The sequence below is a fragment of the Novosphingobium mangrovi genome, assembly GCF_022818885.1.
Classification (GTDB): domain Bacteria; phylum Pseudomonadota; class Alphaproteobacteria; order Sphingomonadales; family Sphingomonadaceae; genus Novosphingobium; species Novosphingobium mangrovi.
This window is the reverse complement of sequence record NZ_JALHAT010000004.1, coordinates 1-57671: the sequence shown is the minus strand read 5'-3', so window position 1 is coordinate 57671 and position 57671 is coordinate 1. Positions and strand designations below refer to the sequence as shown.

The following is a 57671-nucleotide window of genomic DNA, read 5'->3' as shown; positions in this document are numbered from 1 at the left end:
AAGATCCCGCGCACTTTCGCCCAATCGCCTTGAGCCCCGGCCAGCCGAGCGCGCAGGTAGACAAGCTCCGGGCTCGCGCCGGTACCTTCCGGCACCGCGTCCAGCACGGCTTGCATATCCTCGGTTCGGCCAAGATCGCCCAGGATCGCGGCCTTGCCGGTCAACGCGGCCAGGTTCCCGGGATAGGCTTCGAGCGCAGCGGAATAGGCCTCGAGCGCGCGCAGCAGATCCCCCTGAGCCGTGGCCACCTGGCCATCGGCGAGCAATGCCTCGCGCGAGGCAGGATCGACCTTGAGCGCCCGGTCGACGAGGCCACGCGCTTCGGGAACGTGCCCCTCTTTCAATTCCAGCCGCGCAAAATCGGCAAGCAGGCGCGCATCCTCAGGCCCCTCCTCCAACCCCCGCGCGAAAGCACTGCGCGCCTTTGCGGGATCGCCCTCGAGCAGATGGGCCATGCCCCGCACCCACTGCGCCCCACTGCCGCGGGCCCCGTCCACCAGGCCCAGTGCCTCATCGGGCCGTTCGCGCAGGAGAGCCGCCTCGCCAAGCAGCACGGCGTGATCGGCGCTGCGCTGACCGGGCGCGATCCGTTCGAGCGCCTGACGCGCGCCCTCCCCATCTCCCATGGCCAGAAGCGTGCGGACAAGAAGCTTGCGGGCCGCTTCGTTCTGCGGCTCCTCCTGAAGCAGACTGACCAGATCGAGCCGGGCGCGGGTAAAGTCGTGCGCGGCATAGGAGGCACGCGCGCGCTCCATCTGCTCGGCAGGATCGAGACCGCACCCTGCCAGACTCAGGGCCAGAGCCAAGGCAAGAGCCGGTACCAGCGCCGATGGCAATACGCGTTTCATTGAGCCCCTCCACAGGCGCGGACTCGCCCGACGGCACTCCGCTTTCACGGCCAGTTCTTCCGGATTTTTACGGAATTGAGCAAGCAAAACGGGCCCTATGTCCCACCCTGACACTCGGCGCCGCTCCGCAGCCTTTGCAAAAACAACTTTCCTACACCCACACGCACGATGTAATCCTGCGTGACGGTGACCCTGCCAAGGCAGTCCGCGCCATCTCCCCAAAGCGATAATTCCGAACACGCGTTGGCCTCCAGCGCTTCTCGCGCCGCCGCGCCCTGCCGGAGCTGTTCGCCCGCCTTCCCATCCCGCACGCGCCCACCGGGCGCATAGGAGGCTCATGCCATTCTCGATCCGCAAGGGCGTGCTCCACACCCAGGACGCCGCCGTCACGCAGCTACCCAGCCCCAACCATTCGGGTGCCTTCCGCCGTCCCCCGCGTTTCATCGTGATGCACTACACAGCTGGTGGCAGTGCGGCTTCCTCGGCCAGCTGGCTCGCCAACCCTGCGGCGGGCGCCTCGGCGCACCTCGTGATCGGGCGGGACGGCGCGGTGATCCAGTGCGTGAACCTCGAAAGGCGCGCCTGGCACGCCGGACGCTCGGCCTGGCAGGGTCTATCCGGACTCAACAGCCACGCCATCGGCATCGAGCTTGCCAACCGCGGTCCCCTCACCTGGTCGCCTCAGGGATGGTGCGATGCCAGCGGCACGACCATTCCCGCCATCGAGGCCGCCCACCGTCATGGCGGGCCGGTCCGCGGCTGGGAAGTCTATCCCGAAGCCCAGATCAAGGCCGCCATCGCGGTTGCCCGGGCCCTCGCCGAAACCTACCCGATCCACGAAATCGTCGGACATGATGACATCGCGCCCGGCCGCAAGCTCGACCCCGGCCCCGCCTTCGACATGCCTGCGTTCCGTAAGCAGGTGCTGGGGGCCTCCCTGCGCGCACGGGTCACGGCCTCCTCGCTCAGGGTGCGCAGTGGCCCCGGCCTTGACCACCCGGTCCTGCGCGCTCTGCCCCGGGGCACGCCCGTCGAGGTCACCGAGCGCCACCGCGACTGGATCGCCATTGCGCCCGGCCAATGGGTCTTTGCGGAGCACGTGGCATGAGGGGCCTCTCGGCAATCCTGCGCGCAGCCAGCGGCGAGTTCGAGACGACCCGCGTGCTCGGCACCTTCGGCGTGCTCCTCTATGCTCTGGGGGCCCACGGCCTTCTTCTGTTCGAGACGATCGGACGCGGCCGCCCCTTTGATCTCGCCGCCTACTGCACGGCCTTTCCCGGAGGCCTTGTCCTTCTGATTGGCACCGCAGGCGGCGTCGCAGCCCTGAAAGACCGCCAGGTCGCCCGCTCGCGCGCCATCGAGAAGGAGACCCCACGATGATCCCGCCCCCCCTCGGCCTGCTGCGCGTCCTGGCCTGGCCTTGGCGCCTGCTTCGCACCTACCCGTGGCCAATGCTGGCGCTCGCCCTTGCCGCCTTCGCCTGGCTGCAACACGGCCGCGCGCGTGACTGGCGCGAACGCGCCCGCAGCGAAGCCGCCAACCACGCCGCGACCAAGGCGAACTACCAGACCGCGCAGGAAGAGGCCGCGCAGCGCGCGCAGGAGCAACGCCTCGCCACCGAACAAACTCACGCCCGTCTTGCAAAGGAAGCCGATGATGCCCTTCACGAAGCCGATCTGTGGCGCGCTCGCGCTCGCCGTTTTGCCGATGACGGCGGCATGCGCATCGCGTGTCCAGGCACCGCTGGACGTCCGGCCAGCGACACCGCTGCCCCCGGCCCGGATCATCCTGCCGCGCGCGGTGACGGATCCGGTCGCCCTGCCATCACTCTCTCCCGCGCGGACTTCGACACCCTGAGCGCGAACACCGAGCGGCTTCTGCGCGTCCACGCCTGGGGCCAGCGGCTTGTCGAGGAAGGGCTCGCTTTCCCGCCCGAAACACCCTGAGCCCAGGGCGCTCAGCCCCCACGCAGGAGTTGCACCCCGTAGTCGCGCTCGAAGAGATAAAGGAGAATACGCGCCGCCTCACCCCGCGCGCCTTCAAGGCCGCCGTCCCGCTCCATCAACAGACGTGCATCGTCGTGGGCAAGCGGAAGCAGCTTGGTGATCTGTTCAAGACTGGCGATGCGAAACGGCGTGTCGCCCGACTGGCGCGTGCCAAGGAGTTCGCCGCCCCCGCGCAGTTGCAGGTCCTCTTCGGCAAGGCGAAAGCCATCCTGCGTCTCGCGCATCAGCGCGAGGCGCTGGCGGCCGGTCTGGCTGAGCGCCTTTCCGCGCAGCAGCAGACAGGTCGATTTCTCCGAACCGCGCCCGACGCGCCCGCGCAGCTGGTGCAGCTGGGCCAGGCCGAAACGCTCGGCCTGTTCGATCACCATGAGCGTCGCGTTGGGCACGTCGACGCCGACCTCGATCACGGTCGTTGCAACCAGAAGGCTCGCCTCGCCCGAGGCGAAGCGCTCCATACCGGCGTCCTTTTCCTCGCCCTTGAGCTGGCCGTGGACCATGACGACGCGGTTGCCGAAGCGCTCCTTGAGCGCTTCGTAGCGCGCTTCGGCCGCGGCAATATCGTCGGTCTCGCTCTCGGTCACCATCGGGCAGACCCAGTAGGCCTGCTGGCCGGACTGGATGTGGCGCGAGAGCGCGCCGACCACGTCGTCCATCCGGTCGGTCGAGACGACGCGGGTGTCGATGGCCTGGCGCCCGGGCGGCAGTTCATCGAGGCGCGAAACTTCCATCTCGCCGTATTGCGCCAGTGTCAGCGTGCGCGGGATGGGGGTCGCCGTCATCGCCAGCGTGTGCGGCGTGCGCCGACCTTTGCGCGCCAGCATCAGGCGCTGTCCGACCCCGAAGCGGTGCTGTTCGTCGATCACCACGAGGGCCAGGTTATGGTAGGCGACCGCATCCTGGAAGATCGCGTGGGTGCCCACCACGATCTGGATCGATCCGTCAAGCAGCCCCATCAGGATCGCCTCGCGCGCCTTACCCTTGTCGCGCCCGGTCAGGAGCGCGATCTCGACGCCTGTACCTTCCAGCATCTTGCGCAGCGTGGTGTAGTGCTGGCGCGCGAGGATCTCGGTCGGGGCGAGCATCGCGCCTTGCGCGCCCGCCTCCACCGCGATCAGCAGTGCGGAGAGCGCCACCACCGTCTTGCCCGCACCGACATCGCCCTGCAGCAGACGCAGCATCGGCGCGGTCTGGGCCAGGTCCCCCTCGATCTCGCGGATCGAACGGGCCTGCGCGCCCGTCAGCGCGAATGGCAGGCTGAGCTTGGCCCGCAGATGCCCGTCGCCCTGCAGCGGCGTGCCGCGCTGCGAACGGTTGCTTGCGCGCACCAGCATGAGCGCGAGCGCATTGGCAAAGAGCTCATCGTAGGCGAGGCGATCGCGCGCAGGCTCGTTGGGGCCACGATGCGCCTCACGCAAAGCCTCGTGCCAGGCGGGCCAGTCGCTCTTGGCCATCTGGCTGGGCTCGATCCATTCGGGCAACTCGGGCAGGTGCTCCAGCGCCTGTTTCACAAGCGAGCCCATGCGCCCCTGCGTCATCCCTTCGGAGAGACCATAGACGGCTTCGCGCTGCTGGCCGATGGGCGCGGTGTCACTTTCCGAGACATGTTCGGGGTGCACCATCTGGCGCGTCTGCCCGTACTCGTCGATGCGTCCCGCCACCCAGCGCGTCTCGCCCACGGGAAGCTGCTTCTTGCCAGTGTAGGACGCACGCCCGAAGTAGGCGATCGTGCAGATATCACCCGCATCGTCCTCGGTGATGATGCGGTAGGGGCCTCGGCCCGAGGACGCGCGGTGTTCGCGCACGGTCAGGCGCACGATCACGTTCTCGCCAATCCCCGCCTCATCAAGGCGGGTCACCATGCGCCGCTCCACGAAACGGTCGGGCAGATGGTAGGCGAGATCCTTGATCCGCGTCAGGCCCAGCTTTTCCAGCGGGCGACGGATTCGGGGGCCGACCCCGTCGAGGGACTCGGAATCGACAAACAGGGAGTTGAGCGCTTCGGGCCGCATGGCCGCCTCTTAGCGCGCCTCTCGGGCATTTCACCAGAGCCCGTGGAACATACCGACAACTTTCCCCGTTGATGGGAGCAAACGGCAACAAAAAAGGAGAGAGAGCATGCTCTTGCCCCATGGAACGATGTTTGCGCTGGTCGACGGGGAGAACTTCGAGCTCTACCGCAACGCTGGCAAGGAAGCGTCGCCCGAGCTGACCGCAGTCGACGTGCCCGACCTCGCGCCCACCAACTACAGCGCCGGGATCAAGGATCATGACGCGGGCTCGCGCTATCCTGCCAACCCCCAGGATCGGACCTCGCGCCTCGACGAGGCCGCCCATGTTGCGGCCGTGACGGACTGGCTCAACAAGCAGGCCATGGAAAACCACATGGACAAGCTGGTGGTCATTGCGGACCCGAAATCGCTGGGTGAGATGCGCCGCCACTACCACAAGACGCTGGAAGCAACGATCTTGGAGGAGGTGCCCAAGACCCTCACCGGCCGTTCGGGCCCCGAGATCGTCGCGGCTCTGCGCGCCTGAGCCCACCGACCTCCCCGGTGCACCTTTCGCACCACTGAAAACCTTGCCCCGGCCCGCGCCGCATTGTAACGGCGCGGGTCATGACTGATACCTCGTCCCGTCTCGCCCGACTTCGCTTTCGTGCCTGGCACCGTGGCACGCGCGAGGCCGACTACATGATCGGCTGTTTCTTTGACCGTTTTCATGAAAGCTGGTCCGAAGCTGACATGGACTGGTTCGAGACGCTGATCGAGGAAGAGGACGTCGAGATCATGGCCTGGGCGCTCAAGACCGAGCCGGTCCCCGAGAAGTTCCAGGGTCCGCTGATGGACCGCATGATGAAGCTCGACTACGTCGAAATTCCGTACTGAGTTTTCCCGCTCCCACCCGTATTCCTGGCCTGAGCGTGGCGACGGCCGATCGCCACACGCAGAAGCCATGACCGACTTTTCCCGCATTCTTTCCGCCACTTCGCCTCTCACGCTGGCCTCCGTTACGCGCGGCAGCCAGCCGCTGGTGATGGCCGACCTCGCGCGCGCCGCCAAGGGCCGCGCGGTCTTCGTCGCCGACAACGAGGCAAGCATGAGCGCGCTTGCCGAGGCCGCGCGCTTCTTTGCGCCCGAGTTGCAGGTGATCGAGTTTCCCTCCTGGGACTGCCTGCCCTACGACCGTGCCAGCCCTGCGCTCTCGGTCAGCGCGCGGCGTCTGGCCGCGCTGCACCAGCTTCAGGCCAAGCGCACCGGGCCGCAGCTTCTCGTCACCACGACCAACGCGCTGACCCAGCGCGTGCTTACCCCGTTCCGCATCCGCGAATCGGTAAAGCTTCTGAAGCCCGGCCTCGAGATCGGCCACGAGAGCCTGATCGCGCTCCTGCGCCGGCAAGGTTACCAGCGCACCGACACCGCCATCGACGCGGGCGAGTTTGCGGTGCGCGGCTCGATCTTCGACATCGTCCCCTCGGGCCTCGATGCAGGGCTTCGTCTCGACTTCTTCGGGGACGAGCTGGAGACGCTGCGCCTTTTCGACACCAATACCCAGCGCTCGACCGGTACGGTCAAGGAACACCTCCTCGTGCCCGCGAGCGAGGCGCTGATCGACGAGGCCAGTGTCAAGCGCTTCCGCACCCGCTACCGCGAGCTGTTCGGCGCGAACGCCACCGCCGATCCGCTCTACCAGGCGGTCAGCGACGGACGCCGCCTGGCGGGTATGGAGCACTGGCTCCCGCTTTTCGAGGATCGCCTCGTCACCCTCTTCGACCACCTCGCGCCCGAGGACGTGATGGTCCTCGACAGCACGGTCGCAGGGGCCGCCGAAGAGCGCTTTGGCGACATCGCGGACTACTTCAGGAACCGCAAGGAAACCTCTGGACAGAAAGCGGGATCCTACCGCCCGCTGGCCACGGATGCGCTCTATCTGGCGCCGGAGGAACTGGCCGGACTGACAGAGGCCCAGCCCGCGCACAAGGCCGATCCCTTCGCCCAGCCCGAGAGCGCCAGGGTCATCGACTTCGGCTTCTCCAACGCCCGCGATTTCGCGCCCGAACGCGCGCGCGGCGACAACGCTTACGAGGCCGCGGCAAAGCACTTTGCCGCGCTGGGCAAGCAGGGCCGCAAACCCATCCTCGCCGCCTACTCGACGGGCAGCCGCGCGCGCCTCGTCTCGATCCTGGGTGAGGCTTCGGGCACCGAGCCGCGCTTGGCCGAGACCTGGCAGGAGGCGCTGGGACTGGCCGTGCAGGGCCGCGCCGCCGCGCTGGTTCTCCCGCTCGAAACCGGCTTTGCCAACGAAGCGATCGAGGTCGTCACCGAGCAGGACATTCTGGGTGACCGCCTGGTCCGGCGCAAGAAGCGCAAGAAGGACGCCGACGCCTTCATGGCCGAGCTCGCCGCGCTGACGCCCGGCGACCTCATCGTCCACATGGACCACGGCATCGGCCGCTACGAGGGCCTGCAGTCGATCCCGGTCGGCCAGTCCCCGCACGACTGCGTGATGCTGACCTACCATGGCGGCGACAAGCTCTACATCCCCGTCGAGAACCTCGACGTCCTCTCGCGCTACGGCAGCGAGTCCGAGGGCGTGCAGCTCGACAAGCTGGGCGGCGAGGCCTGGCAGAAGCGCCGCGCCCGCCTCAAGGAGCGCATCCGCGAGATCGCGGGCGAGCTGATGAAGACCGCCGCCGAGCGCGCGCTGCGCAAGGCGCCCGCGCTGCTCCCCGACGAATCGAGCTTCAACCAGTTCGTCGACCGCTTCCCCTGGCAGGAAACCGACGACCAGGAGCACGCCATCGCCGACGTCCTCGATGACCTGGGCAGCGGCAAGCCGATGGACCGCCTCGTCTGCGGCGACGTCGGCTTCGGCAAGACCGAGGTCGCTCTTCGCGCTGCCTTCGTTGCGGCCATGGCGGGCCAGCAGGTCGCGGTGGTCGCCCCCACGACCCTGCTTGCACGTCAGCACTATTCCGGCTTTGCCGAGCGCTTCAACGGCTTCCCCCTCAACGTCGGGCGCCTCTCACGCCTCGTCCCCGAGAAGGAAGCACGCACCACCCGCGAGGGACTGGCCAGCGGCACCGTCGATGTCGTGTGCGGCACCCACGCGATCCTCTCCAAGAACATCGAGTTCAAGAACCTGGGCCTTGTCATTGTCGATGAGGAACAGCGCTTTGGCGTCACCCACAAGGAGAAGCTCAAGCAGCTGCGCGCCGACGTCCACGTCCTGACGCTCACGGCGACACCGATCCCGCGCACACTGCAGATGGCGATGTCGGGCCTGCGCGAGCTCTCCACCATCCAGACCCCGCCGGTCGACCGCCTTGCAGTGCGCACCTACGTGATGGAATGGGACGACATGGTGATGCGCGAGGCATTGCTTCGCGAACACCACCGCGGCGGCCAGAGCTTCATCGTGGTCCCGCGCATCTCGGACATGCCCGAGGTCGAGCAGTGGCTGGCCAAATATGTGCCCGAGGTGAAGGTCATCGCCGCGCACGGGCAGATGTCGGCCAGCGAAGTGGAAGAGCGCATGAGCGCCTTCTACGACGGCAAGTACGAGGTCCTGCTTTCGACCACCATCGTCGAGAGCGGCATCGACATTCCGCGTGCCAACACCATCATCATCCACCGCGCCGACCGCTTCGGCCTGGCCCAGCTTTATCAGCTGCGCGGGCGCGTGGGCCGCTCAAAGCTGCGCGCCTATGCGTACCTGACGACGCCTGCCAACCAGGCGCTTACCGAGGTTTCGGAAAAGCGCCTCAAGGTGCTGGGCGATCTCGACAGCCTGGGCGCGGGCTTCCAGCTTGCCAGCCACGACCTCGACATTCGCGGCGCGGGCAACCTCCTGGGCGATGAGCAGTCCGGGCACATCCGCGAGGTCGGCTTCGAGCTTTACCAGTCGATGCTGGAAGATGCGATCATGGCCGCCCGCGCAGGCGGCGTGGGGCTGGAGAAGGACACCACGGGCCTCTCGCCCCAGATCACCGTCGATGCGCCGATCATGATCCCGGACGACTACGTCCCCGATCTGGCCGTGCGAATGGCGCTCTATCGCCGCCTCAACGATGCGGAGAACCAGGACGAAGTGGAATCGCTCTCGGCCGAGATGATCGACCGCTTCGGGCCGCTGCCCGATCCGACCGCCAACCTCATCCAGCTCATCCAGATCAAGCGCCAGGCGATTGCTGCCCACATCGCCAAGATCGACGTCGGCCCGCGCGGCACGCTGGTCAGCTTCCACAACGACAGCTTCCCCAACCCCACCGGCCTCATCGCCTATGCCGAGCGGCTCAAGGGCGCGATCAAGCTGCGCCCGGACCACAAGCTGGTGCTCCAGCGCGCCTGGGGCGATCCCAAGTCGCGCCTCAACGGCCTGTTCCAGCTGACCAAGGGCCTTGCCGGGGTGGCGCGCAAGGCCAAGTGAGGCTGCGACAGAAAGTTACAGAAACGATATACAATATATCCTTGCCTTGAAACCGGCGGGCGACCAGTCTGGGCCGCGAGGTCACACTCGAAAGACAGACAGGGACACCCATGAAACGAATTACGTCGCTCGCCGCCGCCTCCCTCCTCGTGCTCGCGCATCCCGCGCTCGCGCAGAAGGGCGAAGGGCCGGATGCCGCGCGCGAACACGACAAGGCCGTGGCCGAGGAAGTGGCGGCTGGCTGGGCCAGCGCTCCGGTGGAAGAAATCGCCAAGACCGCCAAGGGCTCGGTCAACGTCGATGGCCGCTCCATCGCCTACACCGCGACGGCGGGCACGCTCACCATCCGCGATGCCAAGGGCAAGCCGACCCAGAGCATCTTCTACACCGCCTACACCGCGCCCGGGAAGAACCGCCCGGTCACCTTCTTCTACAATGGCGGCCCTGGTTCGGCGAGCCTGTGGCTGCGCATGGGCAGCTTCGCGCCGACCCACGTGCGCACGAACGATCCCATCGCGGTGGCCCCGGCTCCCTATGATGTCGGCCCCAACCCCGACAGCCTGATCGGCTCGACCGACATGGTCTTCCTCGACGCGCCAGGCTCGGGCTACTCGCGCGCGCTGGGCGATACCGACCCAGCCGCGTTCTACGGCGTCGACCAGGACGTGGGCGCCTTTGCCGACGCGATCCAGCGCTACATCTCCAAGAACGGGCGCTGGGGCGATCCCAAGTACATCTTCGGCGAAAGCTACGGCACGACCCGTTCGGGCGCGCTGGCCGAGGAGATGGAAGGGCGCGGCATGGCGCTCAACGGCGTGGTCCTGCTCTCCTCGATCCTGAACTACGGCGTGCGCCAGTCGGGCTTCGACAACATTCACATCGGCTATCTGCCCAGCTACGCCGCGACTGCCTGGTACCACAACCGCGTCGCCAACCGCCCCGCCTCGCTCGCCCAGTTCGTCGAGGAAGCGCGCCAGTTCGCCAACGGCCCCTACGCGACCGCGCTGGGCAAGGGTTCGGACATCACGCCCGAAGAGGAAGACGCGATCGCGCGCCAGATGAGCCGCTACACCGGCCTCTCGGTCGACTTCCTGAAGGACGCGAACCTGCGCGTCGATCTCAGCCGTTTCCGCAAGGAACTGCTGCGGACCGAGCGCGAGACGCTGGGCCGCTTCGATTCGCGCTATACCGGCACCGACGCCGATGCCGCCGGCGAAGGGCCCGAGTACGATCCCTCCAGCACGGGGATCACCGGGCTCTACATCTCGAGCTTCATGGACCAGCTGCACACGACTTTCGGGTATGACACCGATCTCACCTACCGGCGCAGCGCGCGCGAAGCGGGCAACTTCGAGTGGGACTGGTCGCACAAGGCCCCTGGCTACGGCTACTCGAGCTTCCAGAACCAGGTCGACGTGACGCAGGACCTCAGCCGCGCCATGCGCACCAACCCGTACATGCGCGTGCTGTCGCTGAACGGCTACTACGACATGGCAACCCCGTTCCACTCGACCGAGCGGGACCTCAAGCACATGATGCTGGAACCCAAGCTGCGCGGGAACCTCCAGTTCAGGTACTATGAGGCCGGGCACATGATCTATCTGAACCCCGAAGCGCTGCACCAGATGCGCCTCGACCTCGAAGCCTTCTACGCGCAGGGCAAGTAAGCGCAGGCCACAGGCGCGCGCGGACCGGGATCAGGCCCTCAGGCTCTCTCCATCTCGGTCCGCGCCAGCTTCTCGAACAGGGCAACGCTCATCGGCTGGGCGCGCAGGAAACCCTGATAGTACCCGCAATGCTCGCGCGCGACGGCGTCACGCTGGTCGGCGCGCTCGATCCCCTCGGCAATCACCTCCAGGTCGAGCGCCGTGGCCATCGCCACGATTGCGCGCAGGATCGCGACATCGCGCGGGTCGGTGGTGATACCCTCGATCATCGCCCGGTCGAGCTTGATGTAGTGGATCGGCAGCACTTTCAGGTACCGGAAATTGCAAAAGCCCGCGCCGAAGTCATCGAGCGCGATGCGGATGCCCTGCGCCGAGAATTCCGCCATGATCTGCGCCGCGGCCGTAACATCAGCAATCAGCGACTGCTCGGTGATCTCCAGCGTCAGCTGGCGCAGAGGAAATCCGCTCTCGCCCACGAGGTCGAGCATCTGGGAGGTATAGCTCTCGAAGGCGAGGTCCTCGGGCGTCACATTGATCGAAAGCCGCAAATTCTCGGGCCAGTCACGCGCGGCCCACAGCGCCTTGCGCGCGATATGCTGCGACAGAGGGCCGACATGATCGGTTCGCTCGGCGAGGTTAAACAACGCCCCTGCCCCGATCCGGCCCAGTTCGGGATGATCCCAGCGCGCCAGCGCCTCAGCCCCGGTCAGCCGGTCATCCTCCAGACTGAACTGGGGCTGGAAGAGGACCTCGATCTCATCCCGGTCAATCGCGCCCAAGAGGTCGGCTTCGAGCTGCGCAGTCGAGATCCCGGGCGGGATCGCCTCACCATCGGCCCAGACCAGCCGCGCGCCCTGCTGCTCGTTCACCGCCTGCAGCGCAACGCCGAGCCGTTCGAGCATCGATTCGACCGCTTCCTCGGCCAATGTTCTGATAAGGGCGAAGCGCGGCGAGAGGCGGATCACCCCCGAGGGCACGGCGATGGGCCGCGAAAGCAGGTGTGAGAGTTGGTCAGCCAGAAGCTGCCAGCGCTCACGACTGCACGAGATGTTGGCGACCAGAAGGAAATTGCCGCCGCCTGCACGGGTCAGCACCCAGGGCGCGTCGAGTTCTTCCGAAGCGTAATGGCTGACCCGGGCGGCAATCTCTTCGAGCGCGCCGTCGCCGGCAGCCGCACCATAGGCCATGTTGATCGCATCGAGGCGGCGCAGGCTGATGAGCATCGCGTGGACGTGCACCGGGGCCAGGCTCTCCTGCGCCTCGGCCTGCCACGCGGCCATGCGTTCATGGACGAGCTCCACGCCGGGAAGGCCGCTCAGGCGATCTTCCAGTCTCAGCGCGAGGCGTTCGGCCTGGCCAGGGTGCGACGACGTCATCTTTTCTCCTTTATGCCAAAGGCCTTGCCAAACCGTTCAAAATTTACCAGCCCCATGGGCCGGGCCGGGAACAGCTGTCCCGTTCGGGAACACATTGCTGCGGAGTTTCCATGAGTCAGATTTCCCCCTCGGATGAAGCGGTTAGCCCGCCCTTGCGGCTCGCCCTCATCCTCTCTGACAGCGCGCAGGCCCAGACCCGCGCGGAGGAGCTGCGCGAGGCCCACCCCTGGGTCGAGCCCGAGGACGCCGAAATTCTGGTGGTCGTGGGCGGCGATGGCTTCATGCTGCATGTCCTGCACGAGATGCTCGACAAGGGAATTTCCAAGCCCTGCTACGGCATCAACCTGGGAACCGTGGGCTTCCTCATGAACAGCCTCCATGGCGATGCCACCGTGCTCGAACGGATCCACGCCGCGCGGCGCATTCCGGTCAGCCCCCTGCGCATGCACGCCACCACCCAGTCGGGCGAGGAATTCAGCTACTACGCGATCAACGAAGTCTCGCTCCTGCGCGAGACGCGCCAGACCGCGAAGCTGGAGATCCGCATCAACGGACGTGTGCGCATGGGCGAGATGGCGGGCGATGGCATTCTCGTGGCGACGCCGGTCGGTTCGACCGCGTACAACCTCTCTGCCAACGGGCCGATCCTGCCGCTGGGATGCCGCATGCTCGCCCTCACCCCGATCAGCCCCTTCCGCCCGCGCCGCTGGAAGGGCGCGATCCTGCCCGAGAGCGCCGAAGTGGAGTTCCGCATCCGCGAGCCGGGCAAGCGCCCGGTCGCCGCCGTCGCCGACCAGAAGGAAGTGCGCGACGTCCGCACCGTCCGGATAAGCACTTCGACCGAAAGGGAAATGACCCTCCTCTTCGATCCCGGGTTCACCCTCGAGGAACGCATCTTCGCCGAGCAATTCCAGGTCTGAGGCGGTTTTCTGCGAGCCCCTCAAAAAAAATCAAATTTTTGCCAAGATCAGGGTTGCCAACCCAAAACACCCTGCGTATAGGGCCAGTCCTGCCGCGGCGGTGGAAACACTGACTGGCTGCTCCCCGATAGCTCAGCGGTAGAGCCCTCGACTGTTAATCGAGTTGTCGTAGGTTCGAATCCTACTCGGGGAGCCACTTCCTTTCCCAGGAAGTTCAGCGACTCAAAGGAGTTAGCCCCATGCCGGGCTTACCGCAAACTCCTTACCCTCCTATCGCAGCAAGCCATGACAACTCCCTTCCGGGAGCACTGGACAAGCGTCCGGTGAGGCCGTTACCTCTGGCCGCATGAGCACCGTCCCGACCCGCGCCGCTGCAACCTCCGATCCGGCGCGTGAGGCGCGCGAGCTGAAAGCGCAGGGACGTCTCGACGAGGCTCTTGAGGCACACCTGCGCGACGTGGCGGCGCGGCCCTCCAGCGCCATTGCCGAACACAATCTTGCCTCGACGCTGGGCGACCTCTCCCGCTTTGCCGAATCTGCCAACGCCGCCCGCCGAGCGTTGAAGAAAGGCTCCACCGCGCCGGAAACGCAGCTCGTGCTGGCCCGTGCGCTGCAGGGCCTCCTCCAGCTGGACGAGGCCGAGAATGCCTTTCGTCGCGCGCTGGAGCTGCGCCCCGATTATCTCGACGCCCAGCAGGACCTCGCCCAGCTGCGCTGGATGCGCACCGGCGATCTTGGCCATGCCGCCGCGCACCTTGACGCTGCCCTTACCCGTCAGTCCCCCACAACGTCCGCGCTGACGATCCTGCGCGCGCGGCTCGACATTGCGGCAGGCGAAGCGCAAGCCGCGCTGGCACGGCTGGAGCGGCGCCTTTCGTCCCACGCCAATGACCCGGCCCTGCACCTTGCCGCCGCGCAGGCCGCAGCGGCCGCCGATGCCCGCGAGGTCCATCTGGCCCAAGCCGTCCAGGCCCTGCGCCTCGCGCCGTCCTCCCAGATGGCGGCCAAGTCCGCTGTTGAGGCGCTCCTCGGGCTGGGCCGCGCCGAGGAAGGCCGCGACCTTGCTGCGCGCATCCTCGCCCACCATCCCCAGGATCAGGGCGTACGCGCCCTGCTTCTCACCGCCCAGCGCCTGCTCGGAGATTCGCAGGGCAGCGCGCCCTATCGCGATAGTGGGCTGGTGCGGCAGATGGAGGTGCCCACACCTACGGGCTGGCCTTCGCGCGAGGCCTGGCTGAGCGCACTTGGCGACGCGCTGCGCGCTCGGCATGGCTGGACCATGCACCCGCCCGGCCAATCGCTGCGCGGTGGCAGTCAGACCCAGGAAGACCTCGCCCGCAGCCCCGATCCCATCCTCGCAGGCTTCTTTGCCAGCGTGCGCGAGACGATCGCGCGCTACATTGCCGAGCTTGGCCCCGGCACCGACCCGACCCGCGCGCGCATTCCCGAACCTGCCAACGCCGATAGCCTGGGCTGGCGTCTGACAGGCGCATGGTCGGTCCTGCTGCGCGCGGGCGGCGGGCACCACGTCGATCACGTCCATCCCGAGGGCTGGCTTTCGAGCGCCTTCCATGTGGAAACCCCGCCCGCAACCGACACCGGCCAGCAAGGCTGGCTCGCCTTCGGACGCCCGGGCTGCGCGACCTCGCCCGCGCTGGAACCGCTTGCGCATATCCGCCCGAAGCCGGGGCACCTTGTCCTCTTCCCCAGCTACCTGTGGCACGGCACCGAGCCCTTCGACGGCGAGGCCGACCGGCTCACCGTTGCCTTCGATATCGTGCCGAAAAACCGCGCCTGAACTCGCCCTCGCGAAAAAAGTTTCCCCTTTTTCGCATTTTTGCCTGAGGGTTCGCGCCGGACCTGCGTCCTACCCTACGACGCAAGGCACACGATGCGCGAAGAGGAGATACGGATATGCGAATTGGGCTTAGGGCGGCGAGCTTCACGGCGATGGCGCTCCTGCTGACCTCACCGGGCCTGGCCCAGATCTCACAGCCCAACACGATGGGCATCGCGACACCGGCCGAGAGCTTCCCGCAGGAACCGGGCAGCGACTACTTCCTTGCCAACTACGACCAGTACGAGGCCTACCTCAAGACGCTGGCCAGCCAGTCGGACCGCATGAAGCTGGTCGACATCGGCAAGAGCGCGGAAGGCCGCACGATGTGGGTGGCGATCGTCTCTTCGCCCGAAAACCTTGCCAAGCTCAACCACTACAAGGACATCAACGCCCGCCTCGCCAAGGCGAAGGGCCTCGACGATGTACAGGCGCAGGCGCTGGCCGAAGAAGGCAAGGCGGTGGTCTGGATCGATGCCGGCATGCACGCGACCGAGACGGTGACCACCCAGTCACAGATCCACGTTCTCTACCGCATGCTGACGAAGAACGACGCCGAGACCAAGCGCATCCTCGATGACGTCATCATCCTCTTTGGCCATGACAACCCGGACGGCCTCCAGCTTGTCGCCGACTGGTACATGCGCAACGAGGACCCGGAGAAGCGCGAATTCCGCACGATCCCGCGCCTCTACCAGAAGTACGTCGGTCACGATAACAACCGCGACAGCTTCATGGCGCAGATGCCCGAGACCGAGAACGTCAACCGCGTGCTGTTCCGCGAGTGGTTCCCGCAGATCATCTTCAACCAGCACCAGACCGGGCCCGAAGGCATGGTGGTGTTCGTGCCCCCGTTCCGCGATCCCTTCAACTACAACTACGATCCCCTGCTGATGACCGAGCTGCAGGAAGTGGGCTCGACCATGCACAGCCGCCTCATTGCCGAGAACAAGCCGGGCTCGGGCATGCGCAGTTCCGCATCGTACTCCACCTGGCACAACGGCATGGAGCGTTCGGTCTCCTACTTCCACAACTCGATCGGGCTCCTTACCGAGATCATCGGCGGCCCGACGCCCATGAATATCCCGCTCGTCCCCGAAGTGCAGCTGCCCGACAACGACAAGCCCATGCCCATCGCCCCGCGCGAATGGCATCTGGCCGACAGCCTGGAATACCAGTGGAGCCTTGACCGCGCCGTACTGGACTACGCCTCGCGCAACCGCGACCGGCTGCTGTTCAACTACTACCGCATGGGCAAGAATTCCATCGAGGAGGGCCTGACCGACAGCTGGACGACGACGCCCACCGATATCGAGGAGCTCCAGGAAGCGGGCAAGGACCGCCCGGCCCCCAAGGACGAAAACAGCTACTTCCGTGCCAACCGCGTCGATCCCGCCCTCTACGGCGAAGTGCTTCAGGCAAGCGAGAAGCGCGACCCGCGCGCCTATGTCATCTCGCGCAGCCAGCGCGACCTGCCCACCACGGTCGCCTTCCTCAACGCACTTCTCAAGAACGGCGTCGAAGTGCTGGAAGCCGATGCCCCCTTCTCGGCCGCGGGCACCAGCTATCCGGCAGGCTCGTGGATCGTGAAGACCTCGCAGGCCTATCGCCCCCACGTCCTCGACATGTTCGAGCCCCAGGATCACCCGCACGATGTGGAATACCCGGGCGGCCCGCCCAAGAGGCCCTACGACATCACCGGCTACACGCTCTCGGACCAGATGGGTGTGGGCTATGACCGTGTGTTCGAGACCATCGATCCGGCAGCGTCCCCCATCACCGGCCTGCTCGACGTGCCCGCCGGGCAGGTCGTGGGATCGGGCGATGCGGGCTGGCTCGTGCGCCACGAGACCAACAACAGCTTCATCCTCACCAACCGCCTGCTGAAGGCAGGCCTCCCGGTTTCCTGGATCAAGAGCGCGACGCGCGCCGGGAACGTGGAATTTGCCCCCGGTGCCGTCTGGATCCCCGCATCAGGTGAGGCCCGGAGCATCGTCGAGGCCTCGGTCAAGGACCTGGGCATCAACGCCTATGCGCAAGGTGCGGCGCCTTCGCAGGACACCATGGCCATCGCGCCGGTGCGCGTCGGGCTCGTCGACCAGTACGGCGGCGTCATGCCCTCGGGCTGGACGCGCTGGCTCTTCGAGCAGTACGAGTTCCCCTTCGAGGTCGTCTTCCCCAGCGAGCTCGACCAGGGCAATCTTGCCGACAAGTTCGACGTTCTCGTCTTCGCCAACGGCACCGTGCCGCCGGTAAAGGACGGCCCATGGAGCGGGCGCCCCTCCTCGATGCCGGATCCCGAGACGATCCCGGCGGAGTACCGCTCGCAGCTTGGGCTCGTCAGCGAAGAGAAGACCGCGCCTGCCCTGGCCGCGTTCGCCAAGGAGGGCGGCACGATCATCGCCATCGGTAACGCCGCCCGGCTGGCGACGATGCTCAAGGCCCCGCTCGTCCCGGCGCTGGCCAAGGAGGAGGACGGCGAACTCAAGGGTCTGACCACGAGCGAATTCTTCATCCCCGGCGCCCTTGTAGAAGCGCGCGTCGATCCCTCCCAGCCGCTGGCCTACGGCATCACGCCAACGGTCGACATGTTCTTCGACCGCAGCCAGTCCTTCACCTTCACAGGAGGGGGCACACAGGCCCGCAAGGTCTCCTGGTACGAGAGCCCGGCCCCGCTCAAGAGCGGCTGGGCAATGGGCCAGGAGAAGCTCCAGGGAACGACCGCGATTGCCGATGTGGACCTGGGCAAGGGCAAGCTCTTCGTGATGGGCCCCGAAGTCACGCAGCGCGCACAGCCCTACCCGACCTTCAAGTTCCTCTTCAACGGGATCCTCTACGGCCCCTCCAGCAAGAACTAACCAAGCACTCACCCACAAGGCGTGCCGGGCGTGGAATATCCACGCCCGGCATTTTTTATAAATTATTTCGTATCCGAAGTGAGGGAGTTTGGAGGCACTGCGTCTCTTGTTGGTGAACGTGACATCACTTCACCAAATGAGGGGTAACGATGAAGTCCAGAACGCCCATTCGCCTGTTCCTGACCGGCACGTGCGCACCTTGCGCCCTGCTTGCCACCGGCGCACTTGCCCAGAGCCTGCCCGAGGCCCCTCCCGAGCCCGAGAACGTGGGCAGCATCGTCGTCACCGGCTCACGTATCGCCCGCCCCGACTACGAAGCGAACAGCCCGATCGTCTCCATCGGCAACGAAGCGCTGGAAGACAGCGGACGTTTGACAGTCGAGAAGGCGCTCTCCCAGATGCCCCAGTTCACCGGCGCGTTCGGCGAATCCAACGGCGGCTCCACCAGCACCGGCCTCAACGGCGGCCAGGCCTACGCCAGCCTTCGCGGCCTGGGCGCCAAGCGGACCCTGCTGCTGGTCGACGGGCGCCGCCTCCAGCCCTCCAACCCGGACGGCTCGGTCGACCTCAACACCATCCCCGAAGCCCTCATCGAAAGCGTCGAGGTCATCACCGGCGGCGCCTCCACGACCTACGGTTCGGACGCGACCGCGGGCGTCGTCAACTTTCGCCTGAAGCGCAGCTTCGACGGCATCGAGATGCACGGCCAGATCGGCACGAGCGACTACAACGACGGTGAGAGCTACCGCATCGGCGCGGTCGCTGGCTCGGAGTTCGCGGACGGTCGCGGCTCGGCGGTCATGTCCTTCGACTACACCAAGCGCTCGCGCGCCTACCAGTACAACCGCGACTACTACCGCTACCGTTCCACCGTAGCCGGGCTCGCCACGATCCCGCAGGGCACGGCCCTGTTCGGCTCGAACCTGCCCAGCATCGATGCCGTCAACGACGTCTTCCAGGGCACCTATGGCACGCCTGCGCTGACCGGAAACGCCGCCGGGCAGTACACCGGCTGGATGGGTTTCAACACCGACCAGAGCCTCTTCACCAATGTCGGCGTGCCGGTCTACAATTTCCGCGATGGCGATTCCGACAGCGCCTATCTCGTTACCACCTCGCCCACCAACCAGCAGCTGAACTTCGGCTACACCGGTGGCTCGATCCAGTCGGACCTCGACCGCTACAGCTTCTACGGCAAGCTCGACTACGAACTCACCGATAGCATCCGCGCCTTCGCCGACTTCTCGATGACCGACTACACCTCGGTCGGCCGGGCCAACCCGACGCTGGCCTCCAATGTCTATGGTCTGAGCGTTCCGGTCTCCAATCCATTCATCTCCAGCGAATTCGCCTCGATCCTCGCCTCGCGCCCCGATCCCGAGGCTGACTTCACCTTCTACAAGGCCTTCAACATCCTGGGCCCGCGCTACCAGCGCTATCACTACAACGTCTGGCAGGGCACGGCAGGCCTCGCGGGTGACGTGGGCGTCAAGGACTGGACCTGGGAGGTCTACGGCGCGCTCAGCAAGGCCAAGTTCGAGAACGAGCAGACCGGCGGCGCCAGCGCCTCGGCCCTGCGCGACCTGCTCTACAGCCCCACTGGCGGCAGCGAACTGTGCGAAGGCGGCTTCAACCCCTTCGGCAACCTGACGCCCTCCCAGGACTGCATCGATTTCATCTCGCGCCGCACGCTCAACACCAATACGCTCAAGCAGCGCACGGTCGAAGGCTCGATGCAGGGCGGGCTCTTCGAAATGCCCGCAGGCCAGGTGCGCTTCGCCGTGGGTGCGGACTACCGCTACAACGCCTATACCTTCGAGCCCGACAACCAGCTCAGTCAGGCCGATGGCACCAGCGATATCCTGGGCTACAGCGTGCTGCGCTCCGCATCCGGTTCGGTCTCGACCAAGGAGTTCTTCGCCGAACTCTTCGTGCCGATCCTGCGTGACCTGCCCGCGATCCAGGAATTCAACCTCGACCTTGGCTACCGCTATTCCGATTACAGCTCGATCGGCGGGGTGCACACCTACAAGGCCGACTTCGACTGGCGCGTGATCGACAACGTGCGCCTGCGCGGCGGGTACAACCGCGCCATTCGCGCGCCCAGCGTGGGCGAACTTTACGCCCCCGTCTCGACCGGCAGCGTGGGCATCGGCACGCCCTCGCCCACCAACACCAATGGCGATCCGTGCGACGTGCGCTCCTCCTACCGCCAGGGTGCGGCGGGCGACGATGTGCGTGACCTGTGCCTCGCGCAAGGTGTCCCGGCCAGCATCATCGACAGCTACCAGCTCGGCACCGCGCAGGTCTTTGCCCTCACCGGTGGCAACCCGGATCTGCAGGAAGAAAAGGCCGACACGCTGTCCTTCGGCGCGGTGCTGACCTCGCCCTTCGTCTCGCCGATGCTGTCCAACATGTCGCTTTCGTTCGACTGGTACCAGATCAAGATGAAGGAGGCGATCGGCCCGCTCTCGATCGCACAGGGCATCCAGTTCTGCTTCAACTCGGGCGGCAACAACCCGAACTTCGATCCGCAGAACTACTACTGCTCGCTGATCGAGCGCAGCTCGGACAGCGGCGTGCCGGTCAATCCGGTCCAGCCGCTCCTGAATCTGGGCACCTTCAACGTGAAGGGTATCGACGTGCAGTTCGACTGGAACTTCGGGCTCGACACCATCTTCGGCGGCGATCCGGGCGAGATCGCGATCAACGTGGCGGGCAGCTACCTCGACACCTTCTCGATCCAGGCGCTGCCGGGCGCGCCGACCTACGACTATGCGGGCAGCATCGGCACCGGCATCGAATCCGGCGCAGGCACCGCGCACCCGCGCTGGAAGTCGGTGAGCGCCTTCACCTGGTCCAAGAACGGTTACAGTCTGGGCCTGCGCTGGCGGCACATTTCCTCGATGATCGCCTCCAACCGCGTCGTCTCGCCCACCAGCACCACGCGCGGAGTGAGCGCCTACGACGTCTTCGATCTCAACGCGCGTGCGGAGCTGCCCGCCGAGACCGAACTGCGCATCGGCATCACCAACCTGTTCAACCGTCATCCCCCGCAGGTGGGTGACAGCGAGGGCACCTACAACGCGCAGAACTACGATGTCATCGGGCGCTACTTCAACGCCTCGATTACCAAGCGCTTCTGATACCCGCCCTGGCCTTCGGGACCGGCGCCGCGCCCTCAAACAGGGGGCGAGCTCGGCCCCGAAGGTCCTTTTGCGATCTACGTTGTGACCAAGGACAGCACATGACCTTCCTTCCCATCCCCCTTCGTGGCCTGCGCCGCGTGGCCGGTGCCGCGCTGCTGGCGGCAAGCACCGCCCTCACCACTCCTGCACTCGCCGCCCCCATTCCCGAAACCCAGCAGGACCAGATCCTAGCCGCGCTGGAAAACGACAAGGCGGTCTTCGATGAAACCGCGCTCAAGATCTGGGACTACGCCGAACTGGGCTACCTCGAGACACAGAGCTCCAGCCTCCTCCAGTCGCGCCTTGCTCAGGCCGGGTTCACCGTGAAGGCGGGCATTGCGGGCGAACCCACCGCCTTCGTCGCCAGCTACCGCACTGGCGAGGGCCCGGTGATCGCGCTCCTGGCCGAGTACGACGCCCTGCCCGGCCTTTCGCAGGCCGCCTCTCCCGTGCGCCAGCCGCTCGAAACCGAAGGCGGTCATGGATGCGGCCACAACCTCTTCGGCACCGCCTCGACCTACGCGGGGATCGCGGTGAAGGAGTGGATGGAGGCGAACGGCATCAAGGGCGAAGTGCGCGTCTACGGCACCCCGGCCGAAGAAGGCGGCTCGGGCAAGGCCTACATGGTGCGCGACGGTGTGTTCGATGACATCGACATCGCGCTCCACTGGCACCCGGGCAACACCAATTCAGCCGCGCAAGGCCCCAGCCTTGCCAATATCTCGGGCAAGTTCCGCTTCCACGGCCGCTCCTCGCACGCCGCCGGGGCCCCCGCGGCTGGCCGCTCCGCGCTCGACGGCGTCGAGGCGATGGACACCATGGTCAACATGATGCGCGAGCACATTCCCGATGGAACGCGCATCCACTATGTCATCACCAATGGCGGCAAGGCGCCCAACGTCGTGCCTGACGAGGCCGAGGTCTACTACTACGTGCGCCACGTCGATCCGCAGGTCGTGCGCGATGTCATGGGCTGGGTGCGCGAAGCCTCGCAAGGTGCGGCCATGGGGACCCAGACCAGCGTCGACTTCGAACAGACCGGGGGCGTCTATTCGCTCCTGCCCAACGAGACCCTGATGAAGGTCATGGACCGCTCGCTGCACAAGGCCGGTGCGATCACCTGGACGGCCGAGGAAACCGCCTTTGCCCGCAAGCTCCAGGAGAGCTTCAAGAACCGCGCCGTGCCGCTTGAAAGCGTGGGTGAAATCCAGCCCGCCGTGATCGAGGGAAAGGCCATGTCGGGCTCTACCGATGTTGCCGATGTCAGCTGGGTCAAGCCGACCGTCGGCCTCTCGACCGCGACCTTCGTGCCGGGTTCGGCCGGACACAGCTGGCAGAACACCGCAGCGGCCGGCTCCACCATCGGCCTCAAGGGCGCAATGGTCGCGGCCAAGACCCTGGCTCTCACCGCCGCCGAACTGCTGGTGAGCCCCGCCGAAATCGCCGAGGCCACGACCGAGTTCGAGAAACGCCGCGGTGCCGATTTCAAATACGAGGCCATGATCGGCGACCGCCCGCCGCCGCTCGACTATCGCAAGACCGCTTCGGAATAGGGGAGAGCGGATCCAAACGGTCAGAACGTAGAAGGGGAAGATTCAAGGGGCCATCGCCCCTTGACCCCAAAACGGTCGACCTCACCTATGCAAAGCCGCTCAGGCTGAGAGAGGTGAGTTCGACCGTTTTGGGAGCCCGAGGGCGATGGCCCTCGGAATCATTCTTTTCCCATCAATACGGGACGAGCCGCGTCTCACCGTCCGCATCCGTGTCGGGCCGCGCGATCTGGTAGGCTTCCAGCGCCTCGATCAGCGCCGCCGGATCGTCCGTGCGCACCACGCCGCTGAAGACGCGGTGCTCCAGCGCCGGGTCCAGCACCAGGCGCTGCGCGAGATGGCGGTTGAGCCGGGCGACGACATCGCCGAGCGGCGCGTTGTCGAAGCTGATGCGCCCGTCCATCCAACTGCGCGTATCGGATGCCTGCCCCTCGAGCAGCTGCGCGTCGCCGCCACGGATGGAGAGCACCATTCCCGGCTCCAGCGTCCAGCTGTGATCGCTCTGGGCAACCGCTTCCACTTTCACGCGCCCCTCCACGAGGCCCACATCGAGGCCATCCCCGCGCAGATCCACGTCGAACTCGGTGCCAAGCGCAGTCACCCGGTACCCGCCCGAGGTCACCGTGAAGGGATGCGCGGCGTCCTTGGCCACGCGAAAATACGCCTGCCCCTGCGTCAGCTCCAGCGTGCGGCCTACTTGTCCGGGCAGGACACGCACCTTCGAGGCGGCATCGAGCGTAACCTCGCTCCCATCCTCAAGCGTGAAGGCCTGCGGAGCCTCACCCCGGCTCGTCGCAAGAATACGCGCCTCGGGCGCGCCTGCGCTGCCGCCGATGCCCCCCTGGTAGGCCAGAAACGTCAGCGAGCCGATACCCAGCACCGCCGCCAGCAAGGAGGCGAGAACCAGCCGGCGCGCGCCCCGTTCCGGCGCCGCCTGAGGCTCTTCGCCATAGGTCCAAGCCGCTTCGATCCAGTCCGCAGCGTCGTCTTCGCCATCCCCCTGCACTTCCCCACGCGCCGGAGCAGCCAGGGCCTCGGCAACAAGAAGCCGGGCCTCTTCGGACAGCGCCGCTTCGTCCGCCAACTGCGCGGCGCGCTCAACCCGGTCCCAGGCCGTGCGGTGCGCGGGATCGGCCGCGTACCATGCTTCGAACGCCGCGCGTTCGGACGGCTCCACATGATCGCTGGAGAGGCTGGCATACCAGGAGGCGGCTGCGTCGTTAACGCACGTACCTGTCATGGGGAATTACTCTCCCACGCAGGCGCTGAGGTGGCGAATAGCCTTCATGATATGCTTTTCAACTGCGCTGACCGAAATACCGAAGTGCGATGCGATGGCCGCATAACTCATTTCTTCGAAGCGGTGAAGGACGAAGACCTGCCGTGTCCGATCCGGCAGATCGCGCAGCGAGACCATCACGCTGGCGAGCCGCTGCTTGCCTTCGAGCACGCGCGCAGGGGAGATTTCCTCGACCGGATGATGGTAGTCCTCGAGCGAGACATGCGCCTCGCGCTGGCGCACGGCCTCACGCCGCCAACGGTCGGTCAGCACCGAGCGCGCCACCTGAAACGCATAGCTTTCCAGCGATTCGATCCGGTTGTCGCCGCGCCGCTGATGCAGGCGCAGAGCGACCTCCTGGACCATGTCCTCGGCCTCCTGAAGACCGACGCGCCGCGCAAGAAAATCGCGCACGGCACCCACGACTGTATCCCTGTGATCCGCCTCACGAGGGCGAATGACACTCAAACGAAGCCCCATGTCCACCCCCTGTCCGGCAGACATCTTCCCCCAATGAATACTCTTCTCGCATTGAAGAACAACATATTGAAATTGGTGGGTCAAGCAGAGAAGATAGTATTCACGACCAGGGGGGAATCGGGCTCTCTCGCGACAGGGCACGCAGCACATGAGGGACAGGAACAGGACCGGTTTCGCTGACCGGACGCGCGTGCATCGCGTGCTGTTGCGCTGCGCCCTGGCGCTGCAGATCGGCCTCCTCTTCGCACTGCCGCAGATCGCCGCGGCGCGCGCTCCGGCCGCGCCCTACACGATCGCGGCAGGCCCCTTGCGGCTCGCCCTCGTCCTATTTGCCCGCCAGAGCGGCGTGCAGATCCTTTTCGCCCCCGAACTGGTAGTCGGAAAACAGGCCCCGCCGCTGACGGGCCGCCATACCATCGACGAGGCCCTGACCCGGATCCTTGCCGGAAGCGGCCTCTCGGCCCGCAAGCTGGACTCCGGCGCCATCCTCATCGTTCCCGCATCCCCCGCCGCGCCCCCGCTCGTCTCCGCTCACGACGAGTCCCCGGATGGTGTGCGCCCGCAGGGGCTCGAAAGCCCGCGTCCGGACATTCTCGTCACCGCCTTCAAGTACCCGACCCTGCTTGCCCAGAGCGCCGCCGATCTCACGGTGATCGGCGCCCAGCTCCAGCGCCAGCGGGGCATCGACGGTCTTGCCACGCTCGCGCAGGCCACGCCCTCGCTCAACATCGCGCAGAACAACAGCGCAGCGAGCCGCCTCACCCTGCGCGGCGTTTACGGGCGCGGCGAGCCGACGGTCGGCGTCTACTACGGCGATTCCCCCGTCAGCGGCCCCTCGGGCACGACGTTCGACCCGGGCGGCATCGCGCTCGATCTCGAACTGGTCGATCTTGCCCGCATCGAGATCCTGCGCGGCCCGCAGGGGACCCTTTACGGGGCAAGCTCGATGGGGGGCACCTTACGCTTCCTCTTCAACACGCCCGATGCGACGGGGGCTTCCGGCGAAGTGCGCGGCGGGGCCTCGATTACCCGGCATGGCAGCCCCGGCCATCACCTCTCGGCCATGGTCAACCTTCCGCTTGCCTCCGACACGCTTGCGCTACGCGCAGTGGCCTATGACCGCACGACGGGGGGCTACATCGACCACCCCCGCTTCGCTCTTGCCAATCAGGGCGGAACCGAGCGCCAGGGGGCACGCCTGGCCCTCGTCTGGACGCCCAGGCCCGATCTCGACCTCAAGATCTCGTACTTCCATCAGGAAACCCGCAGCAACGGTGCGCAGTTCTTCGATGACCGTGACGGCGCGCGAACCAATGACCTTGCCGTTCGCACCCCCAATGCGAACACGCTCAACCTCGCCAACGCCGCTCTCGACTGGCGCAGCGACTGGGGCACACTGACAGCGCTTGCGACATTCTATCGCTGGAAGGTCCTACGCCAGAGCGACTTCAGCGACGTCCTTGCAGGGCTTGTCGACAATCCGGCCAGTTGCCTGCGCCACGCAGGACTTGGCCAGGGTGCCAGCTGTACGCAGACGCAATGGGAGGCCTATCGCGCCTTCGTTTCGACGCGTCTTCCCGCGATCCTCTATCAGCCGATGTGGGTCACCAGCGCAAACGGCGAAGTGCGCTTCCACAGCGAGGCCCTCGCCCGCACCTCGCTCACCCTGGGGCTTTTTGCCGAAACCCGGCGTGACCGCGTCGACAGCATCACCGCCCGCGCCGATGCAGCCTCGGGCCTGCTGGTACGCCCGCTCGACATCACCGGGGCACGGGCCATCTGGACCGGCCTCAACCAGACCGCATTGTTTGGCGAAGCCTCCTACGACCTTTCCCCCCGCGTCCGCCTGACCGCAGGCCTGCGCCTGTTCCACTACGGCAAGACCGCAAGGGGCGACATCTTCACCCCCAACCTCATCACGGGCACCGCGGATATTGCCCCGGGCCGCTTCAGCACGCGCGAGAGCGGTTCGAACCTCAAGCTGCAGGCGACCTGGCGCCCCTCGCCCGATCTCGTGGCCTACCTGCAGATGGCCGATGGCTTCCGCCCGGGCGGCGTCAACATCACCCCTTCGCTAAGCGAGGAGAACCGCAGTTACGCTGCCGATTCGCTGCGCAGCTACGAAGTGGGCCTGCGCCTTGGCCTCCCCCGCGCCGGGATCGAATTGCAAGGCGCGCTCTACCACATCGGCTGGTCGGACATGATCTACAACGCCTCGAGCCCCAACAGCGCCTTCGTCTATAACACCAACATCGGCTCGATCGTGATCGACGGCGCGGAAGCGAACGCGCACTGGCAGGCCAGCGACGAGCTCACGCTTGCCCTTTCCGCCAGCTGGACCGATGCCCGCGTCGCCCGCGACCAGGAACGGGCCGGCACGCTGGGGCAGCTTTTCGCAGGCGACCGGGTGCCGATGATCCCGCGCCTCGCCGCCTCGTTCGGCTTGGCCTACGAGCGCCGCCTCACCTCGGGAACACGGCTGTGGGGACGCCTCGACGCCGTGGCCTCGAGCGGCTTTGCCTCGCAGTTCAATACCCTCCAATCAAGCTACGCCCGAACGCCCGCGCGGGCGAGCCTCGATCTGGCGGTGGGGGTGGAGCGCAGCGGCTGGGACCTGTCGCTAAGCCTGCGCAACGCGCTCGACACGCACCGCCCCGATCAGGTGCTGGCCACCTCGCTGGGCGCGCGCCAGGTCTTCGCCCCGCGCCCGCGCACACTTGGTCTGGAACTGGGTGTGGCATTCTGAAGGTCTCTCGTACCGATAGGCAGGCCGGAGCATCGCTGTTAGCCTTGCTCCCAACGACAAGAACCGAAATGGAAGAGGAAAGAGGATGCTGAAAGCGAACCGTGAATACGGCGGGGGATGCCTGTGCGGCGCGATCCGGTACCGTGTGACGGGCCCCAGTCTGTTCGAGACGCAGTGCTGTTGCCGGGACTGCCAGAAGGCAACCGGAACCGGACACACGACCATCGTCGGGATCGCGCGCGACCAGCTTCGCATCGAAGGCGAGCCGGCGATCTACACCAGCGTCGGCGAGAGCGGCGGCGCGGTTTCGCGCCACTTTTGCGGCACCTGCGGCGGGCGCATCTTCACCTCGGGCGCACTGCCGGGTGAAAACGTGATGATCCAGGCCGGATCGCTCGATGAACCCGGAGAGGTCACCCCCGAAAACGTCATCTACGGCAAGGACGCCCTGCCCTGGGACCATTTCGATCCGGCCTTGGAGATCTACGAGCTCTATCCCCCGTTCGACCCGGTGACCCGCGAGCCCACCTGAGCGTCCCCCGGAACTCTGCGGACTACCCCGCTTGCAGGTTTGCAATCTTTTTGCGGTGCCATCATGCGAACGACGGGAAACGCGAGGTGAGGGACATGAGCATCAGTGCTGTCGTATCCGGGGCCGAAGTGACCAACCTGCTGCGCGGAAGCGGACTTGCCGCGCAGAGGGTAGCTTATGTCGAAAGCGAGATACGCGACCTCACGCAGGAAGCGGCCGCCATCGCCACGCGCACGCTCGATGCCGACGCCTTCCGCACCGCGCTCGCCCGGCGCATCGACAGCGATGTGGCGAGCGGGAAGCTGAGCGCCGAGGACGCCCGCGCGATCCGCCAGGCGCTCGTGCGCACTTTCGCGCCATCAGCGGAGCCGCAGGAGGAGACACTCGATGACAGCGGCAGCGCGCGCGCCATTCCGCTGGTGGCCAGCGCCTATGGGCAGGAGGACGCCGACAGCTACCTCCACACCATCGCGCACGGGACCTTCATCGACATGCCGGTCTGACCAGCGGGCCGGACATACTGCTCCCCCCAAATGCACGAAGGCCCGGCTCCCACAATCTGCGGGAGCCGGGCCTTCATCCTATCCAGCCGGTCGGCCGTAGGCTCAGACGAGCGCGCCGTGGCAGTGCTTGTACTTGTTGCCCGAACCGCAAGGGCACGGCGCGTTGCGGCTGAGATCCATGTCCGCATAGGGGTTCTCGGCCGTGCCGCCCGGACTTGCGGTCGCCTGCGGGCTGCCCGCAAGCGAGCCGAACAGCGCGGGGTTGAGCGCCGAACCGTCGCCGTCGTTCGAATTGTCGAGGCCCGTCAGCGGATCGATGTGCCCGGTCAGGAAGTCGGGCAGTTCGGGCAGGCTCGGCTCCTGGATCGGCTCGGGCATGCGCAGTTCGCTGATCGCCAGGATGCGGGTCACATCCTCGCGGATGGCCGAGAGCATGGAGTCGAAGAGGCCAAAGGCTTCCTGCTTGTACTCGTTGATCGGGGTTTTCTGCGCGTAGGCACGCAGGAACACGACCTGGCGCAGCGCGTCGAGCGTGGCGAGGTGGTCCTTCCAGTGGTGGTCCAGACGATCGAGCAGGATCGACTTTTCAACCTGGCGCCAGATTGCAGGGTCGTCCTTTTCCATCTTGGCCGACATGTGCGCGTCGGCAAGTTCGGCAAGGCGTTCTTCGATGCCTTCGGGATCGATGCCGTCTTCCTCGACCCACGCGTCGATGGGAGCCTCGACGCCCAGGATTTCCTTGGCGCGCTCCTTGAGGCCCTCGATGTTCCAGTGCTCGGGGTAGGAGCCTTGCGGGCAGGCCTCGGCCACGAGCGTGTTGACCGTGTCGTGGCGCATGTCGAGCACGACGTCGTCGAGCGCTTCTGCGTCCATGATATCCGAGCGCTGCTCGTAGATGACCTTGCGCTGGTCGTTCATCACGTCGTCGTATTCGACGACCTGCTTGCGCACTTCGTAGTTGCGCGCCTCGACCTTCTTCTGCGCGGTCTCGATGGCCTTGGAAAGCCACTTGGAACCGATCGCCTCACCATCGGCAAGGTTGCTGTTCATCATCTTGGAGAACAGCGTGTCGGGGCCGAAGATGCGCAGGAGATCGTCTTCGAGGCACAGGTAGAACTTGGAAAGCCCGGGGTCGCCCTGACGGCCCGAACGGCCGCGCAGCTGGTTGTCGATGCGGCGGCTTTCGTGGCGCTCGGTACCGATCACGCACAGGCCGCCAGCTTCCAGCACCTGCGCCTTTTCGGCCGCGATTTCCTCCTTGATGCGGGCGACACCGGCTTCGCGCTCGGGCCCTTCGGGCATGTCGGCAAGTTCGGCTTCGATACGGAACTCAAGGTTACCGCCCAGCTGGATGTCGGTCCCGCGCCCGGCCATGTTGGTGGCGATGGTCACCGCGCCCAGACGGCCCGCCTGCGCCACGATGTGCGCTTCCATCTCGTGGAAGCGGGCGTTGAGGACCGAGTGCTTCACGCCCTCCTTGTTGAGGAAGTCCGAGAGCAGTTCCGACTTCTCGATCGAGACCGTGCCCACCAGCACCGGCTGCCCGATCTCGTGCTTGTCGCGGATCAGCTTCGCGATGGCCGCGAACTTGTCCATCGTGTTCTTGTAGAACTCGTCTTCCTCGTCGATGCGCGCAATCGGCTTGTTCGTCGGGATGGTGACGACGTTCATCTTGTAGATGTCGAAGAATTCGGCCGCCTCGGTCGCCGCGGTACCGGTCATGCCCGAAAGCTTGGGGTACATGCGGAAGTAGTTCTGGAAGGTGATCGAGGCGAGCGTCTGGTTCTCCGGCTCGATCTTGACGCCTTCCTTGGCCTCGACGGCCTGGTGCAGACCATTCGACCAGCGGCGTCCATCCATCATGCGGCCCGTGAACTCGTCGATGATGACGACCTTGTCGTCCTTCACGATGTAGTCGGTGTCGCGCTTGAACATGACCACGGCCTTGAGCGCCTGGTCGAGGTGATGGACGACCTGGGTGTTCTCGACGTCGTAGAGGTTGGAACCTTCCAGCAGACCCTCGGATTCGAGAATGCGCTCGACCTTCTCCACGCCGTCTTCGGTCAGCGTGATGTTCTTGGTCTTCTCGTCCTTCTCGTAGTCCTCGTCCGAAAGCTGCTTCACCACGGCGTCGACCGCGATGTAGAGCTCGGACTTGTCGTCGGTCGGCCCCGAGATGATGAGCGGGGTGCGCGCCTCGTCGATCAGGATCGAGTCGACCTCGTCGACGATCGCGAAGTTGAACTCGCGCTGCACCATCTGGCTGCGCTCATGCTTCATGTTGTCGCGCAGGTAGTCGAACCCGAACTCGTTGTTCGTGCCGTAGGTGATGTCTGCGGCATAGGCCTCGCGGCGCTGGAACTCGTCCAGATTGGGGACGATGACGCCGATGGTGAGGCCCAGGAAGTTGTGCAGGCGGCCCATTTCCTCGGCGTCACGGCGAGCCAGATAGTCGTTCACGGTGATGACGTGAACGCCCTTGCCTTCCAGCGCGTTGAGGTAGGTGGCGGTCGTTGCGACCAGTGTCTTGCCCTCACCCGTGCGCATTTCCGCGATCTCGCCGCGGTGAAGGACAATGCCGCCGATCATCTGCACATCGAAGTGGCGCATGCCAAAGACGCGGCGCGAGGCCTCGCGCACGGTGGCGAACGCTTCGGGAAGAAGGTCATCGAGCGTGGAGCCGTTCGCGAGCATCTCGCGGAACTTGGGGGTCTGCGCCGCGAGCTCCTCATCGCTCATCGCCTCGATGGCGGGTTCGAACGCGTTGATCTGGTCGACGACCTTGCGCAGAGACTTGACGTGGCGCTCGTTGGACGAGCCGAAGATGTTCTTGACGAGTGCGCCGAGCATGGCGGGAATCCCTGTTTTTAGGAGAATTTGGAATAGGTGGTGATCACGCGGTACGAAGGTCCCTCACACAGGGCACCAGGCGCACGCGGAAAAGGCCGCTCCGGTGGGGCGGCAAAATTCATGTTGGCGGCGCGCGTTATTCGCGCGCGCGGTCAATCCCGGTCTGCGCGGCCCGAACGCGCGGCGCTGCGGGCTGTCCCGGCTGGGCCGAGAGCGCGACAAGGCGCGTATTGCGAAGCCCCGGTTCGGGAAGACGGGCCAGCGCCACGGGCGCACGGGGCGCCCGTGCCTGTCCAGTCTCGACCAGAAGCGCCACCTGCTGCGCGGTAGGCACCTGACCGGCGCGCGCCTGCGGCGCCTCGGCATGGGCGGCAAGGCCCGTCAGGAGGGCGAGCAGGGTCAATAGCAGGCGATTGGCCATGCCGGGGAGATAGTAACCCTCATCACCACTGTCCACTACCAAGCGCAATTGGTCCCAAATTTCGGCCGCTTCCTCGCCGATACTTGACCTTGCGGGGCCATGCGTTAGGCGCATTTGCCATGAGTCATCCCGTCAGCCCGCTCGCCCAGCCCTTCCCCGAAGTGCCTGCCATTGCAGGCGTGACCCCGCATGTCGTGCGCGCGGGGTACAAGGACTGGGGCCGCTGTGACCTCACCTACGTGACCTTTACCGAGGGGACCGCGGTCGCCGGCGTCTTCACCAAGAACCTATGCTGTTCGTCCGAGGTCGAGATCGGCCGCGAGAACGTGAAGCGGGGCACCGCCCGTGCGCTGGTAGTGAATGCGGGCAATTCCAACGCCTTCACGGGCTATCGCGGGCGCGAGGCGGTCGAGCAGATCATGGACCAGGTCGCCGGGAACCTCGGCTGTCCGCGCGAGGAAGTGTTCGTTTCCTCGACCGGCGTGATCGGCGTGCCGCTCCCCAAGGACAAGGCGCGCGAGGGTGTTGAAAAGGCCTTCTCCGCCGCGCCCTGCACCTGGGAAGAGGCCGCGAACACCATCGCGACGACCGACACCTTCGCCAAGGGCGCGAGTACAACGGCCATGATCGGCGACACCAAGGTCACGCTGGGCGCCATCATCAAGGGTTCGGGCATGATTGCGCCCGACATGGCCACGATGCTGGGCTACATCTTCACTGATGCGGCGGTGGAACCGGCCTTCCTGCAGGAATGCCTCTCGGCCGCGAACTTGCGCAGCTTCTCGTGCATCACGGTCGATTCCGACACCTCGACCAGCGACACCGTGCTCGCCTTTGCGACCGGCAAGGCGGGCAATGCGCCGCTCGTCACCGCGCAGAGCCCGGGCGCCGATGCCTTTGCCGCCGCGATCCAGGACGTGTGCCGCCAGCTCGCCCACCTCGTCGTGCGCGATGGCGAGGGTGCCAACAAGTTCATCGCCGTCTCGGTGACGGGCGCGGTTTCGGACGAGAGCGCGCGCAAGGTCGGCATGGCGATTGCCAACTCGCCGCTGGTGAAGACCGCCATCGCGGGTGAGGACGCGAACTGGGGCCGCGTCGTCATGGCCGTGGGCAAGGCCGGGGAACCGGCCAACCGCGACACGCTTTCCATCGGCTTCGGGGGCACCTGGGCCGCGAAGGAAGGCCTGCCGCTGGCCGACTACGACGAGGCACCGGTCGCCGCCCACCTCAAGGGCCAGGATGTCACCATCGAGGTGGATCTGGGGCTTGGCGAAGGCCAGGCGACGGTGTGGACCTGCGACCTCACGCACGGCTACATCTCGATCAACGCCGACTACCGCAGCTAAGGCACAGCGCCCCATGACCGAGCCTTTCTTCCGCATCTGGGGGCGGCCCGATTCGCACAACGTGAAGAAGGTGGTCTGGTTCGCCGCCGAACTGGGCCTCGCCTTCACGCGCATCGACATGGGCGGGTCCTTCGGCTTTTCCGAGGAATACCTCGCGCAAAACCCCAACCGGCTGATCCCGACCATCGCGGACGGCAAGCTGACCTTGTGGGAATCCAACAGTATCGTGCGCTACATGGCGGCCGAATACGGCGGCCCGCGCTGGTACCTCGCAGACCCCATCGACCGTGCCCTCGCCGAGCGCTGGATGGACTGGCAGACCGGCTACGCCGCGGCGCAGAAGGACATGTACCTTGGCCTCGTGCGCACACCCGAAGAGGCGCGCGACACCGCCGCCATTGCAGCCTCGAAGGCCGCCTGTGAGCGCCTGCTGGCGGTACTGGATGCCCAGCTTGCGACAACGCCGTGGCTCTCGGGCCACCAGATCGGCGTCGGGGACATCGCGATGGGCCCGTTCATCCACTCGTGGTTCACGCTCGCGCCCGAAACCGCCGACCTGCCCCGCGTCCACGCCTGGTACCAGCGTCTCCTGGAACGCCCGGCCTACGCAGAGCACGTCGCCCTCCCCCTCTCCTGAGCCAGACCCGAAAGGTCCCTCCCATGATCACCCCTGCCCTGACCCGCGCCGTCGAAACCGTCATGCGCGAAGCCTCGGACCGGGCCATCAAGGCGCGCTACCGCAAGCTCGAGCTCGACCAGATCATGGACAAGGGGGTGAACGATGTCGTCACCATCGCCGACCAGGAGAGCGAGGCGATCCTGACCGCCCGCCTCTCGCAGATCCTGCCCGAAGCCTGTGTCGTGGGCGAAGAGGCCGTCGCCGCCGATCCCACGGTGATGGAAAAGCTCAAGGACAACCTGTGCTGGATCGTCGATCCGCTCGACGGGACGATGAACTTCTCGCAAGGCAAAGCCCCCTTCGGCGTGCTCGTCGCGCTTGCCGACAAGGGCGAGACCATCGGCGGCTGGATCCTCGACACGCTGACCGGACGCTTCTGCCACGCAGGCCTCGGCAAGGGCGCCCATATCGGCGACTACCGCATCCAGGCACGCACCAGCGGTGAGACCCCGCCCGTCGCGGCAATCTCGACGCTGTTCATGGAAGAGGGCACGCGCGAGAAATTCATGGCGCTGGCCGCGCCGCACTACAGCCTCGTCGATATCCCGCGCTGCGCGGCCGAGCAGTACCCGCGCCTGGTGCTGGGCACCAACGATGTCTCGATGTTCAACCGCACGCTCCCCTGGGACCACGCGGCGGGCGTCCTGTTCCTCAACGAAGCGGGCGGCATGGCCGCGCGCCCCGACGGTTCCCCGTACCGTGTCGACGAATACGAACGCCGCGATCTCGTCGGCGCCGCCTCGCCCGAACTGTGGGCGGATTTCGCCAAGCTCGCTCTCCAGATGCACTGAACCCCTCCCGCACCGGGGCGCGGAAGGGGTTCGGCAAAGCTCTGGAAGGAGCTTAAATCAGGCGCGATCAGATCTCGCTTTCGATCCAGCCCTTGAGCGCGTTCTTGGGCGCGGCACCCAGCTTCTGGGCAACGGCCTCGCCGTTCTTGAACAACACCATCAGCGGGATCGACTTCACGCCGATCTGGCCGGGCACTTCGGTGTTGGCCATGATGTCCATCTTGGCGATCTTGACCTTACCGTCGAGCTCGTCCGAGATCTCTTCGAGAGCCGGGCCGATCATCTTGCACGGACCGCACCAGTCGGCCCAGAAATCGACGAGAACAGGCGTCTCGGACTTGAGGACGTCATCTTCGAAGCTGGAATCGGTTACGGCAATCGTGGGCATTGGGAGAACTCCTCGAAACGGTGTTTGATCGTCAATCTAGGGATGAAAGCGCCGCTGGCAACGGCTGGGACCGAAAGCTTTACTGCGTTGCCGCCAAGGCGGGCTTGTGCGCCTCGAGCACGTCGCTGGGCACCTCGATGAGCTGCGGGCTCGAGGTATAGAGGATACCAACCTCGACATCGCGGCCCGGGAAGGTCTGTTCGAGAGCGGCGGCATAGGCCGCCATCTGGCGCAGAACCCCACGCGGAACCTCGCCCAGCGAAGCGGGCGGACGGCGCGAGGTCTTGTAGTCGACCAGCCGCACCCGGTCGGGCCCGATCACGAGCCGGTCAATCGTGCCCGCCACCACCTGTCCGCCGACAATGGCGGCCACCGGTACTTCGGCAAGGCTGTCCGGCCCGAAAATCTCGGCCCAAGCAGGATTGGCCACCACGCCCAGAGCATCCGCCAGGATCGCCCCACGCATCTCTGTCGGCAGATCTTTCGCGTTGCGCTTGAGCCAGCGTTCGGCCTCGGCCTCGCGCTGTTCGGGCGCAAGTGCGGGAAGGCGCTCCAGAAGCGCGTGCAGCACCGTACCCCGGCGCGCGGCCTGCTGCCCGGCTCCGGGCGGAAACGGCGGATCGGGCGCATCCTCCTCACCCAGCGCCGAGGGCGCGAGCGGGCGCGGCGGGCGCGGTTCGGCGGCAGGTGCGCGTCCCGTCCACTCGGGCAGAGGCGCACGCAGGGGAAGCTCGGCCGGTGCCGCGCGCATTGGCACGAAGGGGCCCAACGAGCCTTGCGTGAAGGCCCCGCCCCAGATCGCGTCGGCCTCTTCCTCCTGCCCTTCGAACAGGGTGCGCAGCTGCGCGTACCAGCTCTTGGGTGCAGGCTGGCCCTTGTCGCGCGGACCCAGCGCGCCGCCCACGAAAAGCGCTTCCTCGGCGCGGGTCATGGCGACGTAGAGGAGGCGCCAGTGCTCCTGCTCGTCCGCCTCGCGCGCCTGCGCGATTTCCTCGGCCACCGGCCCGACCTTCTCCGCCTTGGAGAGGGGGGGGAACGGGATGCGCCGGTTCTTGTCGCGCGGATCGGGCAGCGAAACGCCGCTTTCGCGCGCGCTTTCAGGATTGCCGGTGGCATCGGCCAGAATCACGATGGGCGCCTGCAGGCCCTTGGAGCCGTGTACGGTCATCACGCGCACCTGCCCGCCTGCGTTGTCCGCCTCGCGCTTCAGCTCGCCATCGCCCGCCTCGAACCAGGCGAGGAACCCGGCCAGGCTGGGCGTGTCGGTCACGGCATAGGCGCGCGCGGCGTTGACCAGTTCGTCGATGGGATCGCCTGCCTCGCTGCCCAGCCGCGCGATCAGCTTGCGCCGCGCGTTCCACGGGCCGACGAGCAGCCACTGCAGCAGCGCATGGGGCGGCTCGTAATCGGCCAGCGCAAGCAGTTCGCCCAGCTGGAGCAACGTACGCCCAACCTCGGCATCTGAAGACGCGCGCAGGTGGTCCCAAAGGCGCACGTGCTTGTCGCGGTAGCCATGGGCAAGCAGCTGCTCCTGGCTCCAGCCGACGAGCGGGGAGACGAGCAGGCTCGCCAGGTTCAGGTCGTCGAGCGGCTGGGCTGCAAAGCGCAGCGCCGCGACCAGATCCTTGACCGCGAGCGGCGCGCCGAGACGCAGGCGGTCGACACCGGCCACATCCACGCCCGCGGCGTGGAGCCGCGCAACGATGAGCCCGGCCAGCTCCTTGCGCTGGCGCACCAGCACCATGATATCGCCTGCCGTCGCACGCCGGACCTTGCCCTTGGAGAGCGTGAATCCGTCGCCATGCGGGTCTAGCCACTCGCGCACCTGCTGCGCGATACGGTCGGCCATCTGGCGGTTGGGGCCGGAGAGCCAGGTTTCCTCGCCCTCGTCCCCCTCGCCGGGGTCCTCCGGCGCCTCCTCGTCTTCGCCCGTATCGAAGCCGACCGGACGCCACAGCGCGACGTAGCCCGGGCGCTCCTCGCCCTGGTGGCGCTGCGCGGCCCGGTCGAGGCCGAAGCGTTCATGGCCGATCCCGGCAATCGCCTGGTCGACGAAATCGAGTACGGGCTGGGCTGTCCGGAAACTGCGTTCGAGGCCCAGTTCCTGCATCTCGCGCGGTTCGTATTCGGCGCGCAGCTGCGCGGCATTGCGCGCGGCGGCACGCATCAGGCTCCTCACCCGCCCCGCGGCCTTGCGGAAGTTTTCCGGGCTGGTGCCCTGAAAGCGGAAGATCGCCTGCTTGTAGTCGCCCACGACGAAAAGCGTGCGCAGCCGGTCCTCATGCTGGCCCGCACCCGCCCAGAACTCCTCCGCCATCGCGAAGATGATGTCCCACTGCTGCTCGTTCGTGTCCTGCGCCTCGTCGACGAGGATGTGGTCGAACTGGCGGTCGAGCTTGTAGCGAATCCAGTCGGCCTGCGCCTTGTCCTTGAGGAGCGAGGCGGCGCGGCGGATCTGATCGTCGAAATCGATCAGCCCCTCGCGGCTCTTTGCCTCGTCCCAGGCAATCGCGAAGGCGCGGCCCAGACGCAGCGACGGGACCAGATGATCGACAAGGTCGAGCATCGCGCGCAAGGTGCGCACGCCCTCGATCCCCGCCACCACGCGCGCGGCGTAATCGGGATAGGACGGCTCGATCTTGTCCTGCGACTTGCTGGCCTTGGGCTCGCCCTTCTGGGTGAGGAAGGCCTTGGCCATGTCGTCGATGGAGGCCGCGCGCTGGGTCGGGTTGCCCAGCAGCCACTCGCTGATCCGGTCGACCGCTTCCAGGCCGGTCTTGGTGCCCCACTCGTGGTTCACCTCCATGCAGCGGCGCAGCGAAGCCACGTCGAAACGCGCGTCCGAGCACAGCTCGGCCAGCATGTCGGCGTCGGCCTGCGGGGGAAGCTCCAGAAGGCGCAGGACATGCGCACGCATGTCACCCGCCTGCCAGCTTCCGGGCCCGAACCAGACCTCGCGCGCGCCGGCGCAGCGCAGCAGGAAACCGACCACGGCATCGGGACCGTGGCGCAGCGACAGCGCCGAGATCGCATCGAGCAGCTGCGGATCGCCGAGCGGGTCTTCCTCGGCTTCGACCAGCAGGTCGGCGAGGACCTGTTTGGCAAGCAGCGTGCGTTCGCGGTCCTCCATCGGGCGGCTGCCCGGGATGAGGTCGGCTTCCAGAGGGAAGGTCGCGAGCAGCCACTGCGAGAAGGCGTGAATGGTGTCGATACGAAGCCCGCCGCCCGGGCAATCGAGCACGGCGGCAAAGAGCGTGCGCGCGCGCGCCATCGTGGCACCATCGGTCGGCGCGCCAATGGCTTCGAGACGCGGGAAAAGCTCGACGTCCTCCATGCGCACCCATTCGGCGAGCGTGCCGTTGATGCGCGCGGCCATCTCGGTGGCGCCCGCCTTGGTGAAAGTCAGGCACAGGATCTGCGAGGGCGAGATCCCCGGCTGAAGCAGCAGTCGCAGCACGCGCGAAGACAGCACCTGCGTCTTGCCCGTCCCCGCCGAGGCCGAAAGCCAGACGGTGTCGAGCGGGTTCACCGCGGGCATCTGGTTGCCGTGCAGCGGGTAGACCTTGGCCGGGCCGCTCATGGGGTGTCCTCCTTGCGGGCGGGCTTGCCCAGCCCGGTAATCCATTCGTCGAGGCGCATCAGCTGGTCATAATCGGAGTAGAGATCGAGGTCGGGATTGAGGCGCGCGGTGAACGGCTCGTTGCCCAGTATCCAGCGGTTCAAGGCATCGTCCAGATACTCGCGCGTGCGGTCGAGGAACTCCTCACGCAGGAGGCCCGACTTCTTGCGGCCTTCGCGCACCGGCTCGTTCATATAGCCGATCGAGCCATCCTTGGCCTTGGCCATCGACCAGTATTCAAAGCCCGTGACATCACCTGCGATGCCCTCGAAACCACCTGCCTCGACGATGAGGCCAGTGACACCAAGCTGGAGCGCGAAGCCCTCTTCGACCCGCGTCCCCGAGGGCGGCTGCCCGGTCTTGTAGTCGACCACCGCGATGGTGCCATCGGCCTTGCGGTCGAGCCGGTCGGTCCGCCCCAGGATCGTGACGTCGCGGTAGTCCATGCGGCCCCACTTCTCGACGCCCAGCACCTCGCGGCCCTCCTCCTTGCCCGCAAGGACAAGGCCCTCGAATGTCTCCAGCGCGGCGGACAGGCGCGGCCACCACAAGGCGCGCATCAGCGGGTGGGCGCTCTCATCGTCGAGCACCTTGTGCGCAATGGCGTGGAGGCCCTCCCTGGGTTCACCCGCCTCGTGCCACTTCTGCATGATGAGGTGCGCGATCTCGCCGCGCCAGGCCGCACTCGGCTCCGCATCGAGGCTGTCGAGGCTGCGCAGCTTGAGGACCGCGCTGGCGTAGAACTGGTAGGGGTCCCCCCTCAGGCGGTCGAGCCCGGTGACCGAGACGGCGACCCGGCGTTGCTCGGCGCTGGGCATCGGCTGCGGGCGAGGATGCGGCGCGGCGCGCGGTGCATCGTCGATCAGGCGGGCGAGGCGCGGGATCTCGCGCTCCAGATGGCGCCCAACCTGATCGCCCAGCATCGCCTTCACGCGCAGAACGAAGCGCGAGGGGATGACGGGACCGCCCTCATCACGCTGCGCCCAGCTCAGCACCACCTCGGGCGCGCCCAGCGCGGCGGCAAGGTCGTGCGCGGCAAGGCCGATGCGGAAGTCTGCGCCCGGCACGCCCAGAGCGCGCAGGACAGCCGGTGGCAGGAGCGAATCCTGCGACGGACTGGCGGGCCAGACACCCTCGGTGAGACCGCCGCAGATGACGAGATCGGCACGGCTCATGCGCGCTTCGAGCAGGCCGTAGATCGAGACGCGCGGATGCCCGCCCCAGGGCGGACGTACCGAGGTACGGTCCATCGCATCGCGCAGCACCGCGTGGATATCACGCGCATCGACCAGCGTACCCGCCGCCGAGGCTCCGGCGCGCAGTTCCTCGATGAAAGCACTGAGCGCGCGGCCATCCGCGCCGGTCCACAAGTTCTCCCCGCACAGCGCCTCGGCCGCTTCGGTGAGGACGCCCAGCGCCTTTTCCAGCGGCTCGGCGGCGTAGAGTTCAAACAGGGGCGAGAGGCAGGCCTCGACCTTCTCCCACCATGTGCCGAGCCGGTTTTCCTTGGCAAGTGCAGCCAGAGGGGCGAGCCCGGCCGCCGGACGCGGCCCGCGGAGTTCCAAGTCGAGTCGACGCGCGGATTCGAGCCAGCGCGCACGGCCCTCACCACTCCCCGCGAGCGGATGGGTAAGAAGTGCGATGAGCGGAACCGGGGCGCCCTGCTCGGCCAGCACTTCGGCCAGCAACAGGAACAGGCGCCCGGCGGCCGTCTGCGGCAGGGGCTGGCCTGCGGTATCGTCTGCGGTGATCCCCCAGCGTTCCAGGTGCGAGACAACGCGTGCGGCAAGGCCGCGGTCGGGCGTTACCAGCGCGACGCGGCGTTCGGGTGTTTCCAGCGCCTCGCGGATGAGGAGCGCGATGGCCTGCGCTTCCTCGCCGGGATGGACGCTCTCCATCAGCCGCACGTCGGACAGGCGGCGCTTGTCGGCGGGCAGGCTCACCCAGGCAGCCGACGCGCGGGGAGGCAGGAAGAGGTTGGAAATCGCCGCCTTGCGCTCGGGCGGTGAGGCCGCCATCCCCGAGCGGTGCCAGGGCCGCACGTCCGTGCGCGACAGGCCCATGCGGTTGAGCAGGAGCTTCAGGTGATACTGGGGGTGCGTGACCGCGTCGTGTCGCCCGAACGGCGGGTCCTCGGGCTCGGCCGGTTTGCCCGCGCTGCCCAGTTCCTCCCATACCTCCGGATCGAGGCCGAGGTCGAGATCGGGCAGGATGACCGCGCCATCGCGCAGTTCGCTCACCACCCGCAGCAGGCGCGCAAGCGCGGGCGAGGCGCTGGTGACACCGGCCGCGACGATGGGGAATTCGGGCGGGTTCGCCGCCCAGCTCTCGGCGGCGTGCGCGAAGAGACGGTTGCGCCGCTCGGGCGCGTCGATCTCGCCGCGCCCGGCCAGTTCGGCAATCCAGAACTGCTGGACCTTGAGGAAGCTGCGGGTGTTGTCCTCCCAGTGCTTGGAGAGGTCACCCACGATAGCGACGACCTCTTCGGAAAGGAGATCGATCGGCGCGATACCCTCGACCAGAAGCCGGTCCATGGTGCTGCCAAGCTCGAACGCACGGCGCAGGAGCGCAGGCCCCTTGCCCGCTGCATCGCCTTCGACATGGCGCAGGTAATGGGCCAGACGCAGCCAGCGGCGCGTGGGATCACAGGCGGGCGGAATGTCCGCCGCGCCCAGAGGATCGAGCAGAGGCCCGAGCGCCTCGTCGAGGTCAAGATCGCCCACCACCGCCATGCGCGGCAGCAGCATGCCCGTGGGCGCGCGCCCACCGCCGGCCGCCTCGGCTCCCATCCCCTGCTCGCCCGCATAGCGCACGAAGGCCTCGGTCACCGTGCGCACGGTGCGTCGGCTGGGCAGCAGCAGGGTCAGCCGCGCAAGGCCCAGATCCGCATCGGCGTAGCGCGGCACGAGCCCGGCGACGAGCGCATCGGCAAACCCGCGGTGGGCGGCAATCGAATAGACACTGGGCGAAGGCTCTTCCCCCGCCGCAAACAGATCAGGCACCAATGAGATACTCTTCGGTCGGCTTGATCGCGCCGGGTTCTCCGACCTCGAACCATTCGCCCTGGTGCGAGATGCCGAAAAGACGGCCCTCCTCGATGGCGCGGCTCCACAGGATGTTGGTCGAGAACGGGCCCTCGGGCGCTTCGCGCAGGAGGCGCTTCGAAACGATCTGGATGCCGGTGTAGATGAAGGGCGCGACACGGCCCGGCTTGCGGCGCGAAACGCGCCCCTCGGCGTCGAGGTGGAAGTCCCCCTCGCCCCGGTAATTGCGCGCGCGAGCGTGCGGCACCATCAGCAGGAGCGCGTCCATGCGCTCCGGGTCCCAGCCATTCGAAAGATCGGCAAAGACGTTCTCGGGGCCATCGAGCCAGATGTTGTCGCTGTTGAGGCAGAAGAAGGGATCGGGCAGTTTGTCGGCTGCATGGATCATGCCCCCGCCCGTTTCCAGAAGCTGCGCGCGTTCATCGGAAATGACCGTCTTCGGGCCTGCCTTGCGCACCTCCAGATGCCCTTCCAGGGCATCGGCCATATAGTGCACGTTGACCACGGCCTGCGCGATACCCGCCGCCTCGAGCTTGTCGAGCGCGTGGTCGATGAGCGCCTTGTGCGCCACGCGCACGAGCGGCTTGGGCTGGGTCGCGGTGAGCGGACGCATCCGCTTGCCCAGGCCTGCGGCCAGGATCATCGCGGTATCGCTGGCAAGGGGGGCGCGGCTCACAGCGCGAAGCTCCCGCCCCTGGCCAGGCGCAATTCGGCCGGGATGTTGGCCGCGAACCACTCCGCGACGGGGGCAAGCGCCGGATGCGCGAGATCGCGTTCGAGATGCGCCCATACGCGCGGGATCATGTCGAGGTAGCGCGGCTTGCCGTCGCGCTTCCACAGGCGCACGAAGATGCCCACGATCTTGGCGTTACGCTGGGCGCCAAGACGCGCGTAGTCGGCCAGAAGCACTTCCGGATCGCATCCGGTCGCGCGCACGTAATGCGCGATCATGGCCTGCTCGACCTCGGGCGAAACGTCGCGGCGTGCGTCCTGCAGCAGCGAGACGAGATCATAGGTGCGGTGCCCGACCAGCGCGTCCTGGAAATCCAGCAGGCCCTGCTTTTCCAGCGATCCCAGAAGCATGATGTTCTCGGCGTGGTAATCGCGCAGCACCGCGACACCCGGGCGCTGGCGCGGCAACAGGTCGGCCAGCACCGTCTCCCAGGCCTTCGCATAACCTTCGACATCGACGTAGAGCTTCTGCGCGGGCACGTACCACTCGGTAAAGAGCCTCGCCTCGCGCAGATATTCACTCAGCGTGTAGTCGTTGAACGGGCCGCCCGGAAGGTCATGAAGCTGGACCAGCGCGTCCACCGCACCGGTGTAGATCGCCATTTCATCGCCCGGCCACTCATCGAGATAGTCACGCACGCGCGCATCGCCGAAGTCCTCCAGCAGCACGAAACCCTGAGCGGCGTCCTCGGCAAGGATACGCGGCGGGCGCAGGCCATTCTCGTCCAGCCAGCGTGCGGCGCGCAGGAACGGCACCGGGTCCTCATTCGGCGGGGGCGCGTGCATCAGCATGGCCGACGCATCCTCGCCCCGGCGCAAGCGGAAATAGCGGCGGAACGAGGCATCGCCGGGTAGCGGCTCCACGCGCGCGTCCCCCCAGCCAGCCTTGGCCACAAACGAATCGAGCCCTTCAGGGCCTGTCACACCAGCGTCTGTCATTTCGGCATCCGCCCTAGCCAATCCGCCCCGCCCCGGGCAATGGCGATGCGCCCGGCATCCGCAACTTCGAGCGCAAGCGTGAGGCAAGCCGGCTCATGTTCAAAGCCTCCGGCGTGATCAGGCCACTCGGCGATGAGGGCTGCCCCCTCGCGGTATTCGTCAAGACCGATCTCGTAGGCCTCGTCGGGATGTTCGAGGCGGTAGAAATCGGCGTGCACCAGCGGCAGGCGTACACCCGTGCCGTCCGGCCCCGGCTCGTAGACCTCGATGATCGCGAAACTGGGCGAGGGAACCTCGCCCTCGTGCCCGAGCCCTGCGACGATGGCGCGGGCAAGGGTGGTCTTGCCTGCGCCAAGCCCGCCTTCGAGCGCGACCACGTCCCCGGGGCGCAGCGCCTCGGCAATCGTCTTGCCCAGCCGCTCCATGGCGGCAAGGTCAGGAAGTTCGAGTGTCGTAGTCATGGCAGCTCCACGAGGGCCTGGGTGCCCTGGCCGGGTTCGGATTGCAGGGTCAGGGTGCCGCCGTGCGCCTCAATCAGTTGGCGGGCCAGCGGCAGGCCGAGCCCCTGGCGGCGCTCCACGCTCTTGCCGTCCGCGCTCACCTTCATCCCGTCGAGCGCGCGGGCAAGTGTGCGGCCATCCATGCCTGCGCCTTTGTCCTCGACCTGGATACGCACGACGTCGGCACCTGCCGCGTTTCTCTTGCGCGTGGCCTGCAAAAGGATGCGTCCGCCCTTGGGCGAGGCGCCGATGGCGTTGTCGAGCAGCGCGCCAACGGCCCGGGCAAGGCGCTTGCGGTCCGCCTCGATCGGGCGCAGCAGGCCATCTGCGCGCAGGTCGAGCGTGAGCTCCATGGCGTCGAGCCGGGCCGCCCTTTCCTCGGCCACCTGGCGCAGGAAGGGCATGAGCTCGAGCGGTTCCTTGCGCAGCGGCAGCATGCCCGCCTCGCTCTGCGAGAGGTCGAGCAGGCTCTCGATATGCTCGCCCAACTGCGCGACCGAGGCGAGGATTGCGGCGAGGTATTCCTTGCCGCTGTCGTTGAGGTCTCCGCCGATGCCCGCATCCAGCATCTCGGCAAAGCCACCGATGGTGGTGAGCGGGGTGCGCAGTTCATAGCTCATGCTCGCCAGGAAGCGCGTCTTGATTGCATCGGCCTCGACCAGCGCGGCGTTGCTTTCGCGCAAGGCGTCCTCGGCTTTTTGCGAATCGGTGATGTCGAGGACAGCCAGAAGCCCGTTCCCGTCCGGCAGCGGAACGCCTGCGAACTCAAGGATACGCCCATCGGAAAGCGCGATGCGCCCGCCTTTCTGCGTGCGGTCGAGCGTGGAGGCGCGCACCACGTTGCCCACCTTCTCCGCCTCGGCCCCGCGGCGAAGGCGCGGCGCGATCTTCTTGAGCAGGGTCTCGACGTGCGGGTGGGTGTCGAGGAAATCACTCTCCAGCCCCCAGTCGTTGGCAAAGCGCCGGTTCCAGATCTGCATGCGGCCGTCGGGCGCAAACACGGCAATGGATTCAAAGAGGCTGTCGACGATGGCCGTGCGCGTGCGCAGCAGCGTATCGCGCATGGCCGAGAGGCGCAGCTGCTCGGTGCGATCCTCGGCAATGACCAGCAGTCCGCCATCGGGAAGCGGCTGCGCGACAATGCGCATGTAGGTGCCATCGGGCAGGGTCCAGGCCTCTTCCCGAGTGACATCGGAAAGGAACCAGGCCGTCTTCTCGCGGCGCCAGGCCGGGAAGTCGCGCACTTCGGGCACACGCCCGGCATCACGCGCGGCATCGAGCAGACGCTCGAAGGCGGGCGGGTCGTGCTCGGCGCTCGCGGGCAGGTTGAACACCCGCTGGAAAGGCTGGTTGGCAAAAGACAGGCGGCGCTGGCGGTCGAACTGGGCGACACCGGCCGAAAGCTGGTCAAGCAGTGCACGCTGTGCATCGCGGAAGGCCCGGAACGAGCGCGAGAGCTCTTCCATGTCTTCAATATCGACCGCGTACCCGGCCACACCCTCGCCGCCGAGCGGGAGGTCGGAGACGCGCAGCGCCCGGCGTTCGCCATCGATGGTGGTCGAGACCACGCGCTCGACCGGCACGTTGCGCTCGGCCGCCTGCAGCGCGACATCGCCCGGCGTGAAGCCTTCGACCGTCTCGATCAGCTCGATCCCTGCGTTGACGACCTGTTCTGCACTCTGCCCGCCCACGGCGTCGACATAGGCGCGGTTGACGAGTTGCAGCGCGCCATCGGGGCGGCGGAACCACATCGGCATGGGCGCAGCCTCGATCAGCGAGACGAGCGCGCTGAAATCACCGCGCGCGCGCGCGGCCTCTTCGCGCAGGCGGCTGAGTTCACTCTCGCTTTCGGAGAAGTCGAAAACCCAGACCAGCGCCGCGCCGCCGGGCGAAACCTGCGGATCGGCAAGGTGCCCGCGCAAGGCCAGGCTGCGCGAGGAATTGCGCGGCGTCGCGGCCAGACGAAACGGCGAGGCTGTCTTTTGCGTGCGGCGCACCGCTTCGGCCAGCTCGGTCAGCTTGTCGGCGGGCAGGCCCCGCTCGCCGGTGTCGAGTTCGGTCAGGTACTGCGGCACGGAATCGAGCCCGAGCCACTGCGCCAGCCGGGGCGAGGCCTCGATCCGGCCGTCCGAGCGGACCAGCAGCGGGAGCGCCGGGCTCTCCTCGATCATGCGGGCAAGGCGCCGGGCCGAGCGAAGCTGCATTTCCGCACGTTTCTGGCGGCGCCGCGCAACGAGGATCGCCCAGGCCGCCGCCAGCGTCCAGGCCGCGAGCAGAATGCCAATCACGAGGGGCAGAAAACGATCAGTCTCCATCACTCTTGGCTATGGTGCGCACGGCGCGCAAAGACAATGCCCTCTCCGCAAGGCCACCCCAAAACTGTGCCGGATAACGAAAAAGGGGCCGCGCCTTCGCGCAGCCCCTCGTCCTGCAGAACGGATGAGCAGACCGGCTGCCCGCCCGAAATCAGTAGCGGTAGTGATCCGGCTTGAACGGGCCTTCCACCGGAACGCCGATGTAGTCGGCCTGGCGCTGCGACAGCTCGGTCAGCTTGACGCCCAGCTTCTTGAGGTGAAGCGCGGCGACCTTCTCGTCGAGGAACTTGGGAAGGACGTAGACGTCGTTCTTGTAGTTCTCCGACTTGGTGAAGAGCTCGATCTGCGCCAGCGTCTGGTTGGTGAAGCTGGCCGACATCACGAAGCTGGGATGGCCGGTGGCGCAGCCCAGGTTCACCAGGCGCCCCTGCGCGAGGATGAGCAGCTGCTTGCCGTCAGGCAGCGTGACGAGGTCGGTGCCCGGCTTGATTTCCTGCCACTCGTAGTTGTCGAGCGCGGAGATCTGGATCTCGCTGTCGAAGTGGCCGATGTTGCAGACAATGGCCTTGTCCTTCATGCCCTTCATGTGCTCGCCGGTGATGACGCCTTCGTTGCCGGTCGCGGTCACGAAGATGTCGGCGCGGGTGATCGCCTCTTCCATGGTGACGACCTCGAAGCCTTCCATAGCGGCCTGAAGCGCGCAGATGGGGTCAACTTCGGTGACAAGAACGCGGGCGCCGCCGTTGCGCAGCGACTGGGCCGAGCCCTTGCCGACGTCGCCGAAGCCAGCGACGCAGGCAACCTTGCCCGAGAGCATGACGTCGGTGGCGCGGCGGATCGCGTCGACCAGCGATTCACGGCAGCCGTAGAGGTTGTCGAACTTCGACTTGGTGACCGAGTCGTTCACGTTGATCGCCGGGAACGGCAGCTTGCCCTGCTTGGCGATGTGGTAGAGGCGGTGAACGCCAGTGGTGGTCTCTTCCGAAACGCCCTTGATGGCCTGGACCGACTTGGTCAGGTAGCCCGGCTTTTCCTTAAGGAACTTCTTGAGCGAGCGGACGAATTCGATTTCCTCGGCGTTGCTCGGCTCGAACAGGTCTTCGCCCGCTTCAACGCGCGCGCCCCACAGCGCGAACATGGTGGCATCGCCGCCATCGTCGAGGATCATGTTGGCGGTCTGCTCGCCGTCGGCCTCGGTGCCCCATTCAAAGATCTTGCCGACGTAGTCCCAGTAGTCGGCCAGGCTCTCACCCTTGATGGCGTAGACCGGGATGCCCTGCGCGGCGATGGCCGCTGCGGCGTGGTCCTGGGTCGAGAAGATGTTGCAGGTCGCCCAGCGCACTTCGGCGCCCAGCGCGACCAGCGTCTCGATCAGCACGGCGGTCTGGATCGTCATGTGGAGCGAGCCGGTGATGCGCGCGCCCTTGAGCGGCTGCTGTGCGCCATATTCCTCGCGCAGGGCCATCAGGCCCGGCATTTCGGTCTCGGCGATCGCGATTTCGGCGCGGCCGTAATCGGCGAGCGACATGTCGGCGATGGCGTAGTCGTGAACGGCGGTATCAGCTGTGGCCACGAGGGAACTCCTGGGGAATGATCGTGTGAATGATGTCGACGCCCGAAAGCGCCGGCGGTTGGTGAGGGATTAAAGGACCCCCGGCCAAAACGCAAACCGAATATAAAGACATCTTTATATCCACCCCAAACGCACCACCACTCAGCGCCGCCCTGACCGCACCGGGCGGCCTCTCCGGGCCACCTCGCAAAGACGCATCATTCCAGACCTCGCGGGCGGCTCAGGGCTATCCCGCAAACCTGCACACCCGCTTTCGCGCGCCATCCGCATGGGTCCGGAGTTTCCCGATTCCAGAAATGTAGGCAGCACCACCCGCCCCCTCGGTATTGCGCGCAAGGGCATTGCAGGGCGCCCTGCCCGGCCTATATCGGGGACGCGAAACCGCACACCCATGCCAAGAAGGATGAACGCATGACCATCGCCGTAGGTGACAAACTTCCCGACGTGAAGCTGATGAAGGCGGGCGAGAGCGGCCCCGAGCCGGTCCAGACTGCCGATTACTTCGCGGGCAAGAAGGTCGCGCTGTTCTCGGTTCCGGGCGCCTTCACCCCGACCTGTTCGGCCAAGCACCTTCCCGGCTTCGTCGACAAGGCGGCCGAACTCAAGGCCAAGGGCATCGACGAGATCGCCTGCACCGCCGTCAACGACGCCTTCGTGATGGGCGCCTGGGGCAAGGCCGCTGGCTCGTCCGATGTCACGATGCTGGCCGACGGCAACGGCGACCTCGTCAAGGCGCTGGACCTCACGATGGACGGCTCGGGCTTCGGCATGGGCACACGCGGTCAGCGCTTCTCGATGGTCGTGAACGACGGCGTGGTCGAGCAGCTCAACGTAGAGGCTCCGGGCACCTTCGAGGTGAGCGCGGCGGAATACATGCTCGGCAAGCTCTGAGCCCGGACACCATCCGAAACGAGAAAGGGGCGGCGTACCTATGGTGCGCCGCCCCTTTTTCGTTCGTTCAGGACCTGCAGTGAAGGATCAGTAGCCCATCAGGCTGAGCACTTCCTTGCGGCTGCGCTCGTCTTCCAGGAACGTGCCCATCATGCGGCTGGTGATCATGCCCACGCCCGGCGTGCGCACGCCGCGACCGGTCATGCAGCCGTGCTGTGCCTCGATCACCACGGCCACGCCATGGGGCTTGAGGTGATCCCAGATGCACTGGGCAACCTCGGCGGTCAGGCGCTCCTGGATCTGCAGGCGGCGCGCATAGCCGTGCAGGACACGTGCGAGCTTGGAAATGCCCACGACGTGATCGCGCGGCAGGTAGGCGATTGCCGCCTTGCCCTGGATCGGCGCCATGTGGTGTTCGCAGTGCGACTGGAACGGGATGTCCTTGAGCAGCACGACCTCGTCGTAGCCGCCCACTTCCTCGAAGACGCGGGACAGGTGGATCGAGGGATCTTCCTGATAGCCCTGGCAATATTCCAGCCAGGCGCGCGCCACGCGCTTGGGGGTGTCGAGCAACCCTTCGCGGGTCGGATCATCGCCCGCCCAGCCGATCAGGGTGCGAATGGCCTCCTGGACGTGCTCCGGCACATCGGGCTTGCCGAGCGGATTGTCCATGTCCGGCTCGTCCAGACAGCTCATCTGCGCCTTCTCCTTTTCCATCTTTCTTTCAGGCGCACCCGCATTAGAGCCCCTTTCCGGCGAAACAACCCGCGACGTTCGATCGGCTCGAACATTTCGTCAGGACGTTCCGGATCGAGCAGCGCGCTGTCGCCCAGCTTCTTTTCGGCATCGGAGAGCTCTTTCAAGGGCAGAGGAACCAGTCGACGCCCCTGATTTCCGCGCGCCTCGTTCAGACCATCGATCATCGTGCGCATCGAGCCGGTTTCCTTCAGGCGCCGCGCCGCCTCGTCCATGTCGAGCGCGCAGTGCTCGGCAATCAGGCGCTGGCGCACCTTGCCGATGGTTTGCGCCAGTTCGGGCCGCCCTGTGTTGGCGGGCCGGTCGAGGTCGAGGAAGACGTCGCACTCGCTGTCGAGCCCCATCGAACGGTTGTTCATGTTGGCCGACCCGATGCGAAGGATACGGTCATCGATGATCGTGATCTTGGCATGGACGTAGATCGGCGTCCCGTCGCTCGCGACCGGATAGTAAAGTTGAAAGCGCCCCGCGTGATCGGCCTCGCGCACGATCTCCAGAAGCCGCGTTCGCGCGGTATCCATTGCCACCTGCTCCAGCCAGCCATCGGCCGTCCAGGGATTGACGATGATGATCTCGGGCGGATCGTCTTCCATCAGACGCTCGCAGATGGCTTCGGCGATAACGCGCGAGGCGAAGTACTGCGTCTCGGCATAGATGAAGCGTCGGGCCGAGCGGATCTGTTCCACAAAGAGCGCCTCGATCTCGCTGACCTGCGGGCAATCGCCATATTTCGCGCGCGTACGCGCGATGCCCAGCTCCACGTCGCGAAATTCACCGTGCAGGCTTTCCGGCCAGGGACTTTCGTCCTGCGCCTTGCAGGGTTCGAGCGGCTTGCCGCCCGCCACGTCCCAGCGATCGCGCCCCAATTCGCCAAGCGCACCGGCAATCTCGCCTTCCATCATCATCGTGATGTCGTGCCAGGGCGCGTAGAGGCGCCCGGTCGGACGGCGACGGCGGGTGTCGCGCGGCAGGTGCTCGCTGGTGTCCCAGCGATCCGTCGTCATGTCGATGCCACCGCACACCGCAAAGACATCGTCGAGGACGACGATCTTCTGATGGTGGCTGCAGCCCAGCGGATGCGCTGCGTCGAACTTGAAGTCGATCTGCTTGCGCCGCGCCCAGCGCAGCAGGTCGACCAGCATGGTGCCCCGGAACAGCGACTTGAAGAGCGCGAAATTCCACTTGAGGATGCGCACTTCCAGGTCCGGGTTGTGGTCCACCAGCCACAGGATGAAAGAGCCCAGGCGCGCCGGAAAACGGTGCTTGCGCCCCTTCTGCCACCACCGGCGCCCATCGGAGAGCAGGATCCGCGAATCGAAGTCCCAACCGATCAGGAAGACCCGCTGGCGCGCCGCCTCCATCGCCTCGCGCACGAGTTTGAAATAGTCGTCCGCATCGATGACGACATGGGCCTTGCGCGCCATGGCATAGCGCCACACCGAGGGGCCGGAGATCTCCTCCAGGTCCGTTCCAAGGCCCGTGTGATCCTCCTCGTCCATTGCGATGTCCATGTCCTGCTGCGCCCGAATGCTGATCTCTAAAGTGCCGACATACCGGAATGTTCCCCTCTGCAAAGGGGATCAGGGCTCTGCGCTGACTGCAATTGTGCACTGCAGCATAGGTATTACTGGTACCACCTGCGCACACTATAGAGACGCCCCCTGCCCCACGTACGGTTTCAGAGACATGGCGAGCAGATAGCAGGGACATGGAACAGCGAGCCGTGAAAAAGTGTCATTTTAGCGGTTGATCTGGAGCCGTTCAGCGGTCATCCATTAGGCGTGTGCAACATATGCACCACCTCTGGTCGCCCATTTGCAGTGCAGCACGCTGTTGCCCGGCGCGGCCTCGCGCGGTTCATGTCCGGACGGCGTTCGTTGTCCGGACAACTTGAGCCGGACCCAAATTCACGGCCCTGCGTTATCCCGGGGCAATCCTCCGTGAAGTCGAGCCCAACCGGCCTCATGGAGCAAACAAGGAGTACACCATGAAGAATTCGCTCATCGCCGCCGCGATCCTCGCTGCGGGCCTGGCTCCCGCCGCCGCCGTGGCGCAGGACGCTGCGGCTCCCGCAGCCGAGACGGTCGCCCCGACGGTGGGCGCCAAGGTCTTCGATCCCGAGGGGAACGAAGTCGGCGCCGTTGAAGCCGTTGCGGGTGAGGTGGTTACCGTGAACACGGGCGTGGCCCGTGCCGGTCTTCCCACCAAGGCCTTCGCCATGCGCGAAAAGGGTCTGACCATCGGCATGACCAAGGCGCAGCTCGAATCCGCCGTTATGGGCGCCAAGGCCGAAACCGGCCGGGCCAAGGAAGCGGCCATGGTTGTCGACGCCCCGATCAAGAGCAGCGACGGCCAGGTGCTCGGCACCATTGCCAAGCTCGAGGGTGAGGACGTGACCATGGAACTCGCCAACGGCGATGGCGCGACCGCGCTGTTCAAGAAGGCCAACATCGGCCTCATGCCCGACGGCTCGCTCGCCATCGGCATGACCGCGGCCGCCTTTGCGCAGGCCATCGGCGGCTCGGCTCCGGCCGCGCCTGCCGAGGAAAGCCCCGCTGCCGAATAAGACTTTCGGCTCCAGCTTCTGGCTGGAGGCACACGGATGAAACGGGGCCGGGATGGACAGACCATCCCGGCCCTTTTCATGGGCGCGTTCCGAAAAGCGGCCCGAAACCGCGTTGCATAGATTGCAACTTCAGCCCCTGCGCGCGGAAATCCGGGGAAATACCTTGCGATTCATCGCAGGTTTGGAGCAAGAGGGCGCAGAAATTGTCCCGGCAACAACCTGCACGAGACCTGCAAGCCCCTTATAACCACGATTGGACCCGCGTTGACCTTCCCTGCGCGCATGAGACGCATTCTACAGGCTCTTCACAGCTTCGACTCATCGCTCGACCTTGCCCGCCGCCGCATTGCCACCGCCATCGGCGCGATCATCCTGGGGCTCATCGCCATCGCCTTTGCCTGGATGGGTGACAAGGCGCAGGAACTGTTCACCCGCTTCCAGTCCGACAATATCTACCTGACGCTCGCGCTCACGCCCTGCGGCTTTGCCGCGATCGTGTGGTTCACCAACCGGGTCAGCCCCGCGGCACGCGGCTCGGGCATCCCGCAGGTCATGGCCGCGACCAAGAACCTCGACCTTGCCTATACCCGCCTCCTCACGATCCCCACCGCGGTCGTGAAGCTGCTGCTGACCGTCGGCGTGCTGCTCGTAGGCGGCTCGGTCGGCCGTGAAGGCCCCACCGTCCAGATCGCGGCGGCCATCATGGTCGCCTGCCACAAGGTGATGCGCGTGCCGATGACCGCAGGCGTCCTTATCGCGGGCGGCGCGGCCGGTGTCGCGGCGGCCTTCAACACGCCGCTCGCCGGTGTCGCCTTCGCCATCGAGGAGCTCGCCTCCGCCTTCGAGCAGCGCGTCGCCGTCCTTGTCATGGGCGCGGTCGTCATCGCCGGTCTCGTCTCGCTCGGCATCGCAGGCGATTACGTCTACTTCGGCGTCATGCACGAGACGCTGGAACTGACCTCGGTGCTCCTCATCACGCCCGTCGCCGGGATCCTGGGCGGTATTGCCGGCGGCCTCTTTGCCCGCATCATGCTCTCCTTCGCGCGCAGCGGACACCCGGTCTTTCAGGCCATCCGCAAGCGTCCGGTGCTCTCCGCCTTTGCCTGCGGCCTCGTCGTCGCCATCGTGGGCGTCGCCACCGGCGGTGCGACCTGGGGAACGGGCTACGAAACGACCAAGCTGATGATTGAGGGCGGATCCACGCCCTCGGGCTGGTTTGGCCCGGCCAAGTTCCTGGCGACCGCCGCAACGGCGGTTTCCGGAGCTCCGGGCGGCATCTTTGCCCCTTCTCTCTCCGTGGGCGCGGGCTTTGGCGAACTGCTCACCTTCGCCTTCCCCGATGACGCAATGCCCGCCGTCGTCCTCCTGGGCATGACCGGCTACTTCGTGGGCGTCGTGCGCGCACCGCTCACGGCCGTCATCATCCTCATGGAGACCACCGCCAACAGGGGCATGATCCTGCCCCTCTTCCTGACCGCCATCATCGCCGATGCGGCCAGCAAGCTGGTGTGCCAGACCAAGCTCTACCACGGGCTCTCGCAGGGCTTCCTGCGCCAGGGAGAGGAGAACCGCGAGCGGCAGGCCTGAACGCCCGCCCTCGCCCCTCGCGAGGCTCTCCGGACCATGGACAACAAAAAAGCCGCACTCCCGAGGGATGCGGCTTTTTTGATGCGGTAAACGCTTGGAAGTGAATGGCGCGCCCGGAACGATTCGAACGTCCGACCCTCAGATTCGTAGTCTGATGCTCTATCCAGCTGAGCTACGGGCGCGCATGCACTTTTGTCTCTCCATGTACTCCAACAACCCATTCGGAGTAAATGGCGCGCCCGGAACGATTCGAACGTCCGACCCTCAGATTCGTAGTCTGATGCTCTATCCAGCTGAGCTACGGGCGCGCATGCACTTTTGTCTCTCCATGTACTCCAACAAGCCATTCGGAGAAAATGGCGCGCCCGGAACGATTCGAACGTCCGACCCTCAGATTCGTAGTCTGATGCTCTATCCAGCTGAGCTACGGGCGCGCATGCACTTTTGTCTCTCCATGTACTCCAACAAGCCATTCGGAGAAAATGGCGCGCCCGGAACGATTCGAACGTCCGACCCTCAGATTCGTAGTCTGATGCTCTATCCAGCTGAGCTACGGGCGCGTTGGAGAGGCGCCTCTAGAAAAGGAATCGGAGTCGGTCAACACCTATCTGCATATTTTTCTGAAAAATCGTGTTTCAGCCAAATCTTAAGGGCATCGGCCAGCGGGTAATCAAGCGGTGGCATGGCCAATTCTCCAAGACTTTGAGCCGCATACCATTGCGCCTGGCCGCCCTCCTGCGAGACCGGAGCCCCCTCCCACCCGCGCGCGGCATAGAGGAGAAGGACGAGCGCCCTGCGCCCTAATGCCCCGCCTGCGGCCCCTCCCGTACTCCCTTCGCCCAAAAGACCGCTGGCGAACCCCACAGGCACAAGCGATGCCGGATCCAGCCCCACGGCCAGTTCCTCCTCCATCTCGCGCACAGCGGCGTCCTCGGCGCTCTCACCGGGATCCACCTTGCCGCCCGGAAATTCCCAGAGGCCCGCGTGCATCGTTCCCTCAGGGCGTTGCTGCATGAGGACCTGCCCTCGCGCATCGACCAGCGCCACCGCGACCACCACGAGCGGTGTCAGATTTTTTTCCACTTTGTCGCCTTCATTTAATGAATCCTTAAGCTCGATCCGCAAATTTCGAGGTCATTCCAATCACCACGAGGTCCGAGGCCGCGATGCTCCCCCTGACCAGAATGCAAACCCTGCTTCGCGACGCCCAGGGCGCGAGTGCAATCGAATACGGGTTGATCATGGGCCTTATCACCCTCGTCATCGTCGTGGCCATGCAGAGCGTCGCCGACGAGACCATCGGCATGTGGGGCAACGTCAACGACAAGACCTCCGAAGCCATCTCATCATCGGGCTAGGTCTCTGCAGACTTAAACATTTTTCAACTATTCCAACCTACCAATCAAGACGTTCGGCAAGCCTGAGACAAAGTGAGGCCGCGCCGGACCGGGTACACAAGACTGCTTTACATCAGGAGACATTTCATGAAGTTCCTCACCAAGCTGCGTCGCAACGAAGAAGGTGCCACCGCGATCGAATACGGCCTGATCGCCGCCCTCATCGCCGTTGCCGCGATCACCGCGATGACCAGCCTCGGCACGAACCTGAGCGACACCTTCAACACCACGTCGAACACGCTCTCGAACGCCAACAGCTAATTTCGAGGGCTCCGGCCTTACAGTTCGCCATCTCGGCGTAACTGGGTACATAAGCGGGCGGCAGGACATCCTGCCGCCCGTTTTTGTGTGCGCGCCTCACACATGTGTCGGCAGACTTTACAGCAGCACTTGTGTCGCCCTGAGCGTCAGCGCCATTCAGCCTGTGCGCCTGGCCAGAGGGTGCCGCTCATTGACCAGCGCGACGAGCCGTGCGCTGTCGACATGGGTGTAGATCTGGGTCGTGGCGATATCGGCATGGCCCAGCAGTGTCTGCAGCACCCTCAGGTCTGCCCCGCCCTCCAGCAGATGTGTCGCAAAGGCATGGCGCAGAACATGCGGCGACACCCGCGCTGGGTCGAGATCGGCACGAACGGCCAGATCGCGCAGCAGCTGGAAGAGGCGAATGCGGGTCAGATGCCCGGAACTTCCACGCGAGGGGAATAGGAAGCGCGAGCCCGCCGCCTCCCCGCGCACCGCAAGCCAGCGCGACAGCGCCGCGCGCGCGCGCGTACTGACGGGGACCATGCGCTGTTGCCCGCCCTTGCCCTGAACATGCAGGAACGGCGTGTCGCGCGGCACTCCGGCCAGAGGCAGCGCCACCAGCTCACTTGCGCGAAGCCCGGAGCCATAGAGCAGCTCCAGCAATGCCAGCAGGCGAACGGGTCCACTCTCGCCGCCCTGCGCCTCGTCCTCCGCCTGCGCGAGAAAACGCGTCACATCCTCACGCGAGAGCAGCCGGGGCAAGGGACGTCGCGTGCGTGGACGCGGCAAGGCAGGCGAAGGATCGTCTTCGCGCAAGCCCTCATCGACGAGAAACCCGTAGAACTGACGCAAAGTCGAACACTTGCGCGCAAGGCTGGAGGCCGAGAGCGAGGCCCAATGATCGGCCAGCGAGGCCAGCGCCTCTGCGTCCACTCCGGCCAGGTCCCCCAGCGCCGAGCGCGCGCCCTCCAGGTCCCTGCGATAGGCGGCGAGGGTGTTGGCAGCCGCACCGCGCTCGGCAGCCATCATGGTGAGGAACGCCTCGAGCGGATCCTCCCGCGGTGCCATCACGCCTCCACGCCGGTCGCGATCAGGTGCGCGCGACCGCCTCGGCCGCGATCATGCGCGCCTCGGCCTCAAGTCCCACTTCACGCATGGCCGACACGATGTGGTAGAGATAACGGGGGGTCATCTGACGCCAGTTGGCGCCCTGCATGCCAAAGCCTGCCAGGATCACCACGCTCGCCGCATCACCCCGCGCCGCCGCCGCATCGATGGCCCGCGTCCAGCGAGTCTCGCCATCGAGCGCCAGGGACAGATCGTTCGAATAGCCCATCGCCCGGCTGCGATCGATGCGGTTCAGCCCGGCCAGCCCGGCCACGAGGAACCCGGCCTTGCGTTTGCCGGCACTCGCGTCCTCGTCGATGAAGCTGTCGAGGCTTCCGGACGACGCGCTCTGGTTTGCCCCCGGGGCTGCCAGCACGATCAGCGCCCAGCCCTCACTGCCACCTTCGACAACCGGCGCCCAGCGCGCCGCATTGGCATCGAAGCCGGCCGCCAGCATCGAGCCCAGCAGAGCCGGGGCTTCGGCAGCGACATCCTCGCTCGGCGCGATCCGCGCGGCGGCGGCCGCGGTCAGGACCCGCCCGCAATAGGCGCTGCCATCGTCGTCCAGTTCACTCCACAACGTGCGCATCGCCGCGATGCGCGCCGAGGACGAGGGAAGCGCGTAGGCATCGCGCAGGCTTTCCGCGCGCGTCTGCCAGGCGCTCCCCGTATCGGGATCGGCGTAAAGCTGCGCATAGAGATCGACCAGCGCCGCATTCGAGAGGATGCCCGAGGCCCCTGCCCGCACCGAGGCCTTGGCACGGCGCTCCAACCCTACCATCGGCGCCAGCGCCGTGGCCGCATCATAACGTCCCTCGGTGGGGGCCATGAGCGATTCGGGCGGCGCGATACCGACCCCACGCGCCAGCGCATAACGCCAGGGCGTGAGGCCCGAGACATTGTCCCACTCGATGGTGACCGCACGGCGCGCCTTGCCCGCCGCGCCCGCATAGCGCTGTGCCAGCAGGAGATCGATGCGCGGCATTTCCTTGCGGGTCATGTCGCGATCGAGGCGCGACAGCGCCGCGTTGCTGTTGCCGCGAAACGCATCGCAGATGGCGCCAGCGACATTCCATTCGGCATCGCTACGCATCGAGCCCTGCGTCGCCATGATCGGGCACAGGCCGGTCATGTCCGCCGTGCCGAGATAGACGTCCAGCACCTGCGCGCCGATCTCGGGCGTGTAGTTCGCGATGTCGATGTCCTGCAGCAGCGCGCGGGCCGCATCATATTCGCCCATGCGCACCAGCAGGGCCACGCGCAGCGCGAGGAAATCCTGCGCGCTCATGCCCTCGGGCGCATCGAGGCGCGAGAGCAGCGCGCGGCGCAGCGCGATGTGCCCCCAGCGCGAAACCAGCGCGCCGCGATTTCCCGAAAGCGCCAGACGCAGCAGCGCCGGATCGCCGCCCTGAAGCGAATCCGCAGCCAGACCGCCTTCATCGGCATCGAAGAGGCCGACGTGGGTCATCGCACGGCGCGCCTGCGGGGGCATGTCGAACTCGACCTTGCGCCCGATCAGCCCCTCGAAATCTTCCGGGGACATCTTGGCCAGCTCTTCCAGCGTGGGAAGGCGTTTCAGGGTGAGCCCGTCGTCATCCCGACGCGCCTCATCCCCTGCCGCAACCTGCTGCGGCAAGGGCTGGACGACCGCCCCCTGGCCGGGCTGCGGCGACGGGGCCGAACCGGGCCGCGTCGCGACAGCCGCAGGGCT

General features: G+C 66.3%; 43 protein-coding genes and 5 tRNA genes (1 of these 48 running past the window's edge). 24 read left to right on the top strand and 24 right to left on the bottom strand.

The window, feature by feature from the left end:
* On the bottom strand, positions 1–848 hold the 5' portion of the coding sequence (locus MTR65_RS04765; protein ID WP_243797639.1) for a tetratricopeptide repeat protein. 691 nt of this gene lie to the left of the window's left edge; only the first 848 of its 1539 coding nucleotides appear in the window; the start codon lies at positions 846–848; its stop codon lies beyond the left edge, outside the window.
* A gap of 337 nt (positions 849–1185) precedes the next feature.
* Between MTR65_RS04765 and MTR65_RS04760 the strand changes: the two genes are divergently transcribed.
* From MTR65_RS04760 to MTR65_RS04750, 3 genes are read left to right on the top strand one after another with little or no spacing between them, the layout of a single operon-like run.
* Entirely contained in the window at positions 1186–1956 is a 771-nt protein-coding gene (locus MTR65_RS04760; protein WP_243797637.1) for an N-acetylmuramoyl-L-alanine amidase, read from the top strand.
* Positions 1953–2228 (top strand): hypothetical protein, encoded by a 276-nt coding sequence (locus tag MTR65_RS04755; protein ID WP_243797635.1) that lies wholly within the window; start codon positions 1953–1955, stop codon positions 2226–2228. Before MTR65_RS04760 ends, MTR65_RS04755 begins: the two co-directional genes overlap by 4 nt.
* Positions 2225–2794 (top strand): hypothetical protein, encoded by a 570-nt coding sequence (locus MTR65_RS04750; protein ID WP_243797632.1) that lies wholly within the window; start codon positions 2225–2227, stop codon positions 2792–2794. The genes MTR65_RS04755 and MTR65_RS04750 overlap by 4 nt, the downstream gene beginning before the upstream one ends.
* An 11-nt stretch (positions 2795–2805) precedes the next feature.
* Here MTR65_RS04750 and recG read toward each other — a convergent pair whose 3' ends face one another.
* On the bottom strand, positions 2806–4863 hold the full coding sequence (gene recG / locus MTR65_RS04745; protein ID WP_243797629.1) for an ATP-dependent DNA helicase RecG: 2058 nt from the start codon (positions 4861–4863) through the stop codon (positions 2806–2808).
* A gap of 106 nt (positions 4864–4969) precedes the next feature.
* Between recG and MTR65_RS04740 the strand changes: the two genes are divergently transcribed.
* The 4 genes from MTR65_RS04740 to MTR65_RS04725 all read left to right on the top strand — a co-directional run bounded on the left by MTR65_RS04740 (position 4970) and on the right by MTR65_RS04725 (position 10947).
* Positions 4970–5389: a baeRF12 domain-containing protein gene (locus tag MTR65_RS04740; protein WP_243797626.1), complete on the top strand. Its 420-nt coding sequence runs from the start codon at positions 4970–4972 to the stop codon at positions 5387–5389.
* Positions 5390–5469: 80 nt separating this feature from the next.
* On the top strand, positions 5470–5739 hold the full coding sequence (locus tag MTR65_RS04735) for an FAD assembly factor SdhE (RefSeq protein ID WP_243797624.1): 270 nt from the start codon (positions 5470–5472) through the stop codon (positions 5737–5739).
* A gap of 67 nt (positions 5740–5806) precedes the next feature.
* Complete coding sequence (mfd, locus tag MTR65_RS04730) at positions 5807–9280, top strand: transcription-repair coupling factor (protein ID WP_243797622.1); 3474 nt, start codon at positions 5807–5809, stop codon at positions 9278–9280.
* A 110-nt stretch (positions 9281–9390) separates the two neighbouring features.
* Positions 9391–10947 carry a S10 family peptidase gene (locus MTR65_RS04725; protein WP_243797619.1) on the top strand — a complete coding sequence of 519 codons (1557 nt, stop codon included), beginning with the start codon at positions 9391–9393 and terminating at the stop codon, positions 10945–10947.
* 38 nt (positions 10948–10985) lie between these two features.
* Here the strand turns inward: MTR65_RS04725 and MTR65_RS04720 are convergent, their stop codons facing one another.
* Complete coding sequence (locus tag MTR65_RS04720; protein ID WP_243797617.1) at positions 10986–12323, bottom strand: EAL domain-containing protein; 1338 nt, start codon at positions 12321–12323, stop codon at positions 10986–10988.
* Positions 12324–12433: 110 nt separating this feature from the next.
* Here MTR65_RS04720 and MTR65_RS04715 point away from each other — a divergent pair, with 110 nt between their 5' ends.
* From MTR65_RS04715 to MTR65_RS04690, 6 genes are all read left to right on the top strand, one after another.
* Positions 12434–13243, top strand: coding sequence for an NAD kinase (locus tag MTR65_RS04715; protein WP_243797615.1), 810 nt, complete (start codon positions 12434–12436; stop codon positions 13241–13243).
* A 121-nt stretch (positions 13244–13364) separates the two neighbouring features.
* Positions 13365–13439: transfer RNA gene (locus MTR65_RS04710), tRNA-Asn, on the top strand.
* A 150-nt stretch (positions 13440–13589) separates the two neighbouring features.
* Positions 13590–15041: a 2OG-Fe(II) oxygenase family protein gene (locus tag MTR65_RS04705; RefSeq protein WP_243797612.1), complete on the top strand. Its 1452-nt coding sequence runs from the start codon at positions 13590–13592 to the stop codon at positions 15039–15041.
* 116 nt (positions 15042–15157) lie between these two features.
* Complete coding sequence (locus MTR65_RS04700; RefSeq protein WP_243797609.1) at positions 15158–17938, top strand: M14 family metallopeptidase; 2781 nt, start codon at positions 15158–15160, stop codon at positions 17936–17938.
* Positions 17939–18087: 149 nt separating this feature from the next.
* Positions 18088–21084 carry a TonB-dependent receptor domain-containing protein gene (locus MTR65_RS04695; RefSeq protein ID WP_243797606.1) on the top strand — a complete coding sequence of 999 codons (2997 nt, stop codon included), beginning with the start codon at positions 18088–18090 and terminating at the stop codon, positions 21082–21084.
* A 101-nt stretch (positions 21085–21185) separates the two neighbouring features.
* A complete protein-coding gene (locus MTR65_RS04690) occupies positions 21186–22679 on the top strand; it encodes an amidohydrolase (protein ID WP_243797603.1) in 1494 nt (497 codons plus the stop codon).
* A 172-nt stretch (positions 22680–22851) separates the two neighbouring features.
* Here MTR65_RS04690 and MTR65_RS04685 read toward each other — a convergent pair whose 3' ends face one another.
* Both MTR65_RS04685 and MTR65_RS04680 read right to left on the bottom strand, forming a co-directional pair.
* On the bottom strand, positions 22852–23916 hold the full coding sequence (locus MTR65_RS04685) for a FecR family protein (protein WP_243797601.1): 1065 nt from the start codon (positions 23914–23916) through the stop codon (positions 22852–22854).
* 6 nt (positions 23917–23922) lie between these two features.
* The gene (locus MTR65_RS04680) at positions 23923–24435 is read right to left on the bottom strand and encodes an RNA polymerase sigma factor (protein WP_268739255.1); all 513 of its coding nucleotides are present in this window, start codon (positions 24433–24435) and stop codon (positions 23923–23925) included.
* A 148-nt stretch (positions 24436–24583) separates the two neighbouring features.
* Between MTR65_RS04680 and MTR65_RS04675 the strand changes: the two genes are divergently transcribed.
* The 3 genes from MTR65_RS04675 (at position 24584) to MTR65_RS04665 (ending at position 28216) form a co-directional block, all read left to right on the top strand.
* Positions 24584–27181: a TonB-dependent receptor gene (locus tag MTR65_RS04675; RefSeq protein WP_243797597.1), complete on the top strand. Its 2598-nt coding sequence runs from the start codon at positions 24584–24586 to the stop codon at positions 27179–27181.
* A gap of 85 nt (positions 27182–27266) precedes the next feature.
* The gene (locus tag MTR65_RS04670) at positions 27267–27713 is read left to right on the top strand and encodes a GFA family protein (RefSeq protein ID WP_243797594.1); all 447 of its coding nucleotides are present in this window, start codon (positions 27267–27269) and stop codon (positions 27711–27713) included.
* Between the two features lie 95 nt (positions 27714–27808).
* A complete protein-coding gene (locus tag MTR65_RS04665; protein WP_243797591.1) occupies positions 27809–28216 on the top strand; it encodes a hypothetical protein in 408 nt (135 codons plus the stop codon).
* Between the two features lie 102 nt (positions 28217–28318).
* Here the strand turns inward: MTR65_RS04665 and secA are convergent, their stop codons facing one another.
* Both secA and MTR65_RS04655 read right to left on the bottom strand, forming a co-directional pair.
* A complete protein-coding gene (gene secA / locus MTR65_RS04660; RefSeq protein WP_243797589.1) occupies positions 28319–31066 on the bottom strand; it encodes a preprotein translocase subunit SecA in 2748 nt (915 codons plus the stop codon).
* Positions 31067–31202: 136 nt separating this feature from the next.
* The gene (locus tag MTR65_RS04655) at positions 31203–31523 is read right to left on the bottom strand and encodes a hypothetical protein (RefSeq protein WP_243797808.1); all 321 of its coding nucleotides are present in this window, start codon (positions 31521–31523) and stop codon (positions 31203–31205) included.
* 83 nt (positions 31524–31606) lie between these two features.
* Here MTR65_RS04655 and argJ point away from each other — a divergent pair, with 83 nt between their 5' ends.
* The 3 genes from argJ to MTR65_RS04640 are packed head-to-tail and all read left to right on the top strand — an operon-like array spanning position 31607 to position 34303.
* Positions 31607–32833, top strand: coding sequence for a bifunctional glutamate N-acetyltransferase/amino-acid acetyltransferase ArgJ (gene argJ, locus MTR65_RS04650; RefSeq protein WP_243797587.1), 1227 nt, complete (start codon positions 31607–31609; stop codon positions 32831–32833).
* 13 nt (positions 32834–32846) lie between these two features.
* On the top strand, positions 32847–33470 hold the full coding sequence (locus tag MTR65_RS04645) for a glutathione S-transferase family protein (protein WP_243797585.1): 624 nt from the start codon (positions 32847–32849) through the stop codon (positions 33468–33470).
* 23 nt (positions 33471–33493) lie between these two features.
* Positions 33494–34303, top strand: a complete 810-nt coding sequence (locus MTR65_RS04640; protein ID WP_243797583.1) for an inositol monophosphatase family protein — start codon at positions 33494–33496, stop codon at positions 34301–34303.
* Between the two features lie 67 nt (positions 34304–34370).
* Here the strand turns inward: MTR65_RS04640 and trxA are convergent, their stop codons facing one another.
* The 8 genes from trxA to ahcY form a co-directional block, all read right to left on the bottom strand.
* The gene (trxA, locus tag MTR65_RS04635; RefSeq protein ID WP_039392795.1) at positions 34371–34691 is read right to left on the bottom strand and encodes a thioredoxin; all 321 of its coding nucleotides are present in this window, start codon (positions 34689–34691) and stop codon (positions 34371–34373) included.
* 79 nt (positions 34692–34770) lie between these two features.
* Positions 34771–38271, bottom strand: coding sequence for a double-strand break repair helicase AddA (gene addA / locus MTR65_RS04630; protein WP_243797581.1), 3501 nt, complete (start codon positions 38269–38271; stop codon positions 34771–34773).
* Positions 38268–41312 carry a double-strand break repair protein AddB gene (gene addB / locus MTR65_RS04625; RefSeq protein ID WP_243797579.1) on the bottom strand — a complete coding sequence of 1015 codons (3045 nt, stop codon included), beginning with the start codon at positions 41310–41312 and terminating at the stop codon, positions 38268–38270. The genes addA and addB overlap by 4 nt, the downstream gene beginning before the upstream one ends.
* The gene (locus MTR65_RS04620) at positions 41305–42030 is read right to left on the bottom strand and encodes a nucleotidyltransferase family protein (RefSeq protein ID WP_243797576.1); all 726 of its coding nucleotides are present in this window, start codon (positions 42028–42030) and stop codon (positions 41305–41307) included. Before MTR65_RS04620 ends, addB begins: the two co-directional genes overlap by 8 nt.
* A complete protein-coding gene (locus tag MTR65_RS04615; RefSeq protein ID WP_243797574.1) occupies positions 42027–43025 on the bottom strand; it encodes an aminoglycoside phosphotransferase family protein in 999 nt (332 codons plus the stop codon). Before MTR65_RS04615 ends, MTR65_RS04620 begins: the two co-directional genes overlap by 4 nt.
* A complete protein-coding gene (gene tsaE, locus MTR65_RS04610) occupies positions 43022–43486 on the bottom strand; it encodes a tRNA (adenosine(37)-N6)-threonylcarbamoyltransferase complex ATPase subunit type 1 TsaE (RefSeq protein ID WP_243797572.1) in 465 nt (154 codons plus the stop codon). Before tsaE ends, MTR65_RS04615 begins: the two co-directional genes overlap by 4 nt.
* A complete protein-coding gene (locus MTR65_RS04605; RefSeq protein WP_243797569.1) occupies positions 43483–45840 on the bottom strand; it encodes a sensor histidine kinase in 2358 nt (785 codons plus the stop codon). Before MTR65_RS04605 ends, tsaE begins: the two co-directional genes overlap by 4 nt.
* Before the next feature lie 151 nt (positions 45841–45991).
* Entirely contained in the window at positions 45992–47413 is a 1422-nt protein-coding gene (gene ahcY / locus MTR65_RS04600) for an adenosylhomocysteinase (RefSeq protein ID WP_327194314.1), read from the bottom strand.
* Positions 47414–47824: 411 nt separating this feature from the next.
* Here ahcY and MTR65_RS04595 point away from each other — a divergent pair, with 411 nt between their 5' ends.
* Positions 47825–48304 (top strand): peroxiredoxin, encoded by a 480-nt coding sequence (locus MTR65_RS04595; protein ID WP_243797567.1) that lies wholly within the window; start codon positions 47825–47827, stop codon positions 48302–48304.
* Positions 48305–48391: 87 nt separating this feature from the next.
* On the opposite strand, the gene folE is transcribed toward MTR65_RS04595, so the two are convergent.
* Positions 48392–49000, bottom strand: coding sequence for a GTP cyclohydrolase I FolE (folE, locus tag MTR65_RS04590; RefSeq protein WP_243797564.1), 609 nt, complete (start codon positions 48998–49000; stop codon positions 48392–48394).
* Positions 48997–50571: a phospholipase D-like domain-containing protein gene (locus MTR65_RS04585; protein WP_327194313.1), complete on the bottom strand. Its 1575-nt coding sequence runs from the start codon at positions 50569–50571 to the stop codon at positions 48997–48999. Before MTR65_RS04585 ends, folE begins: the two co-directional genes overlap by 4 nt.
* Positions 50572–51047: 476 nt before the next feature.
* On the opposite strand from MTR65_RS04585, the gene MTR65_RS04580 reads away from it, so the two are divergent.
* Both MTR65_RS04580 and MTR65_RS04575 read left to right on the top strand, forming a co-directional pair.
* Positions 51048–51626 (top strand): hypothetical protein, encoded by a 579-nt coding sequence (locus MTR65_RS04580; protein WP_243797562.1) that lies wholly within the window; start codon positions 51048–51050, stop codon positions 51624–51626.
* Positions 51627–51908: 282 nt separating this feature from the next.
* Positions 51909–53213, top strand: a complete 1305-nt coding sequence (locus tag MTR65_RS04575) for a chloride channel protein (protein WP_243797560.1) — start codon at positions 51909–51911, stop codon at positions 53211–53213.
* Positions 53214–53318: 105 nt separating this feature from the next.
* Here the strand turns inward: MTR65_RS04575 and MTR65_RS04570 are convergent.
* The 5 genes from MTR65_RS04570 to MTR65_RS04550 form a co-directional block, all read right to left on the bottom strand.
* Positions 53319–53395 (bottom strand) — tRNA-Arg (locus tag MTR65_RS04570).
* 49 nt (positions 53396–53444) lie between these two features.
* Positions 53445–53521, bottom strand: a tRNA-Arg gene (locus MTR65_RS04565).
* Between the two features lie 49 nt (positions 53522–53570).
* A tRNA-Arg gene (locus MTR65_RS04560) sits at positions 53571–53647 on the bottom strand.
* A 49-nt stretch (positions 53648–53696) separates the two neighbouring features.
* Positions 53697–53773 (bottom strand) — tRNA-Arg (locus tag MTR65_RS04555).
* Between the two features lie 37 nt (positions 53774–53810).
* On the bottom strand, positions 53811–54338 hold the full coding sequence (locus MTR65_RS04550; RefSeq protein WP_268739252.1) for an NUDIX domain-containing protein: 528 nt from the start codon (positions 54336–54338) through the stop codon (positions 53811–53813).
* Between the two features lie 41 nt (positions 54339–54379).
* Between MTR65_RS04550 and MTR65_RS04545 the strand changes: the two genes are divergently transcribed.
* Both MTR65_RS04545 and MTR65_RS04540 read left to right on the top strand, forming a co-directional pair.
* Positions 54380–54571: a Flp family type IVb pilin gene (locus MTR65_RS04545; RefSeq protein ID WP_327194312.1), complete on the top strand. Its 192-nt coding sequence runs from the start codon at positions 54380–54382 to the stop codon at positions 54569–54571.
* A gap of 126 nt (positions 54572–54697) precedes the next feature.
* Complete coding sequence (locus tag MTR65_RS04540; RefSeq protein WP_243797557.1) at positions 54698–54871, top strand: Flp family type IVb pilin; 174 nt, start codon at positions 54698–54700, stop codon at positions 54869–54871.
* Between the two features lie 156 nt (positions 54872–55027).
* Here MTR65_RS04540 and MTR65_RS04535 read toward each other — a convergent pair whose 3' ends face one another.
* Both MTR65_RS04535 and MTR65_RS04530 read right to left on the bottom strand, forming a co-directional pair.
* A complete protein-coding gene (locus MTR65_RS04535) occupies positions 55028–55921 on the bottom strand; it encodes a tyrosine recombinase (protein WP_243797554.1) in 894 nt (297 codons plus the stop codon).
* A 22-nt stretch (positions 55922–55943) separates the two neighbouring features.
* On the bottom strand, positions 55944–57671 hold a 1728-nt coding region (locus tag MTR65_RS04530), incomplete at its 5' end, for a hypothetical protein (RefSeq protein WP_243797551.1).

Bases quoted from the DNA above. Each gene is read 5' to 3' on its own strand.
- MTR65_RS04760 (WP_243797637.1), top strand. From the start codon at position 1,186: ATGCCATTCTCGATCCGCAAGGGCGTGCTCCACACCCAGGACGCCGCC.
- MTR65_RS04755 (WP_243797635.1), top strand. From the start codon at position 1,953: ATGAGGGGCCTCTCGGCAATCCTGCGCGCAGCCAGCGGCGAGTTCGAG.
- MTR65_RS04750 (WP_243797632.1), top strand. From the start codon at position 2,225: ATGATCCCGCCCCCCCTCGGCCTGCTGCGCGTCCTGGCCTGGCCTTGG.
- recG (WP_243797629.1), bottom strand. From the start codon at position 4,863: ATGCGGCCCGAAGCGCTCAACTCCCTGTTTGTCGATTCCGAGTCCCTC.
- MTR65_RS04740 (WP_243797626.1), top strand. From the start codon at position 4,970: ATGCTCTTGCCCCATGGAACGATGTTTGCGCTGGTCGACGGGGAGAAC.
- MTR65_RS04735 (WP_243797624.1), top strand. From the start codon at position 5,470: ATGACTGATACCTCGTCCCGTCTCGCCCGACTTCGCTTTCGTGCCTGG.
- mfd (WP_243797622.1), top strand. From the start codon at position 5,807: ATGACCGACTTTTCCCGCATTCTTTCCGCCACTTCGCCTCTCACGCTG.
- MTR65_RS04725 (WP_243797619.1), top strand. From the start codon at position 9,391: ATGAAACGAATTACGTCGCTCGCCGCCGCCTCCCTCCTCGTGCTCGCG.
- MTR65_RS04720 (WP_243797617.1), bottom strand. From the start codon at position 12,323: ATGACGTCGTCGCACCCTGGCCAGGCCGAACGCCTCGCGCTGAGACTG.
- MTR65_RS04715 (WP_243797615.1), top strand. From the start codon at position 12,434: ATGAGTCAGATTTCCCCCTCGGATGAAGCGGTTAGCCCGCCCTTGCGG.
- MTR65_RS04705 (WP_243797612.1), top strand. From the start codon at position 13,590: ATGAGCACCGTCCCGACCCGCGCCGCTGCAACCTCCGATCCGGCGCGT.
- MTR65_RS04700 (WP_243797609.1), top strand. From the start codon at position 15,158: ATGCGAATTGGGCTTAGGGCGGCGAGCTTCACGGCGATGGCGCTCCTG.
- MTR65_RS04695 (WP_243797606.1), top strand. From the start codon at position 18,088: ATGAAGTCCAGAACGCCCATTCGCCTGTTCCTGACCGGCACGTGCGCA.
- MTR65_RS04690 (WP_243797603.1), top strand. From the start codon at position 21,186: ATGACCTTCCTTCCCATCCCCCTTCGTGGCCTGCGCCGCGTGGCCGGT.
- MTR65_RS04685 (WP_243797601.1), bottom strand. From the start codon at position 23,916: ATGACAGGTACGTGCGTTAACGACGCAGCCGCCTCCTGGTATGCCAGC.
- MTR65_RS04680 (WP_268739255.1), bottom strand. From the start codon at position 24,435: ATGGGGCTTCGTTTGAGTGTCATTCGCCCTCGTGAGGCGGATCACAGG.
- MTR65_RS04675 (WP_243797597.1), top strand. From the start codon at position 24,584: ATGAGGGACAGGAACAGGACCGGTTTCGCTGACCGGACGCGCGTGCAT.
- MTR65_RS04670 (WP_243797594.1), top strand. From the start codon at position 27,267: ATGCTGAAAGCGAACCGTGAATACGGCGGGGGATGCCTGTGCGGCGCG.
- MTR65_RS04665 (WP_243797591.1), top strand. From the start codon at position 27,809: ATGAGCATCAGTGCTGTCGTATCCGGGGCCGAAGTGACCAACCTGCTG.
- secA (WP_243797589.1), bottom strand. From the start codon at position 31,066: ATGCTCGGCGCACTCGTCAAGAACATCTTCGGCTCGTCCAACGAGCGC.
- argJ (WP_243797587.1), top strand. From the start codon at position 31,607: ATGAGTCATCCCGTCAGCCCGCTCGCCCAGCCCTTCCCCGAAGTGCCT.
- MTR65_RS04645 (WP_243797585.1), top strand. From the start codon at position 32,847: ATGACCGAGCCTTTCTTCCGCATCTGGGGGCGGCCCGATTCGCACAAC.
- MTR65_RS04640 (WP_243797583.1), top strand. From the start codon at position 33,494: ATGATCACCCCTGCCCTGACCCGCGCCGTCGAAACCGTCATGCGCGAA.
- trxA (WP_039392795.1), bottom strand. From the start codon at position 34,691: ATGCCCACGATTGCCGTAACCGATTCCAGCTTCGAAGATGACGTCCTC.
- addA (WP_243797581.1), bottom strand. From the start codon at position 38,271: ATGAGCGGCCCGGCCAAGGTCTACCCGCTGCACGGCAACCAGATGCCC.
- MTR65_RS04615 (WP_243797574.1), bottom strand. From the start codon at position 43,025: ATGACAGACGCTGGTGTGACAGGCCCTGAAGGGCTCGATTCGTTTGTG.
- tsaE (WP_243797572.1), bottom strand. From the start codon at position 43,486: ATGACTACGACACTCGAACTTCCTGACCTTGCCGCCATGGAGCGGCTG.
- MTR65_RS04605 (WP_243797569.1), bottom strand. From the start codon at position 45,840: ATGGAGACTGATCGTTTTCTGCCCCTCGTGATTGGCATTCTGCTCGCG.
- MTR65_RS04595 (WP_243797567.1), top strand. From the start codon at position 47,825: ATGACCATCGCCGTAGGTGACAAACTTCCCGACGTGAAGCTGATGAAG.
- folE (WP_243797564.1), bottom strand. From the start codon at position 49,000: ATGAGCTGTCTGGACGAGCCGGACATGGACAATCCGCTCGGCAAGCCC.
- MTR65_RS04585 (WP_327194313.1), bottom strand. From the start codon at position 50,571: ATGGACATCGCAATGGACGAGGAGGATCACACGGGCCTTGGAACGGAC.
- MTR65_RS04580 (WP_243797562.1), top strand. From the start codon at position 51,048: ATGAAGAATTCGCTCATCGCCGCCGCGATCCTCGCTGCGGGCCTGGCT.
- MTR65_RS04575 (WP_243797560.1), top strand. From the start codon at position 51,909: ATGAGACGCATTCTACAGGCTCTTCACAGCTTCGACTCATCGCTCGAC.
- MTR65_RS04545 (WP_327194312.1), top strand. From the start codon at position 54,380: ATGCTCCCCCTGACCAGAATGCAAACCCTGCTTCGCGACGCCCAGGGC.
- MTR65_RS04540 (WP_243797557.1), top strand. From the start codon at position 54,698: ATGAAGTTCCTCACCAAGCTGCGTCGCAACGAAGAAGGTGCCACCGCG.
- MTR65_RS04535 (WP_243797554.1), bottom strand. From the start codon at position 55,921: ATGGCACCGCGGGAGGATCCGCTCGAGGCGTTCCTCACCATGATGGCT.